The 56,117-nt window shown below is 65.9% G+C and carries 58 protein-coding genes and 2 pseudogenes (1 of these 60 running past the window's edge); 37 read left to right on the top strand and 23 right to left on the bottom strand.

Translation table 11 applies throughout. From position 1 onward, the window contains the following. The 3 genes from AWC17_RS11195 to AWC17_RS11185 form a co-directional block, all read right to left on the bottom strand. Positions 1-321, bottom strand: the beginning of a protein-coding gene (locus AWC17_RS11195) for an inositol-3-phosphate synthase (protein WP_046186699.1). The gene continues 777 nt to the left of window position 1, outside the view; the window shows 321 of its 1,098 coding nt (coding positions 1-321); its start codon is at positions 319-321; its stop codon lies beyond the left edge, outside the window. Between the two features lie 64 nt (positions 322-385). Then, complete coding sequence (locus AWC17_RS11190) at positions 386-922, bottom strand: PadR family transcriptional regulator (RefSeq protein WP_046186698.1); 537 nt, start codon at positions 920-922, stop codon at positions 386-388. A 148-nt stretch (positions 923-1,070) separates the two neighbouring features. Further along, positions 1,071-1,952 (bottom strand): DUF1707 SHOCT-like domain-containing protein, encoded by an 882-nt coding sequence (locus AWC17_RS11185; RefSeq protein ID WP_046186697.1) that lies wholly within the window; start codon positions 1,950-1,952, stop codon positions 1,071-1,073. Positions 1,953-2,072: 120 nt separating this feature from the next. Between AWC17_RS11185 and AWC17_RS11180 the strand changes: the two genes are divergently transcribed. The 9 genes from AWC17_RS11180 (at position 2,073) to dnaB (ending at position 12,395) form a co-directional block, all read left to right on the top strand. Continuing rightward, positions 2,073-2,498, top strand: a complete 426-nt coding sequence (locus tag AWC17_RS11180) for a DUF5318 domain-containing protein (RefSeq protein ID WP_046186696.1) — start codon at positions 2,073-2,075, stop codon at positions 2,496-2,498. Beyond that, entirely contained in the window at positions 2,491-5,052 is a 2,562-nt protein-coding gene (locus tag AWC17_RS11175; RefSeq protein WP_141224583.1) for a transglycosylase domain-containing protein, read from the top strand. Before AWC17_RS11180 ends, AWC17_RS11175 begins: the two co-directional genes overlap by 8 nt. After that, the gene (locus AWC17_RS11170; protein ID WP_047323469.1) at positions 5,049-6,698 is read left to right on the top strand and encodes a glycosyltransferase family 87 protein; all 1,650 of its coding nucleotides are present in this window, start codon (positions 5,049-5,051) and stop codon (positions 6,696-6,698) included. Before AWC17_RS11175 ends, AWC17_RS11170 begins: the two co-directional genes overlap by 4 nt. 52 nt (positions 6,699-6,750) lie before the next feature. Continuing rightward, positions 6,751-7,392 carry a DJ-1/PfpI family protein gene (locus AWC17_RS11165; protein ID WP_046182479.1) on the top strand — a complete coding sequence of 214 codons (642 nt, stop codon included), beginning with the start codon at positions 6,751-6,753 and terminating at the stop codon, positions 7,390-7,392. 141 nt (positions 7,393-7,533) lie between these two features. Further along, positions 7,534-7,824: a 30S ribosomal protein S6 gene (gene rpsF / locus AWC17_RS11160; RefSeq protein WP_046182478.1), complete on the top strand. Its 291-nt coding sequence runs from the start codon at positions 7,534-7,536 to the stop codon at positions 7,822-7,824. A 112-nt stretch (positions 7,825-7,936) separates the two neighbouring features. Further along, positions 7,937-8,455, top strand: coding sequence for a single-stranded DNA-binding protein (locus tag AWC17_RS11155; protein ID WP_046182477.1), 519 nt, complete (start codon positions 7,937-7,939; stop codon positions 8,453-8,455). Positions 8,456-8,492: 37 nt separating this feature from the next. After that, positions 8,493-8,747, top strand: a complete 255-nt coding sequence (gene rpsR / locus AWC17_RS11150) for a 30S ribosomal protein S18 (protein ID WP_046182476.1) — start codon at positions 8,493-8,495, stop codon at positions 8,745-8,747. Positions 8,748-8,779: 32 nt separating this feature from the next. After that, complete coding sequence (rplI, locus tag AWC17_RS11145) at positions 8,780-9,238, top strand: 50S ribosomal protein L9 (RefSeq protein ID WP_047323468.1); 459 nt, start codon at positions 8,780-8,782, stop codon at positions 9,236-9,238. A gap of 529 nt (positions 9,239-9,767) precedes the next feature. Further along, a complete protein-coding gene (gene dnaB, locus AWC17_RS11135; RefSeq protein ID WP_046182474.1) occupies positions 9,768-12,395 on the top strand; it encodes a replicative DNA helicase in 2,628 nt (875 codons plus the stop codon). 67 nt (positions 12,396-12,462) lie between these two features. Here dnaB and AWC17_RS11130 read toward each other — a convergent pair whose 3' ends face one another. Together AWC17_RS11130 and AWC17_RS11125 are read right to left on the bottom strand one after the other, a co-directional pair. Then, positions 12,463-13,692 carry an amidohydrolase family protein gene (locus tag AWC17_RS11130; RefSeq protein ID WP_052742752.1) on the bottom strand — a complete coding sequence of 410 codons (1,230 nt, stop codon included), beginning with the start codon at positions 13,690-13,692 and terminating at the stop codon, positions 12,463-12,465. 132 nt (positions 13,693-13,824) lie between these two features. Further along, on the bottom strand, positions 13,825-14,286 hold the full coding sequence (locus tag AWC17_RS11125; protein ID WP_046183342.1) for a hypothetical protein: 462 nt from the start codon (positions 14,284-14,286) through the stop codon (positions 13,825-13,827). Between the two features lie 726 nt (positions 14,287-15,012). Between AWC17_RS11125 and AWC17_RS11120 the strand changes: the two genes are divergently transcribed. The 4 genes from AWC17_RS11120 (at position 15,013) to AWC17_RS11105 (ending at position 19,765) form a co-directional block, all read left to right on the top strand. Beyond that, entirely contained in the window at positions 15,013-15,756 is a 744-nt protein-coding gene (locus AWC17_RS11120) for a Crp/Fnr family transcriptional regulator (protein WP_052742753.1), read from the top strand. A gap of 100 nt (positions 15,757-15,856) precedes the next feature. Then, complete coding sequence (hcp, locus tag AWC17_RS11115; RefSeq protein WP_085164642.1) at positions 15,857-17,539, top strand: hydroxylamine reductase; 1,683 nt, start codon at positions 15,857-15,859, stop codon at positions 17,537-17,539. Then, complete coding sequence (locus AWC17_RS11110) at positions 17,536-18,597, top strand: FAD-binding oxidoreductase (protein WP_082122953.1); 1,062 nt, start codon at positions 17,536-17,538, stop codon at positions 18,595-18,597. Before hcp ends, AWC17_RS11110 begins: the two co-directional genes overlap by 4 nt. A gap of 163 nt (positions 18,598-18,760) precedes the next feature. Next, on the top strand, positions 18,761-19,765 hold the full coding sequence (locus AWC17_RS11105; protein ID WP_141224582.1) for a glycoside hydrolase family 6 protein: 1,005 nt from the start codon (positions 18,761-18,763) through the stop codon (positions 19,763-19,765). Between the two features lie 11 nt (positions 19,766-19,776). Here the strand turns inward: AWC17_RS11105 and AWC17_RS11100 are convergent, their stop codons facing one another. Beyond that, a complete protein-coding gene (locus AWC17_RS11100) occupies positions 19,777-20,604 on the bottom strand; it encodes a mycofactocin-coupled SDR family oxidoreductase (protein ID WP_085164638.1) in 828 nt (275 codons plus the stop codon). A 114-nt stretch (positions 20,605-20,718) separates the two neighbouring features. After that, positions 20,719-21,570, bottom strand: a complete 852-nt coding sequence (locus AWC17_RS11095; protein WP_047323460.1) for a LysR family transcriptional regulator — start codon at positions 21,568-21,570, stop codon at positions 20,719-20,721. A 170-nt stretch (positions 21,571-21,740) separates the two neighbouring features. Between AWC17_RS11095 and AWC17_RS11090 the strand changes: the two are divergent. The 4 genes and pseudogenes from AWC17_RS11090 (at position 21,741) to AWC17_RS11075 (ending at position 24,937) form a co-directional block, all read left to right on the top strand. Beyond that, a pseudogene (locus tag AWC17_RS11090) lies at positions 21,741-22,701 on the top strand (DMT family transporter). Positions 22,702-22,867: 166 nt separating this feature from the next. Beyond that, positions 22,868-24,130 (top strand): TetR/AcrR family transcriptional regulator, encoded by a 1,263-nt coding sequence (locus tag AWC17_RS11085; protein ID WP_046183347.1) that lies wholly within the window; start codon positions 22,868-22,870, stop codon positions 24,128-24,130. A 226-nt stretch (positions 24,131-24,356) separates the two neighbouring features. Beyond that, positions 24,357-24,581 carry a hypothetical protein gene (locus AWC17_RS11080; protein ID WP_046183348.1) on the top strand — a complete coding sequence of 75 codons (225 nt, stop codon included), beginning with the start codon at positions 24,357-24,359 and terminating at the stop codon, positions 24,579-24,581. A gap of 11 nt (positions 24,582-24,592) precedes the next feature. Further along, positions 24,593-24,937 (top strand): hypothetical protein, encoded by a 345-nt coding sequence (locus AWC17_RS11075; protein ID WP_046183349.1) that lies wholly within the window; start codon positions 24,593-24,595, stop codon positions 24,935-24,937. A gap of 93 nt (positions 24,938-25,030) precedes the next feature. Here AWC17_RS11075 and AWC17_RS32655 read toward each other — a convergent pair whose 3' ends face one another. From AWC17_RS32655 to AWC17_RS11065, 3 genes are all read right to left on the bottom strand, one after another. Continuing rightward, positions 25,031-25,198: a hypothetical protein gene (locus AWC17_RS32655; RefSeq protein ID WP_167385570.1), complete on the bottom strand. Its 168-nt coding sequence runs from the start codon at positions 25,196-25,198 to the stop codon at positions 25,031-25,033. Positions 25,199-25,296: 98 nt separating this feature from the next. Then, positions 25,297-25,989, bottom strand: a complete 693-nt coding sequence (locus AWC17_RS11070; RefSeq protein WP_167385569.1) for a class I SAM-dependent methyltransferase — start codon at positions 25,987-25,989, stop codon at positions 25,297-25,299. A gap of 64 nt (positions 25,990-26,053) precedes the next feature. Beyond that, a complete protein-coding gene (locus AWC17_RS11065; RefSeq protein ID WP_231588489.1) occupies positions 26,054-26,974 on the bottom strand; it encodes a class I SAM-dependent methyltransferase in 921 nt (306 codons plus the stop codon). A 110-nt stretch (positions 26,975-27,084) separates the two neighbouring features. Between AWC17_RS11065 and AWC17_RS11060 the strand changes: the two genes are divergently transcribed. Both AWC17_RS11060 and AWC17_RS11055 read left to right on the top strand, forming a co-directional pair. Then, complete coding sequence (locus AWC17_RS11060; RefSeq protein WP_046183351.1) at positions 27,085-27,507, top strand: nitroreductase family deazaflavin-dependent oxidoreductase; 423 nt, start codon at positions 27,085-27,087, stop codon at positions 27,505-27,507. Between the two features lie 283 nt (positions 27,508-27,790). Beyond that, on the top strand, positions 27,791-29,356 hold the full coding sequence (locus tag AWC17_RS11055; RefSeq protein WP_046183352.1) for a SulP family inorganic anion transporter: 1,566 nt from the start codon (positions 27,791-27,793) through the stop codon (positions 29,354-29,356). Positions 29,357-29,599: 243 nt separating this feature from the next. On the opposite strand, the gene AWC17_RS11050 is transcribed toward AWC17_RS11055, so the two are convergent. Further along, positions 29,600-30,532: an LLM class F420-dependent oxidoreductase gene (locus tag AWC17_RS11050; RefSeq protein ID WP_046183353.1), complete on the bottom strand. Its 933-nt coding sequence runs from the start codon at positions 30,530-30,532 to the stop codon at positions 29,600-29,602. 116 nt (positions 30,533-30,648) lie between these two features. Here AWC17_RS11050 and AWC17_RS11045 point away from each other — a divergent pair, with 116 nt between their 5' ends. Continuing rightward, positions 30,649-31,086 carry an ATP-binding protein gene (locus AWC17_RS11045; RefSeq protein ID WP_046183354.1) on the top strand — a complete coding sequence of 146 codons (438 nt, stop codon included), beginning with the start codon at positions 30,649-30,651 and terminating at the stop codon, positions 31,084-31,086. Positions 31,087-31,093: 7 nt separating this feature from the next. On the opposite strand, the gene AWC17_RS11040 is transcribed toward AWC17_RS11045, so the two are convergent. Beyond that, positions 31,094-32,452, bottom strand: coding sequence for a WS/DGAT/MGAT family O-acyltransferase (locus AWC17_RS11040; RefSeq protein ID WP_085164637.1), 1,359 nt, complete (start codon positions 32,450-32,452; stop codon positions 31,094-31,096). Between the two features lie 142 nt (positions 32,453-32,594). Beyond that, a complete protein-coding gene (locus AWC17_RS11035) occupies positions 32,595-33,110 on the bottom strand; it encodes a nuclear transport factor 2 family protein (protein WP_046186136.1) in 516 nt (171 codons plus the stop codon). On the opposite strand from AWC17_RS11035, the gene AWC17_RS11030 reads away from it, so the two are divergent. Further along, positions 33,109-33,297, top strand: a complete 189-nt coding sequence (locus tag AWC17_RS11030; RefSeq protein ID WP_046186135.1) for a hypothetical protein — start codon at positions 33,109-33,111, stop codon at positions 33,295-33,297. The two genes, AWC17_RS11035 and AWC17_RS11030, sit on opposite strands and share 2 nt — an antisense overlap. Here the strand turns inward: AWC17_RS11030 and AWC17_RS11025 are convergent. Together AWC17_RS11025 and AWC17_RS11020 are read right to left on the bottom strand one after the other, a co-directional pair. Beyond that, positions 33,290-34,618, bottom strand: coding sequence for an MFS transporter (locus AWC17_RS11025; RefSeq protein ID WP_046186138.1), 1,329 nt, complete (start codon positions 34,616-34,618; stop codon positions 33,290-33,292). The genes AWC17_RS11030 and AWC17_RS11025 overlap by 8 nt on opposite strands. 138 nt (positions 34,619-34,756) lie before the next feature. Beyond that, complete coding sequence (locus tag AWC17_RS11020; protein ID WP_046186134.1) at positions 34,757-35,350, bottom strand: hemerythrin domain-containing protein; 594 nt, start codon at positions 35,348-35,350, stop codon at positions 34,757-34,759. Positions 35,351-35,535: 185 nt separating this feature from the next. On the opposite strand from AWC17_RS11020, the gene AWC17_RS11015 reads away from it, so the two are divergent. The 3 genes from AWC17_RS11015 (at position 35,536) to AWC17_RS11005 (ending at position 37,571) form a co-directional block, all read left to right on the top strand. After that, positions 35,536-36,420 (top strand): cyclopropane mycolic acid synthase family methyltransferase, encoded by an 885-nt coding sequence (locus AWC17_RS11015; RefSeq protein WP_046186133.1) that lies wholly within the window; start codon positions 35,536-35,538, stop codon positions 36,418-36,420. A 146-nt stretch (positions 36,421-36,566) separates the two neighbouring features. Further along, the gene (locus AWC17_RS11010) at positions 36,567-37,073 is read left to right on the top strand and encodes a DUF5666 domain-containing protein (RefSeq protein ID WP_141224581.1); all 507 of its coding nucleotides are present in this window, start codon (positions 36,567-36,569) and stop codon (positions 37,071-37,073) included. 144 nt (positions 37,074-37,217) lie between these two features. Then, positions 37,218-37,571 carry a VOC family protein gene (locus AWC17_RS11005; RefSeq protein WP_046186131.1) on the top strand — a complete coding sequence of 118 codons (354 nt, stop codon included), beginning with the start codon at positions 37,218-37,220 and terminating at the stop codon, positions 37,569-37,571. Positions 37,572-37,577: 6 nt separating this feature from the next. On the opposite strand, the gene AWC17_RS11000 is transcribed toward AWC17_RS11005, so the two are convergent. From AWC17_RS11000 to AWC17_RS10990, 3 genes are read right to left on the bottom strand one after another with little or no spacing between them, the layout of a single operon-like run. Further along, entirely contained in the window at positions 37,578-37,844 is a 267-nt protein-coding gene (locus tag AWC17_RS11000; protein WP_046186130.1) for a YdeI/OmpD-associated family protein, read from the bottom strand. A gap of 39 nt (positions 37,845-37,883) precedes the next feature. Continuing rightward, entirely contained in the window at positions 37,884-38,774 is an 891-nt protein-coding gene (locus AWC17_RS10995) for an SCO6745 family protein (RefSeq protein ID WP_085164635.1), read from the bottom strand. Between the two features lie 54 nt (positions 38,775-38,828). Next, on the bottom strand, positions 38,829-39,872 hold the full coding sequence (locus tag AWC17_RS10990; protein ID WP_052742791.1) for an amidohydrolase family protein: 1,044 nt from the start codon (positions 39,870-39,872) through the stop codon (positions 38,829-38,831). A gap of 101 nt (positions 39,873-39,973) precedes the next feature. On the opposite strand from AWC17_RS10990, the gene AWC17_RS10985 reads away from it, so the two are divergent. After that, a complete protein-coding gene (locus AWC17_RS10985) occupies positions 39,974-40,693 on the top strand; it encodes an NUDIX hydrolase (RefSeq protein WP_046184871.1) in 720 nt (239 codons plus the stop codon). Between the two features lie 13 nt (positions 40,694-40,706). On the opposite strand, the gene AWC17_RS10980 is transcribed toward AWC17_RS10985, so the two are convergent. Next, positions 40,707-41,276 (bottom strand): PadR family transcriptional regulator, encoded by a 570-nt coding sequence (locus AWC17_RS10980; protein ID WP_046184870.1) that lies wholly within the window; start codon positions 41,274-41,276, stop codon positions 40,707-40,709. A gap of 121 nt (positions 41,277-41,397) precedes the next feature. Here AWC17_RS10980 and AWC17_RS10975 point away from each other — a divergent pair, with 121 nt between their 5' ends. Then, on the top strand, positions 41,398-41,820 hold the full coding sequence (locus tag AWC17_RS10975) for a nuclear transport factor 2 family protein (RefSeq protein WP_046184869.1): 423 nt from the start codon (positions 41,398-41,400) through the stop codon (positions 41,818-41,820). A 12-nt stretch (positions 41,821-41,832) separates the two neighbouring features. Then, on the top strand, positions 41,833-42,870 hold the full coding sequence (locus tag AWC17_RS10970; RefSeq protein WP_046184868.1) for an LLM class F420-dependent oxidoreductase: 1,038 nt from the start codon (positions 41,833-41,835) through the stop codon (positions 42,868-42,870). A 12-nt stretch (positions 42,871-42,882) separates the two neighbouring features. Here AWC17_RS10970 and AWC17_RS10965 read toward each other — a convergent pair whose 3' ends face one another. Further along, positions 42,883-44,106: an MFS transporter gene (locus AWC17_RS10965; RefSeq protein ID WP_231588610.1), complete on the bottom strand. Its 1,224-nt coding sequence runs from the start codon at positions 44,104-44,106 to the stop codon at positions 42,883-42,885. A gap of 209 nt (positions 44,107-44,315) precedes the next feature. Here AWC17_RS10965 and AWC17_RS10960 point away from each other — a divergent pair, with 209 nt between their 5' ends. Beyond that, positions 44,316-44,597, top strand: coding sequence for a hypothetical protein (locus tag AWC17_RS10960; protein WP_046184866.1), 282 nt, complete (start codon positions 44,316-44,318; stop codon positions 44,595-44,597). Positions 44,598-44,700: 103 nt separating this feature from the next. On the opposite strand, the gene AWC17_RS10955 is transcribed toward AWC17_RS10960, so the two are convergent. Genes AWC17_RS10955 through AWC17_RS10945 form a run of 3 tightly spaced genes read right to left on the bottom strand, consistent with a single transcriptional unit; the run spans position 44,701 to position 47,820 of the window. Continuing rightward, a complete protein-coding gene (locus AWC17_RS10955; protein WP_046184865.1) occupies positions 44,701-45,918 on the bottom strand; it encodes a GNAT family N-acetyltransferase in 1,218 nt (405 codons plus the stop codon). 51 nt (positions 45,919-45,969) lie between these two features. After that, a complete protein-coding gene (locus tag AWC17_RS10950; RefSeq protein WP_046184864.1) occupies positions 45,970-47,181 on the bottom strand; it encodes an acyl-CoA dehydrogenase family protein in 1,212 nt (403 codons plus the stop codon). Positions 47,182-47,208: 27 nt separating this feature from the next. Further along, positions 47,209-47,820, bottom strand: a complete 612-nt coding sequence (locus AWC17_RS10945) for a TetR/AcrR family transcriptional regulator (protein WP_046184863.1) — start codon at positions 47,818-47,820, stop codon at positions 47,209-47,211. Positions 47,821-48,057: 237 nt separating this feature from the next. Between AWC17_RS10945 and AWC17_RS10940 the strand changes: the two genes are divergently transcribed. The 9 genes and pseudogenes from AWC17_RS10940 to AWC17_RS10900 form a co-directional block, all read left to right on the top strand. Then, positions 48,058-49,386, top strand: coding sequence for a sensor histidine kinase (locus AWC17_RS10940; protein WP_046184875.1), 1,329 nt, complete (start codon positions 48,058-48,060; stop codon positions 49,384-49,386). Positions 49,387-49,720: 334 nt separating this feature from the next. Next, a complete protein-coding gene (locus AWC17_RS10935) occupies positions 49,721-50,032 on the top strand; it encodes a PE domain-containing protein (protein WP_046184874.1) in 312 nt (103 codons plus the stop codon). A gap of 34 nt (positions 50,033-50,066) precedes the next feature. Further along, the gene (locus AWC17_RS10930) at positions 50,067-51,254 is read left to right on the top strand and encodes a PPE family protein (protein WP_085164633.1); all 1,188 of its coding nucleotides are present in this window, start codon (positions 50,067-50,069) and stop codon (positions 51,252-51,254) included. A 102-nt stretch (positions 51,255-51,356) separates the two neighbouring features. Next, positions 51,357-51,671, top strand: coding sequence for a WXG100 family type VII secretion target (locus AWC17_RS10925; protein ID WP_007166893.1), 315 nt, complete (start codon positions 51,357-51,359; stop codon positions 51,669-51,671). Positions 51,672-51,726: 55 nt separating this feature from the next. Next, on the top strand, positions 51,727-52,014 hold the full coding sequence (locus AWC17_RS10920; RefSeq protein ID WP_007166892.1) for a WXG100 family type VII secretion target: 288 nt from the start codon (positions 51,727-51,729) through the stop codon (positions 52,012-52,014). An 85-nt stretch (positions 52,015-52,099) separates the two neighbouring features. Next, complete coding sequence (locus AWC17_RS10915) at positions 52,100-52,930, top strand: ESX secretion-associated protein EspG (protein ID WP_047323964.1); 831 nt, start codon at positions 52,100-52,102, stop codon at positions 52,928-52,930. A 157-nt stretch (positions 52,931-53,087) separates the two neighbouring features. Next, entirely contained in the window at positions 53,088-54,086 is a 999-nt protein-coding gene (locus AWC17_RS10910; RefSeq protein WP_141224580.1) for a MinD/ParA family ATP-binding protein, read from the top strand. Beyond that, entirely contained in the window at positions 54,083-55,612 is a 1,530-nt protein-coding gene (eccD, locus tag AWC17_RS10905; protein WP_082123214.1) for a type VII secretion integral membrane protein EccD, read from the top strand. The genes AWC17_RS10910 and eccD overlap by 4 nt, the downstream gene beginning before the upstream one ends. Further along, positions 55,597-56,117: pseudogene (locus tag AWC17_RS10900) on the top strand (S8 family serine peptidase); the annotation flags it as partial. The gene eccD and the pseudogene AWC17_RS10900, both read left to right, overlap by 16 nt.

The following is a 56,117-nucleotide window of genomic DNA, read 5'->3' as shown; positions in this document are numbered from 1 at the left end:
GTCCAGGGTCGGGCCGCGCTGCACCGTCACGTTGGTGGGCGGCACGTCGGCGATCTTGATCGTGTTGTTCTCCGAGGCGAAGATCGCGTCGGACAGGTCGAAGCCGACCTTCTTGGCGTCCACGTCGAAGGCGGCGACGAACTTGACGTCGCGCACGTGGTACTGGCCGAACTTCACGTGCATCAGGCCGGGCACGGTGCTGTTCTCGTCGGCGTTCTGGTAGTACTCGACGCCCTGTACCAGCGAAGACGCGCAGTTACCGACGCCGACAATGGCGACTCGTACCTCCGTCGACGCCTGTGGCGCGTTCTGCTCACTCATGGGGCGTTCTCCTAACTCCATAACCTTGTGTCGCAGCTGATCGGATTCGTGCAGGGTTTTACGTCTACTCGGAGAGGCCGGGCATCGCCCGCTCCGCAGCAATGAGCTCGTTGAGCCACTTCACTTCGCGCTCGCTGGACTCGAGCCCCAGTTGGTGAAGTTGGCGGGTGTAGCGGTCGAACGAGTTACTGGCCCGCGCCACGGCTTCGCGCAGGCCTTCCCGCCGCTCCTCAACCTGACGGCGACGACCTTCCAGGATGCGCATGCGCGCCTCAGCCGGAGTCCGGTTGAAGAACGCGAGGTGCACCCCGAAGCCGTCGTCGGTGTAGTTGTGCGGGCCGGTGTCGGCTACCAGCTCACCGAAGCGCCGACGGCCCTCGTCGGTTAGCTGGTAGACGCGCCGGGCGCGCCGAACCGGCGTTCCGGCCGGGGCGGCATCTTCGGCGATCAATCCTTCGGCCTGCATCCGCCGGAGGGCCGGGTAGAGCGAACCGTACGAGAACGCACGGAACGCACCGAGGAGACCGGTCAGCCGTTTACGCAACTCGTAACCATGCATCGGCGATTCGATGAGAAGGCCCAGGATGGCGAGCTCAAGCATCGAATCACCCCCTTTGCACGATCGGTTACGACGGTTCGACGCCTCGCGTCATCGTATCGCCTCGATATATTCGCCACAACACCACCGAATGTTCGTCGGCTATTAGCTCAGGGTGCGCGGGAATCGAATCGCGCCGGTAGCCGGCCGCCTAGGACGGCAGATTCAGTTGCTTCACGGTACCGTCACCTGCGAAGACGATGTAGCCACCACCGTAGTCGCTGGAGACATACAGCGACAGCGATAGGGCACCGGGGGTGGTCGGGTCCGCCGCCGGCTCGATGTTGAGGTACTCGGTTTTGACGTCCGACGGCTTCATGTGCAGGGTCTGCGGGGCGCCGCGCATGATGCCCACCGTCGCCGTGACGTCGAACTTGCTCAGGTCAACCGGAACAGAACCGTCCGCGGAGCTTTTGGCCGAGCTGGTCGGGTCGCCCCAGCCGCCGCGGTAGGTGTAGGCCAGCACCCGACGATCGTCGGAGGGATCCGCCCGGTCGAGCACCGCGTACGTCGGGTAGATCACCAGCCGGTACCCCATGGTGTCGCCGAACCGTTTGCGCGTTTGCTCGAGCAGCCCGGTGAGCCCCCCGACCGAATGCAGTTGGGTGGGCGGGGTCAGCACCACGGCGCCAACTCCGTCGGGCTTAGCCCCGGGGTCGGTGGTGAAGTCCAGGGGCGACGGGGTGTTCCCGTACAGGCCCCATCCGATGCCGATGCCCAGCAGCACCGACACGGCGAAGGCGATGGCGACCGTGCCCCAGCCGCCGAACTTCGGTGACACCGGCGGACCCTTGGCGGCGGGTGGGTGCAGCGCGGTGCTGTCGGTCTGCAGGTCGGTCATCAGGGCCTGCAGGTCGCCGAGGGTGACCGCCTTGGTGGCCGCGCTGACCCGTTCCCGGTGCTCCTCCATGGAGAGCTCACCGTCGTTCAAGGCGTTGTCGAGAATCCTGCAGGCGTCCTGCCGGTTGATGTCTTTGGCGCGGGTGCTCGCCGCCGCCTCACCGCCCAGCGATGTCCCGAGCCATTTCGCCACGGGGATGATCGTAGAGTCCGGCCCCGGTCCGGCACAGAAAGCACCGGCCGATTGCCCGACTCGGGCCGCCACGGTTTGGTTGCGTATCGGTCGTCTGGATGGCGACGTACTCTGGGGGGCGTGCGACTGCAGCGACAAGTGGTGGACTACGCCCTCCGGCGGCGAGCACTGCTGGCCGAGGTGTACTCGGGACGTACGGGTGTGTCCGAGGTGTGTGACGCGAACCCTTATCTGCTGCGCGCCGCCAAGTTTCACGGGAAACCGAGCCAGGTCATGTGCCCGATCTGCCGCAAGGAGCAGCTGACGCTGGTGTCGTGGGTGTTCGGCGAACACCTGGGTCCGGTATCGGGCTCGGCACGCACGGCCGAAGAGTTGGTCCTGCTGGCGACCCGCTTCGACGAGTTCGCCGTCCACGTGGTGGAGGTATGCCGAACCTGCAGCTGGAATCATCTGGTCAAGTCGTACGTGCTCGGCGCGGCGCGCCCACCCAAGGGCACCCGGACTACGCGGACGGCGCGAAACGGCGCGCGCACGGCCATTGAATAACGACGGACGCCACAACCAGTCGTCCAGCGATGCGGATGGGCCGGCGACTGAGCGTGTGGGCAAACATGGAAGCGGCGAGCGCCCGCGTGACGCGCCGTCGGCACCCGGCCAACGTCGTGGAGTTCCCCCGGACGACCGGCTGACCACGATCCTCCCGCCGGTCGTCGACGACCGCTCGCCCCGGCGGTCCGATCCCAGCATCGAAGAAGTCAAAGCCGCATTGGGCGGCCCTCCGTCGACTCCCTTGCAACGGGATGCGCTCGACGAGGTGAAGGCCGCGCTGGACAGCCGGACGTCGCCGCGCCGCGACCGGCCGAGCGCCGGAGGCCGCCCGCCTGGAGGACCACCACCGCCACTCGGGCCACGGGGACGGCCCGGCGGGCCGGACGGCTTCGGGCCCCGGCCGCGGGGCGACGTCCACTGGACTCAGCAGATCAACTGGTTGTGGGTGCGGCGAGCGGCCTACCTGTCGGCGGCGGTGCTGTTGATCCTGCCGATCGTCACGTTCGCCATGGCCTACTTCATCGTCGACATCCCCAAGCCGGGCGACCTGCGCACCAACCAGGTCTCCACCATCCTGGCCAGCGACGGATCCGAGATCGCCAAAATCATCCCGCCCGAAGGCAATCGGGTCGATGTCAACATCAACCAGGTGCCGGTGCACGTGCGCCAGGCGGTGATCGCCGCCGAGGACCGCAATTTCTATTCGAACCCGGGGTTCGACTTCAGCGGCTTCGCGCGGGCGGTGAACAACAACCTCTTCGGCAACGGCGATCTGCAGGGCGGCTCGACGATCACGCAGCAATACGTGAAGAACGCGCTGGTGGGGTCGGCTCAACACGGCGTCAGCGGTCTGATGCGCAAGGCCAAGGAACTCGTCATCGCCACCAAGATGTCGGGGGAGTGGTCGAAAGACGATGTGCTGCAGGCCTATTTGAACATCATCTACTTCGGCCGGGGCGCCTATGGCATCTCCGCCGCCGCCAAGGCTTACTTCAACAAGCCCGTCGAGCAGCTCACCGTCTCAGAGGGGGCGCTGCTGGCGGCGCTGATTCGGCGCCCGTCCTCGCTGGACCCGGCCGTCGATCCGCAGGGCTCCCGGGCCCGCTGGAACTGGGTGCTCGACGGCATGGTGGAGACCAAGGCGCTGTCACCCAGTGACCGCGCCGCGCAGGAGTTCCCACAGACCGTGCCGCCCGATCAGGCACGCGCGGAGAACCAGACGACGGGGCCCAACGGGCTGATCGAGCGCCAGGTGACCAAAGAGTTGATGGAGCTGTTCAACATCGACGAGCGAACCCTGAACACCCAGGGCTTGCAGGTCACCACCACCATCGACCCGAAAGCCCAGCAGGCCGCCGAAAAGGCGGTATCGAAATACCTTGACGGTCAGGACCCCGACATGCGGTCGGCGGTGGTGTCGGTCGACCCGCACGACGGGGCGATACGGGCCTACTACGGCGGTACGGACGCCAACGGTTTCGACTTCGCGCAGGCCGGGCTGCAAACCGGTTCGTCGTTCAAGGTGTTCGCTTTGGTCGCCGCGCTCGAGCAGGGGATCGGGCTGGGTTACCAGGTCGACAGTTCGCCGCTGACGGTCGACGGCATCAAGATCACGAACGTCGACGGCGAGGGCTGTGGGACGTGCAACATCGCCCAGGCGCTCAAGCAGTCGTTGAACACCTCCTATTACCGGCTGATGCTCAAGCTCAAGGGCGGCCCGCAGGCCGTCGCGGACGCCGCGCACCAGGCCGGCATCGCGACCAGCTTCCCCGGGGTGGACCACACGCTGTCCGAGGACGGCAAGGGCGGGCCGCCCAACAACGGCGTTGTGCTGGGGCAGTACCAGACCCGGGTGATCGACATGGCCTCGGCGTACGCCACGCTGGCGGCCTCCGGTCTTTACCACCGGCCGCATTTCGTGCAGAAGGTCGTCAACTCCGACGGCCAGGTGCTCTTCGACGCGAGTAAGTCCGACAACAACGGCGAGCAGCGAATCCCGAAGGCCGTGGCCGACAACGTCACCGCGGCCATGGAGCCGATCGCCAGCTATTCGCGCGGCCACTCCTTGTCGGGCGGCAGGCCGTCGGCGGCCAAGACGGGTACCACGCAGCTGGGTGACACCACCGCCGACAAGGACGCCTGGATGGTCGGGTACACGCCGTCGCTGTCGACGGCCGTGTGGGTGGGCACCGCGAAAGGCGACGTGCCGCTGGTAACCGCCTCGGGTTCACCGGTTTACGGCTCGGGGCTGCCGTCGGACATCTGGAAGTCCACGATGGACGGCGCCCTGAAGGGCACGTCCAACGAGTCGTTCCCCAAGCCGACCGAGATCGGCGGCTACGCGGGTGTCCCGGCGCCGCCGCCCCCGCCACCGGCGCCGTCGGTGACCGTCATCCAGCCCACCATCGAAGTGGCACCCGGGATCACCATCCCGGTCGGACCGCCCACGACGATCACCAACGCGCCGCCATCGCCGGGCGCTGGCGGTCCCGAGCCGGGCGTCCCGCCGGGCGGACCCCAAGCCCCGCCCCCCGGCCAGCCGCCACCGTGACCGACGCCGAGCAGCGCAGCGCCACCATTTCCCCGGCGCCGCTGGCCGGCGACCTGCGGAGTGTCGACAACCGGGATTGCCCGAGCCGCACCGACTCGTTGGGCGCCGCGCTGGCCGACGTCGCCGGGGGGCCGGTGGGCCGGCACGTGCTGATCGGCCGTGCCCGGGTGATGACCCCAGTGCGGGTGATGTTCTTGATCGGCCTGGTGTTCCTGGCGCTCGGCTGGTCGACGAAGGCGGCCTGCCTGCAGAGCACCGGCACCGGGACGGGTGATCAGCGGGTGGCCAACTGGGAGAACCAACGCGCCTACTACGAGTTGTGCTACTCCGATACCGTTCCGCTCTACGGCGCGGAATTGTTGAGCCAGGGCAAGTTTCCCTACAAGTCCAGCTGGGTCGAGACCGACGGCAGCGGCACCCCGCAGACCCGCTACGACGGTCGGCCTGCGGTGCGCTACATGGAGTATCCGGTGCTGACCGGGATGTACCAGTACGTATCCATGGCGCTGGCGAAGACCTACACCGCGCTGAGCAAGCTGGCCCCGCTCCCGGTGGTCGCCGAGGTGGTGATGTTCTTCGACATCGCGGCGTTCGGCCTGGCGCTGGCCTGGCTCGCCACCGTCTGGGCGACCGCCGGCCTGGCCGGGCGTCGGGTATGGGATGCGGCCCTGGTGGCCGCGTCACCGCTGGTGATCTTCCAGATCTTCACCAACTTCGACGCGCTGGCAACGGCATTCGCCATGGCCGGGCTGCTGGCGTGGGCGCGACGTAAACCGGTGCTTGCCGGCGTGCTGATCGGATTGGGCGTCGCGGCCAAGCTGTATCCGTTGTTGTTCCTGGGCCCCATGGTGGTCTTGGCGATCCGGACCGGACGCTTTCGCGCTCTGGCTAGCACCGCGGGGACAGTCGCCGTGACGTGGTTGTTGGTGAATCTGCCCGTGTTGGTGCTGTTTCCGCGGGGGTGGTCGGAGTTCTTCCGGCTCAACACCCGACGCGGCGACGACATGGATTCGCTGTACAACGTGGTGAAATCGTTCACCGGCTGGCGCGGGTTCGATCCCAAGCTCGGGTTCTGGCAGGCGCCCACGGTGCTGAACACCGTGGTCACAGTGCTGTTCGTAATCGGTTGTGCGGCAATCGCATACGTGGTGCTCACCGCTCCGCAGCGGCCGCGGCTGGCACAGATTTTGTTCCTGGTGGTGGCAGTGTTCCTGCTGACCAACAAGGTGTGGAGCCCGCAGTTCTCGCTGTGGCTGGTGCCGCTGGCGGTGCTGGCGCTGCCGCATCGCCGGATCCTATTGGCATGGATGACCATCGACGCGGTGGTGTGGGTGCCGCGGATGTACTACCTGTACGGCAATCCGAACCGCTCGCTGCCGGAGCAGTTCTTCACCACAACGGTGTTGTTGCGCGACATCGCCGTCATCGCGTTGTGCGGGTTGGTAATCCGCCAGATCTACCGACCCGACGAAGACTTGGTGCGCTGGGGCGGCCGGGTGGACGACCCGTCGGGCGGTCCCTTCGACCGCGCTCCCGACGCTCCGGCCGGTTGGCTGCCGGCCGGGCTGCGGCCGGCCGGCATGCGCCGCGCGTCTGCGCCGGATACCGAGATCGAGTCCGCGGTGCCGGCGGGAGCCGCGCGATGACCCGCGCCGACGACGACGATGCCGGCGCAGCCGGGGTCGAAGGAGTGGCGCCATGACCCTGGTCGCCGTCCCGTTGTTTCCCCGGGTGACCGCGCTCGACGCGGTGGGGCCCTATGAGGTGTTGCAACGCATCCCGTCGATCGAGGTGGTGTTCATCGGTCACCGCCGGGGTGAGGTGCGTACGGAAAACGGGATGCTCGGCCTCAGCTGCGACGCGCGGTTCGACGAGGTCACCTCGCCGGATGTGGTGCTGTTTCCCGGCGGGATCGGCACGCGCCAGCTGATCCACGACGACACCATCCGCGCCTGGCTGCAGGCGGTACACCCGACCACGACGTTCACCACGTCGGTGTGCACCGGGGCGTTGCTGTTGGCCGCCGCGGGCCTGCTCGACGGGCTCACCGCCACGACGCACTGGCGGGCCAGGGACCTGCTCAACGAGCTGGGCGCCCATTATGTGCCGGACCGAGTCGTCGAGCACCTCCCGCAGCGGATCATCACGGCCGCGGGCGTGTCCAGCGGCATCGACATGGCCTTGCGGCTGGTCGAGCTCCTGGTCGATCGCCAGGCCGCGCAGGCTGCTCAGCTGCTCATCGAATACGACCCGCAGCCGCCCTTCGATTCGGGCTCCCTCGCCAAGGCCGATCACGCGACCATGGACAGGGCCACCGAATACCTGGACGCCCGGCAGTAGCCGGGTTGCTCGAGCGCCCGGATTCGCCCTGATTTTGGAGGCAACCGCGACCGTCCGGTAGCCTGGTGCGGTTGCCGACGCAGGCGACCCTCCTGCCGCGGATCGACCGTGGCCGTGCAGACCAGAGGAGGTGAGGTTTCCATGCGTCCATACGAAATCATGGTCATTCTTGACCCCACGCTCGACGAGCGCACTGTTGCTCCGTCCTTGGAGACGTTCCTCAACGTCGTCCGTAAAGACGGCGGAACCGTCGAAAAGATCGACATCTGGGGGAAGCGCCGGCTTGCCTACGAGATCGCCAAGCACGCCGAAGGCATCTATGTCGTCGTCGACCTGAAGGCGGAGCCGGCGACGGTCTCCGAGCTCGACCGCCAGCTGAGCCTCAATGAGTCGGTCTTGCGCACCAAGGTGATGCGCACCGACAAGCACTAACACCCGTGGCTGAGTCGTGGGCCCACCGTCGGTGGACTTGCGTAGGCTCAGCGAGGACACGTGCCATCCACCGTCGGAGAAGCGAGTAGCAGGGCGGAACGAGGAGGAAATTGTGGCTGGTGACACCACCATCACCGTTGTCGGAAACCTGACCGCCGACCCCGAACTGCGGTTCACCCCGTCCGGTGCTGCCGTCGCGAATTTCACCGTGGCGTCGACACCGCGGATCTATGACCGCCAGAGCGGGGAGTGGAAAGACGGCGAGGCGCTCTTCCTGCGATGCAACATCTGGCGGGAGGCCGCCGAGAACGTCGCCGAGAGCCTCACCCGTGGCTCACGAGTGATTGTCACCGGCCGGCTCAAGCAGCGGTCCTTCGAGACGCGCGAAGGCGAGAAGCGCACCGTCTTCGAGGTGGAGGTCGATGAGATCGGGCCCTCGCTGCGGTACGCCACCGCCAAGGTCAACAAGGCCAGCCGCAGCGGCGGTGGCGGTGGTGGCGGCTTCGGCGGGGGAGGTGGGTCCCGTCAGGGAGGGTCGGCGCCGGCGAGTAGCGCGCCCGCCGACGACCCGTGGGGCAGCGCCCCGGCATCGGGGTCCTTCGGCGGCGGCGACGACGAACCGCCGTTCTAACAAACTTCAACAGTAAGAAACGAAAAGAAAGACAGTCATGGCGAAGTCCAGCAAGCGACGTCCGGCTCCGGAAAAGCCGGTCAAAACGCGGAAGTGTGTCTTCTGCGCGAAGAAGGGCCAATCGATCGATTACAAGGACACCGCGCTGCTGCGCACCTATATCAGTGAGCGCGGCAAAATCCGGGCGCGTCGGGTCACCGGTAACTGCGTGCAGCACCAGCGTGACATCGCGATCGCGGTGAAGAATGCCCGCGAGGTGGCTCTGCTGCCCTTCACCTCCTCGGCGCGATAGCCGCCGAAGCCCAAGCGAAAGTACGAATAACGATGAAGCTGATTCTGACGGCTGACGTCGACCACCTCGGCACCGTCGGTGACACGGTCGAGGTCAAGGACGGCTATGGCCGCAACTTCCTGCTCCCGCGGGGTCTGGCGATCGTCGCCTCGCGCGGCGCTCAGAAGCAGGCCGACGAGATCCGCCGGTCCCGCGAAAGCAAGGCGGTGCGCGACCTCGGGCACGCCAACGAACTCAAGACGGCGATCGAGGCGCTGGGTTCCGTCCAGCTGCCGGTGCGGACCGCGGCCGACTCCGGAAAGCTCTTCGGCGCGGTGACGTCCGGCGACGTCGTCGCGGCCATCAAGAAGGCCGGCGGACCCAACCTGGACAAACGAATCGTCCGGCTGCCGAAGTCGCACATCAAGGCTGTCGGCACCCACCCGGTGTCGGTGCACCTGCATCCCGACGTCGACGTCGAGCTCGCGCTTGAGGTTGTCGCGGAGAGCTAAGCCTCCGACGTTTGCTCTTTCCCGGCGGCGGCCATCATCGGCCGCCGCCGGGCTCAGTTGTGCTGCGGGCATGGTCGCGCGCCACACGGCGGGCCGTCGCGGACGTACGCCCTAGCGAACTATTGCTGCGGGGTATTCCGCGGACCCTATTTACCCTGCCGTAACGCTGCGAAAATATGGCCGAAAGCCAACACGCCCGGCGCGGTAACCTGCGACGACACGCCGTAGAGATTCTTGTCCACACGAATTTCGTCGCGTTACATGGCTCTTAACAGCAGTGATGTCAGGGCCCCTTGAATTCATACACAGGTTCTCCACACCCCACTCAACACAGGTGTCGATGGATATGCACACACGATGCACAGGTTCATGAACAGCGCCCCTTTCACCTACTAGCCAGCAACGTCTAACGTCGTCCCGGCGCCAGGCGTGCGAGTGCTGTGCGGCGAAAGTGTCGGCTCCTTGACTTACGCTGACGAGAGCGGTCTTCGAATGTACGTTCGGATGCGTGGCAGGGGAGGAGGAATCCATGGCGGTCGTCGATGACTTGGCGTCGGGCATGGATTCGTCGGCGCCCAGTGAGGACTTCGGCCGTCAACCACCGCAGGACATGGCGGCGGAGCAGGCGGTGCTGGGCGGCATGCTGCTGAGCAAGGACGCCATCGCCGATGTGCTGGAACGCCTGCGGCCCGGCGACTTCTACCGCCCCGCGCACCAGAACGTCTACGACGCGATCCTGGACCTCTATGGCCGTGGCGAACCGGCCGATGCGGTGACGGTCGCCGCGGAACTGGACCGCCGCGGGATGCTGCGCAGGATTGGTGGTGCGCCCTATCTGCACACCCTGATCTCCACTGTGCCCACTGCCGCCAACGCGGGCTACTACGCCGGCATCGTGGCCGAGAAGGCGCTGCTGCGCCGGCTGGTGGAGGCCGGGACGCGGGTCGTGCAATACGGCTACGCGGGCGCCGAGGGCGCCGACGTGGCCGAGGTGGTCGATCGCGCGCAGGCGGAGATCTATGACGTGGCCGAGCGGCGGCTGTCGGAAGATTTCGTCGCGCTGGAGGACCTGCTGCAGCCGACGATGGACGAGATCGACGCCATCGCCTCCAACGGCGGGATTTCGCGCGGCGTGCCGACCGGCTTCACCGAACTCGACGAGGTGACCAACGGCCTGCATCCCGGACAGATGATCATCGTGGCGGCCAGGCCTGGAGTGGGCAAGGCACTCGCGTTGGACACGTTGCTGCCGACACCGACCGGCTGGACGACGATGGGCGACGTCGCGGTCGGTGATGAGTTGCTTGGCGCGGACGGGCGGCCGACGCGGGTGGTGGCCGCCACCAACGTGATGTTGGGGCGGCCGTGCTACGAGGTGGAGTTCTCCGACGGGACAGTCATCGTTGCCGATGCAGAGCATCAGTGGTTGACCGAAACACGCGCATCCCGGAAGTCAGCACAGGCCGCGGCAGTGCGTTACAACCGCTACAAGAATCAGCGGACCTTTGCGGCGGTGCGGACGACGGCCGAAATCGCGGGAACTCTGCGCTGCGACACCCAAGACCGGCGACTGAACCACAGCGTGGTCAATGCGTGTGCGCTCGACCTGCCGGATCGCGAATGTTTGGTCCCGCCATACACTCTCGGCGCCTGGCTTGGCGATGGCACCAGCGCCGCAGCCCAGATCACCTCGGCCGATCCGGAAATCATCATGCGGATCGAAGCGGACGGCTTCGTAGCGGTTCCGTCGGAATCCGCTCGGCACCGGTATCAACTGTGCCTAGCGGCTAACCCTGAGCCGGCTCCGCGCCAGTGCGTGGTATGCGGGAAGTCGTTCGTTCCCTATACCAGTCAGGTGCGGACCTGTGGACGCTCATGTGGTGGTTGGGCGCGGTTTGTCTCGGCTCCGGTGCCCAGTCCAACCTGCGTTCGCTGCGCGGGACCGTCGGCGGGGATGCGGTTGTGCCAGAACTGCCACGCCGCTGTGGGGACATTGCAGGCGCGGCTGCGCACACTCGGCGTGCTCGGGAACAAGCACATTCCGACGGAATACCTGCGGGGGTCCGAGACTCAGCGGCGCGCCCTCCTCGCCGGCTTGCTCGACACCGACGGAACCGTGACGGCAGGCGGCGCCGTCCAGTTTTCAGTCACAAACCAACGGCTGGCGTCCGATGCCGCCGAACTGATCGTCAGCCTTGGCTATCGCTGCCAAACCTCGACCAAGCGCGTCCCGGGCCGTCATGAGTCGTCCAGCATTGCGTACACCCTGACATTCTCCACGGACGACGCGGTATTCGCCTTGCAGCGAAAGGCCATAGCACACAAGGAGCGTCGGGCCGCTGCCGGCACTCAGCGCTCTGGATCACGCTTCATTGTGGACGTCCGCCCAGTCGAGACCGTTGCCGTGCGTTGTGTCGAAGTGGACAACGACAGCCACATGTATCTGGCGAGCAAGGCAATGATCCCCACCCATAACTCCACGCTCGGTCTGGACTTCATGCGGTCATGCTCGATCAAGCACCGCATGGCCAGCGTCATCTTCTCGCTGGAGATGAGCAAGTCCGAGATCGTGATGCGGTTGCTCTCGGCCGAGGCGAAGATCAAGCTGTCCGACATGCGTTCGGGCCGGATGAGCGACGACGACTGGACCCGGCTGGCGCGGCGGATGAGCGAAATCAGCGAGGCGCCACTGTATATCGACGACTCGCCCAACCTGACCATGATGGAGATCCGCGCCAAGGCGCGCCGGCTGAAGCAAAAGGCCGACCTGAAGCTGGTCGTCGTCGACTACCTGCAGCTGATGACGTCGGGTAAGAAGCACGAGTCGCGGCAGGTGGAGGTGTCGGAATTCTCGCGTCAACTCAAGTTGTTGGCCAAGGAGATCGAGGTGCCGGTGGTGGCGATCGCTCAGCTGAACCGTGGCCCCGAGCAGCGCACCGACAAGAAGCCGATGCTGTCCGATCTCCGCGAATCGGGATCGCTGGAACAGGATGCCGACATGGTTATTCTGCTCAACCGGCCGGATGCTTTCGAGCGCGACGACCCGCGTGGGGGAGAGGCCGATTTCATTCTGGCCAAGCACCGCAACGGCCCGACCAAAACGGTCACCGTGGCGCATCAGCTGCACTTGTCGCGCTTCGCCAACATGGCGCGGTAGCGAACCCTGCTGCGTTTGCCGAGATTCAGCAAGCGAGGAACTCGGTGAGTTCCCTAGGGTCCGAGACTCAGGCGAAGATCGGCCCAGTCCCGAGGAAGGCCGCCAAAAGTAACTTTCGCACCTCCGACAAGGGAGGCGCTGCAGGTGACAATGGCGTCGCGCGAAAGCCAGTGTCGAGTTGCATCTCGGTTCCCCAGGCAGTTACCGACTCAGGGGCCTTGGTGTCGAAGAGTGTGTCCCACCATGCGGATCGTGCGTACGCTACGTCACCGCCGATCGCGACGAGCGCGACGGCCGATGGGTCGCTGGCTAGGAAGGACTCGTCTGGGTCGGAGTGGCGACGTTCCAGGACGCAAACGTCGGCTGGTGCTCCCGGTTTCAAGATGCCGAGTTCGTCCAGCCCCGCTATGCGTGCGGCGGTGCTGGTCACCATCTCCACCAATTTTCGGGGGTCGACATTTAGGCCCTGTGCGTGCAGGACGCGGCGTGCGACTTTGACTTCATCCAGCAAGCTGCGCGAACCAGATGGAAGCCAGTCAGCGCCAAGCCCGACATCGATCTCCAACGAGATCGCCTCTGCAGCCTGAGTGGTGGCGCCATACAGCCGGATGTTCGACTGGGGGGACCATACGAGTTGCGCTCCGGCATCCCGCAAGGCTCCGAGCTGCTCAGACTTCAGTCCTGTGCCGTGGATCACCACGGTCCACTTGCCCAGCAAGTTGAGCGCGCATAGGCGTTCGAACTCATCGCTCGACGCTTGGTCGACCCCCTCGGCGAGGTGAATGTAGACCCGATCCACCTTGCCGCTGTCGATTTCTGCTCGAAGGTCGGTGGCCTGGGCTTCACAGGGCAAGTCGACGAAGGAGCGGGCCTTATGTCGACCGAAAATTGGAAGGTCGACATTCCGTACCAGCGCCTCGCTGGGATCTGGATACGAAGCGCTCGCACCCTGAATCGCCGTAACCCCACCAACGAGCGCCCGCATTTCGGCGTACCGGGCGCACAATGGCCGTAGCTTGGCGACCTTATCGAGGTAGCTCATGGGGCCGGCCACCAGGATCTGATACGCCGGTTCCTCGCGTCGCCACACGTAGCGGTTTAGGTAGGTTTTGGGCGGTTCCCACGCCTGGAAGATGTTGTATTCCGGATGGCCGTGTAGGTCGATGAGGCCGGGAAGTACGAGGCTGCGCTCCGTCTCGACCACGGGAATGTCGGTGGGTCGAGCGCTGGATATGGCAGCGACCGAGCCGCCCTCGATAGTGAGGTAATTGTCGGCCCATCCCTGCGGCCCGAACACGGTTCCGTGAAGGGCCCAAGGTGAGGAAGTTGGTGGGAGTGTCTTGAACACCGGGGGCTGGCTCGGCGCTATGCCGGACGGCACTCCCTCAACGTATGCATCCCATCCCGAATCCACGGCAGCCTCTGATCGTCAGCTGCGAAATCCCAGTTGCCCGATGACCGAGTTGTCCGAGGAATTTAGCCGCAGACCGGCAATGACGAAGTCATCGTACAGGCCAGGCGGGACGGTAGTGTCGACGTGGATGCGGACTCCCACGAACGCCGGGAAGGGGACAGTCGACAAGTCGAGGGCAACCTTAGTGTCGACGCCGGGCTGGTTATCTGGTTGGGCCCCGATCTGGGCATTGCCGACCACCTTGGCCTGACCGTCCTCGTACGACACGACCGTGACGACGTGGCCTGGATACGGTGGTATGACCTGAACATTCTCGGCGCGAATGGTTAGGTCTGCGGTGCTTATGGAAGCGGTCTTGGTCAGGGTCAGCGGCAGTTCGACCGCTAAGCCCACGTAGGTTGCATCGCCGAAGACTCCTGGTTCATCGCCGAGATGCAGTCGCCCTTGCCAGATGAACTCGCTGGTCGGAATACGCATATTCCCTCCGTGTCCGCCGCAAAAGTTGGCCTTTTCGGTACCCGTGATCTCGATCTAATAGCGGTGCATTGCCGGCGATTGGGAGAACCTTCGCGAGTCGGGATCCCTCGAGCATGGCACGGTGATTTTAGGTCCTGATATAGACCCGATTCAAGATGGGAATGCTGGATTGTGGGCCTAGGCATCAGGCGTCACTTTGCCTCTAACCACCCGCTTCCCGTCTATTCCCGTCGCACACCCGAAATGCGTTGTGTATCAGAGGTCTTGGTAGTTTGTGACTGTTGACTCGCACCCTTCCGCTAGGGCTGCGCCTGAGGTCGTGTCGGCGGGCACACGGGGATGCGGATACGGTAGCGAGCGCCACATCGAGGTGGGGACCTTGGACTATATTCACGTGCCTGGCCAGCAGGCAGGCTTCGGCGTCGCAGTAATCGCCTGTCCAGGCATGAAGAAGAAGGCGAGGTTCGGCCGCGCTCCAAGGAATTCGTCTGCGATCCAACAGCTCACAGATAGGCATCGGCCCACTATTGATGAATTCTCGGACTAACACCGCCGGGAGCGTCAAGCGAGTTAGGCCGTCGAGATTGGCAATGGTGCTAGCCACGCCTGAACCTTCGTCGCTGTCGGCGAGTCCGGCCACAAAATCGGAAAGGAAACCACCGAGGTGACCAGCAGAGTGCATGCTGAGGCAGTGATGTCCACCTGCCGAAGCCGAGGCGAGATTCGATGAGTGCCGAGTTGCGGCTGGCTATTGCGTCCGCCCCGATGTTCGACGGGCTGGACAGCAAGCATGTGGACTTCCTGGCCACACAGAGCCGCGCGATCTTCCTGCCCGCGGGCCAGGTGCTGTTCCGTAAAGGAACACCCTCGACCGGGTTCTATATGGTGCGCGACGGCCTCGTGCAGCTTTCCGTTTCCAATTCGGAAGGCGTGGTCAAGGTGGTGGAAATCATCAGGCCGGGAGGCGCTTTCGGCCATGCCGTGATGTTCGTCCACGAGCCCTATCCGGTGGATGCCACCGCGTTGGTCGACGCGCATCTGGTGTTCGTCCCCGCCGCCGCGGTCGACCGGGTCCTCGACGAAGAGCCAGCCATGGCGCGGATCATGCTGGCGTCGATGGCGCGACGGCTGCAAAGCAAGATTCAGGACATTGCCATGCTGTCGCTTCAATCCGCGACACAGCGGATCGTGGCCTACATTCTCGGGGCGGTGGGCGCGGGAACCTACAGCGTGGGTGGGGGAGCCGGTGCTCTCGAAAACGATGCGGGCCCCGACGCACCCTCGGCCAGCATCGAGCTACCCGCCCTCAAGCAGGTGCTGGCGTCACGGTTGGGTATGACGCCGGAGACCTTCTCCCGCGCCATGCGCGCCCTTACCGATAAGGGCCTGATCCAGGCGGACGGCGCAGTCGTGCAGATCCCGGATGTCGCGGCGTTGGATGCGTATGCCCAGAGCGTTTCGATTCTGTGACCACCCCCACAGGCCTGACTTGATCTAGGTCAAACCCACCGCTTCCGGCGGTTCATAGCGTGGATTCGTCAATCGCCCATCGCCGCCGGAGGAGACCCCGATGTTCTGCTATCAGTGCGAACAGACCGACCGCACCGATTCATCTGACCGCCCCAATCTGCTGGCCTTCGGTTGCGCAAGCACGAAGGGGAATTGCGGCAAGGATGCCACCACCGCGGCGCTGCAGGATGTGCTGGTTCACATCAATCTCGGCATCGGACAGTACGCGCGGGAGGCCCGCCGGCTCGGAGCCGCCGACCCGCGATTCGCCGCGCACGCCAGTTTCGACCTGTTCACCACACTGACCAACGTCAACTTCAACCCCACCCGGTTCATGGCATTGATCTCCGCGGCGGTCGACATGCGCGAGCTGGCGAAGCACGCCTATGAGAACGCCGCCCGAGCTACCGGCGCGGAGCCCGAAACCTTCTCCGGTCCAGCACAGTTCGTGCCGGCCACGACCATCGCGGAGGTGGTCGCCCAGGCCGCCGCCGTCGGGGTGGACGCCGATCTCGACACCCTCGGCCCAGATGTGGTAGGCCTGCGAAACCTCAATCTGTATGGCCTGAAAGGTGTCTGCGCGTACGCGCACCACGCCCACGCCCTTGGCTACCGCACCGAGGCGACCGACGCCGGCATCGAGTCCGCACTGGCATTCCTGGCCGACGCGCCGACCGACCCCCAGGCTCTCCTTGCCCACGCGCTTGAGCTGGGCTCGGTAAACCTCAAAGTGATGGAGATGCTCGACGCGGCCAACACCGGCAGCTTCGGTAGCCCCGTACCCACGCCGGTGCGGATCACTCCTGTCGTCGGCAAGGCCATCCTGGTATCAGGTCACGACTTGCACGACCTGCAGAAGATCCTGGAGGCGACCAAGGGCACCGGGATCAATGTCTACACCCATGGCGAAATGCTGCCTGCCCACGGTTATCCCAAACTGCACGACTACAGCCACCTCGCCGGCAACTACGGCGGGGCCTGGCAGGATCAGCAGCGCGACTTCGCCGCCTTCCCCGGGCCGATCGTGATGACCTCCAACTGCCTGATCGAGCCGCGGCCGGCCTACCGCAACCGGATCTTCACCACCGGGCCGGTGGGATGGCCGGGAATACGTCACCTCGACACTTCCGACCTCTCCCTGGTCATCAGGGCCGCGCAGTCCTTGCCCGGATTCACCACCGAGGTGCCGTCGGAAACCATCACAACCGGATTCGGACGCGAGGCGGTGTTGTCGGTCGCCGACACCGTCATCCGGGCCGTCAAAGACGGTGCGATCAAACGCTTCCTGCTCATCGGGGGGTGCGATGGCGCCGCCCCGGGCCGCAGCTATTACGCCGACGTCGCCGACCGTGCACCCGAGGACACGGTGCTGCTCACCCTCGGTTGCAACAAGTTTCGCTTCAACACCCATGAGTTCGGCGACATCGGCGGTATTCCCCGGTTGCTCGACGTCGGCCAGTGCAATGACAGCTACTCGGCGGTGCAGATCGCGTTGGCGCTGGCGAACGCATTCGACTGCGGGGTCAACGACCTGCCGCTGAGCCTGTTCGTCTCATGGTTCGAGCAGAAGGCCGCCGCGGTGCTACTGACCCTGCTGTCATTGGGAATCCGCAACATTCGCCTCGGGCCGACGCTGCCGGCATTCCTCAGCCCCGCGGTGGTCGACATCCTTGTCGAGCAGTTCGCGCTCAAACCGATCGGCGATCCCGAACAGGATCTGGCCGATGCGATGGCAGGCGCATGATGACCGAGACCATCGCGGTACCCGTTGACGCCGATCTGTCGGGCTACGACGTCGTTCTGGTCACCAATGATGGCCAGGAGTCGACGATCTCGTGCGATTCGCAAACCACTGTGCTCGCCGCCGCAGAGCAGGCGGGGATGGTGCTGAAGTCAACCTGCCAGACCGGGGGGTGCGGAGCATGTTCGGCCGTGCTCTCCGGCGGGCAGGTGGACATGGGCAAGCACGACCCGGATGTCATCGAAGTGCCCGAGAGTCAGGGTGGAATCCTGTTGTGCTGCAGCGTTCCCCGCACCGACTGCCGCGTCGAGCTGCCCTATGACCGTAGCCAGGTCGTCACCGCGCCCCCGACACAACAGCAGGCCCGGATCACCGGCTTGAAGCTGGTCGCCGACGAAGTGATGCACCTGAAGGTCGATCTCGACGGCTCAAAGCCCGCAGACTTCGACTCGGGCCAGTTCGTTCGAATCACCGTCCCGGGCACCGACTCGCGACGCGCTTACTCACCGGCGAACGTCGCCAACTGGGACGGAGAGCTTGAGTTCTATATCCGACTGCTGCCCGGCGGCCTGATGTCGCAGTACCTAACTGAGAAAGCAGCCGTCGGTGACGTGCTCACCGTCTCTGGCGCGCAGGGATCGTTCACCCTGGCCGAAAACGGCCTGCGGCCCCGCTGGTTCCTGGCAGGGGGCACTGGATTGTCGCCTCTGCTGTCGATGTTGCGCCGGATGGCCGAATGGGGCGATCCGCAGCAGGCACGTCTGTTCTTCGGTCTCACCCGTTACACCGAAGTTTTCGCCCAGGACGAGCTAGCCGAACTTGCCGGGTCGATACCCGACTTTCGGGCCGACACCGCAGTCTGGCAACCGGATCCTCGGTGGACAGGGGCCATGGGCAACCCGGTCGATCTCGCAGCGGCCGATGTTGCGATGCTCGACGAAAGCCCCGATGTCTATGTGTGCGGACCGCCGCCGATGGTCGAGGCCGCCTACACCGCGCTCACCACCGCCGGTGTGCCCCGCGAGCAAATTTACGCCGAACGGTTTTTCACCACTGGTTAAGACCATCACGAACGTCCTGTGGCAGGTGGGAATAGCCGTTCTGATGAGAATTCTGCATACCCACAGGTAGCTGCATCGCGGTTCCGCCACCAAAATGAGAGCCTAGAATCGCTTCACGGACACGGATTCGCGCTCAATGCCTTGACGCACTAGTTTTCCTGGAGTGATGTCGTCAGCTGCGAGTGCTCTCGCGCGGTGGATTGCTCCCCTCCTGACTGTTGCGGGCGTCGCCTGCATGGGTGTTTCGGCCGACCCGGCGCAGGTCGGCCCCTCCCCGGCGGTGCGCTTGGCCAGCGACGGGGACCCGTTGGCCGGGGCGCCGTTTTATGTCAATCCCAACTCAGCGGCCATGCGCGCCGCGCAGAGCGCCGATCCACCGAGTCCCGAGCTGACCGCCATCGCCAACACGCCGCAGGCGTACTGGATCGTCCCGGGCTCGTCGGCAGGCACGGTCGGAAAGTACACCGGTGACGCGCAGGCTGCCGGCGCCATCCCGGTCCTGGCGATCTATGGAATCCCGTACCGGGATTGCGGCAGCTTCGCTGCGGGTGGCATGGGATCGGCCGACGACTATCGCGGGTGGATCGACGGCATCGCATCCGGCGTGGGCGCCTCGCGGGTCGCGATCGTCGTCGAACCCGACGCGCTCGCCATGGCCGATTGTCTGTCGGCCGATCAGCGCCAAGAACGCTACGACTTGATCCGCTACGCCGTCGACACGCTGACCCGGAACCCGAATGCGGCCGTATACGTCGATGCCGGTCACTTGCGTTGGCATAGCCCCGAGGACATGGCCGCCAGGCTCAACCAGGCCGGCGTCGGCCACGCGCGGGGTTTCAGCGTCAACATTGCGAACTTCTTCACTACCGAGGACGAAATCGGTTATGGCGAGGCGATTTCAGCGCTCACGAATGGTTCCCATTACGTGATCGACACGTCGCGCAACGGCGCCGGACCGGCGCCCGACTCCGGGCTCAACTGGTGCAACCCCAGCGGCCGGGCACTGGGCACCCCGCCCACCACGGCCACCGCGGGCACACACGCCGACGCCTACTTGTGGATCAAACGCCCCGGTGAATCCGATGGAAGTTGCGGCAAAGGTGATCCGGCGGCCGGCACCTTCGTGAGTCAGTACGCCATCGATCTGGCCCACAAGGGCGGCCAGTAGGCCGTTGAGGCTCAGATCTTCAAATAGCCTTTGTCGGCAGGAATTTGGGCGGCGGTGACCAACGACGACGCGTCGCTGGCAAGCCAGACCACAATGTCGGAGATCAGGTCGGGGGCGGCCAGCGACTCGGTCGGTAGTGCCCCCGGCGAGAAGCTGTGGATGTAGTGCGGATGGTCCTGGAAGACCTGGTACATCGACAGGTCGTTGCCCATCGGGGTGTCGGTGCCGTAGGGGTGCACCGAGTTGACGCGGATGCCGAACTCGCCGAGCTCGACCGCCAACGAGTTGGTCAAGCCGACGACTCCGAATTTGCTTGCGCAATAGTGGCCGCAGCCCGGGACGGCTTTGATTCCGGCCGCGGAGCTGATGTTGATGATCGATCCGCCATTGCCGGCCGCGATCATCGGCGGCACCACGGCTTTCATGGTGTTCCACAGCCCGGTGAGGTTGGTGTCGATGGTTTCTTGCCATTGCTGGGCCGAAATCTCCCATAGCCGGCCCCAATTCAGCACGCCGGCGTTGGCGACGACGATGTCGAGCCGGCCGAACTGTTCGATCGCGTTCGCCACGACCCGTTGCTGGCCGGCCAAGTCGCGGACGTCGACCTCGTCGGCGAAAATCTTACGGCCCTCGCCCTCGACCAGGTTGACGGTCTCGGCCAGGTCTTCGGGCAGCGCGGGGGGATAGCCGTTGTGTTCGGCGACCGGTCCGCAGGCATCGATCGCCACGATGTCGGCGCCGGCGCGCGCCAGCCGGATGCAGTGTGAGCGGCCCTGTCCGCGGGCGGCCCCGGTCACATAGGCGACTTTGCCGGCTAGCGGGGCGACGGGATCGCTCATGCCGACAACTCCTCTGCGTGGGGCGCTGGCTGGGGGTGGCCGGCGGGGTTTATGGCTGAATGACATGACAGAGTAGGAAAGACGGTACTGGGCGGCACCGCACGGCGCCAGCAATTAGTCCGCGGCGGCGAGCACGTCACGCACCGCGTCGTCGACCGTGCTCAGCAAGTCTGGGTCGATGCCGGCTCGGCCGCGCACCAGAACCGATGCGTTATTGGCAGGAGGTAGCCCCTCTGCCGGGCACAAGCCGTCGGGCAGCTTGCCGATCATCGGCAGCAGCGCCACCCCGAGCCCCGAACGTACCGCCGCATACAGTCCGGATAGATCACCGCACTCGGCGGCGATCTCATAGGCGACACCGTGGTTTTCAAGGATGGCGAAGGCTGGTTCACGCAAGGTGCACGGCTCCGAGAAGATCACCAGTGGCAATGGTTCCCGCGCAGGCACGGTCAGCGCGCGCGCCGAAATCCATTGCAGCCGAACCAGCCCGGACGCATTCGCGCGGTCCAGGCCTGCCCCGTCGAGCATGATCGCCAAGTCGACCAGCCCGCGCTCGATCGAGTCGGCCAGCGACACGTTGCGGTCAAGCCGAAAACGCACCCGGCGATCGGGAAGCCGCTCCCGCAGCACCCTGGTCAGCCCGGACAGCATCACGTCCGCACCGTGCTCGGTGGCCCCGATGGTCAGGAGCCTGGGTTCGGTGGCGCCCAAGTCGTCCAATGCCGTGTCGTGTGCGGCCAATATCGTGCGGGCATGCCGCAGCGCCTTCAGGCCCATCTCCGTGAAAACGATGCCGCGGCCGGAGCGTTGGATCAGTGGCTCGCCGACGACGGCCTCGACTCGGCGCAGATGCTGGCTGACCGCCGACTGGCTCAGGTGCAGCGCGGCGGCGGCGCGATGAAACCCGCCGCAGTCGGCGACGGCGACAAGGCTGCGCAGCGGCGCGATGTCCAGCACCTGGGCCATAGCAACACCATAGTTCGATTAGCAATCCTGATCAATTGTTACGCTCCCCATGCCAATCTTAGTCGCATGCCTACCTGACTGATAAGCCAAAGCGATCGGTTCCGATCAGCAATAATCGTTGGACTGCGGGTGCCGGCCTGGGCAGCATGGGTCACATGGACCTGCCGCGCATGCCGCTGACGACCGCGTCGGCGGTGACGTTCTTCTACGCGCTCGGTTACCCCATCGGGGTGCTGGCGGTGACCTCCATGGCGCCGATGGCCGCGCTGGTGCTGCGATTTGGTTTGGCCGCAACAATTTTGGCCATATGGGCTGTGCTGGCCAAGGCGCCCTGGCCGCGGGGAGCGCAGTTCGGTCACGTCGTTGTGGTCGGCCTGCTGATCCAAGCCCGTGCAGTTCTGCTGCCTTTACGAGGCCGTTCAGCTCGGATCACCGGCGGTGTTGTGTGCGGTGGTGATCGCTATGAACCCGGTCGCCACCGCCATCCTGGCCGCCGTGTTCCTACGCGAGCCGCTCGGTCCGCACCGGGTGGCGGCGCTCGCCCTCGGCGTCGTCGCGGTGCTCGCCGCATGTGCCAGGAGGCTGACGAGTGCCCACGGCGTGGACCCCGTCATCGGGCTGCTTGGGGTTGGTCTGCTTGGTCTTTCGGCTGGCGGCATTTACCAGCAGCGGTTCTGCGCCGGTGTCGATTTCCGCACGATGAGTGCGCTGCAGAACGCGGTCGCGCTGATTCCCGCAGCGGCGCTGGCGATCCTGACGCCGTTCGCCGTGCACGACGTCCGGCAGGCGGCGATCGCGGTTGCCGGCATGGTGCTGTTGAATGCGACGCTGGCGGTGAGCCTCTATGTTCGCGCGATCAATACCCACGGCGCGGCGGCGGTGGCGATGTTGTTCGCCATCATTCCCGCCGTTGCGGGGGTGCTGTCGTGGCTCATGCTGGGCCAGCGGCCCGACGCTGGTGTTGCGGTCGGCCTGGTCCTGGGCGGCTTCGCCTGCTGGCTCAACAGCAGGGGAGCCCGCCCCAGCCGTGCGGCCAAGGCGCGCGCCGAGTTCGCCCGGGTGTCAGTGGCGTCCCCGGCTGGCCAACTGGCTCGTGCGTCGTGCGGGTCGCCCTCCAATTCGCGAAGGTAGCGCTCGATCGTGCTCCGAATCCGCCTGCACGCCAAGCCATATCGGCTCACCGGAATTGGCCGGCGAGCGTCCGTGAGCCGCACTCGCTGCGATGAGGTAGCCGTGTCCGAGAAAACGGTCAGCCGCGCGCCCTCCCAGCCATGCCCAGGCGGCTACGGTGATCTCTATGACGCCGGCGAGCGGCTCGTCCGCAAACCCAGTGAAGCGGCGCCCGAGAGACCGCAAGGCGCAGATCGCCCGGGCCGCCGCCGATGCCTTCAGCGAGCTCGGCTACCACGCGGTCAGCATGGAGAATATTGCGACCCGGGTCGGGATCTCGGCGGCGGCGCTGTACCGGCATTCGCAGGGCAAATACGACCTGTTTCGCTCCGCGGTCCTGGCCCTCGGGCAGCGGCTCGTCGACGCCACCGAGTTCGCCGACCACCTGCCCGACGATGCCGATCCCGAGGAGACGTTGCGCGCACTGACCGGCGCGCTGATCGACACCGCCATCGTCAACCGCACAGCGGGCGGGCTCTATCGATGGGAAGGCCGCTACCTGCACGGTGAAGATCAGGAAGCGTTGGCCGAGCAGGTCAAGCTGGTCAACCTGCGTCTACAGCGGCCGTTGATCAGGCTGCGGCCCAAACTGCAATCGCGGCAGCGTTGGGTGCTCTCGGCGGCGGCGCTGAGTGTCATTGGCAGCGTCACCGACCATCGTTCCCGGTTGGGCAACGGCGAGATCCGGGCGACGTTGGCCGACATCGCGGCGACCGTGTTGAGGGCCGACGTGCCGGCGCAGCGGGCGAGTGGGTCGGAAGCGGCACGGGCAGCGACGATTACAAGCGCCGTCGGCAGCTACGAATTGCTGTTGCACGAATCGATACGGTTGTTCAACGAACGCGGATACCGCGAAACCGGCATGGAGGACATCGCGGCAGCGGTTGGCATACCGGTGGCCAGCATCTACCAATACTTCCCGAGCAAGGCCGCGATACTGGCGGTCTCATATCGGCGCGGGGCCGACCAGCTGTCCGGTGACCTGTCCACCATCTTGGCCGCGGGCAGTGATCCGGAGCAATCGCTGGCGCAGCTGATCGACGCCTTCGTCACACGGTCCTTCGCCAATCCCGAACTGGCGCGCGTGTACTACACGGAGCGCCACAACCTGCCTGACACGGACGCGGTGCTTCTCTACAACATTCACCGCTCCACCGTCGAATCCTGGGCCCGGCTGGCGGTGGCGGCGCGGCCCGAACTAACGCTCGACCGCGCGCGATACGCCGTACACGCTTCGTTTGCCCTCGCCGTCGACATCGGCCAGCTCGTCGTCCCCGGCCCGAGTCAGCCCGCTCGCATGACGGTGCGCCGGCTGATGGAAATCACCTTGCTTGGCAAATCCGCCGTAACTTCCGGCAAGGCCCCTCGCGGCGGCACGCAACGCGGCTGATTAAACGCGGACGTAGGCCGTCTCAAGGCCCAAATACTGCTGTACTTGCGATAGGGCCGTCCAACGAATGAGGGCGATGTACGGCATTCCGAACGCCTTGCTGCTCAGGCGAATCTCTGATCCAGCTGCGTGACGGAGTGTTGTCCAATTACGGCGAGCTGCTACCAAAATCGCCGAATTGCCATTAACATAGCGGCGGTCTGCGCCCCCGCGAAAGGTCCGCCCGATGCTCAACAGGATCCGCCGGCTACTGGATTACCAGTTGACGATTGCCGAGCTGCTGGGCCTTACCGTGTTGCTGGGCACGCCGTATCTGATCGTAGGGGTCATCTGGTCGTCCACTCACACGGCGCACCTGCGCGACATGCAGGGCGTGGATCTCGTCGTGTCATTTCTCGGCTCGATCGTGTCGTGGCCGGTGCTGATTTTCGCCAACGTGTGCATGACCTAGGCGCGGAACAGATGCTCAAACGCGGGCCTTTGGTTTTCTCAGCGGCGGTAGTGGCTTTAACCGTGGGGTTTTTCGCGTTGCGCTTCCCGGTGTTCATCGACGCCTACGACCAATTCGGTTGGCAAGTCAAATGCGGCAGCGGCCTGACGACCGACCTGACCCAAGCGTCCAGCGCCGACCAAAAGATGAACGAACACGGGGTCGCCAGGTCAAGCACGAACTACGTCGGCCGATGTGACAACGCGCTGATGATCCGACGCGCGTGGGCGATTCCCGTGGCGGCCCTCGGCGGCCTCACCCTGATGGGCTTGGCGGCGGTGGTGCTCGCACACGACCGCCGGAACATCAGAAGCTGACAGTTGCCCGCGAGACTCCTGGCCGGCATCGGTTGATTTGCTGGGGCACAACCGATTTCCAACGAACAGTTGCCCCACGCGCCAGGGGCACAGCTAGCGCGTGCTCTCGTCGGGAAGGTCACGTCGAGACTGGTGCAATCCTGGCGCGTCCGGGTCGTCGTTCTGGTGCTCCAGTTGTTCCTGCAGCTTGCGCTGTTCCTCGGTCGCCTCCCTGGCGTCCTCGGGTGCGGGTAGCGGGTCGACATTGACTTGATGGTCCACGTGAAATCTCCTCTGACCGTCTGTGCTGCTCCAGTCAGGGTCTCCCGAATCCCACGCATCGAAACCTGGCTGAATCCGGACAGGGCTCAGCCGGTCGCTTACTGGCCGAGATGTGCCGACAGCAGCCAGGCCCCCATCGACTTGCGGCCGTTGCCCTCGTCGCGGATGTCGGCACCGGCGAAGGCCTCAAAGCCTTCCAGGAAGCTGTCGGGAACGTTGGCGTGAATCCGTGCCGGCCGGATCTCGTCAATCACCCAGTACTTGGAGACGACGTCCCGAAGCTCGTCCTCGGTGACCGCATTGACCGGCCCGTCGGCCGGCATGCCCGCGCGGTCAAAGACCAGTACAAAGTAGGAGGCACCCGGCGCGGCGGCCCGCACGATGGACTGCTGATAGCCGTCGCGCAACTCGACGGGCATCGAGTGAAAAAGGGTGCTGTCGACGATGGTGCCGAAGCGGCCGTCGTAGCCGCTGAAGGCGCTGATGTCGGCGACGTCGAACGTGGCGTTGGCAAGGCCTCGCTTGGCGGCCTTCTCGCGCGCCAACTTGATGGCGGTGGGCGCCTGGTCCAAGCCCACCGTCGTGAAGCCGCGCTCGGCCAGGAACAACGACACCGCCGCCTCCCCGCAACCGGCATCGAGCACGTCGCCGTGGAACTTCCCGGCCTCGATCAGGGCCGCGATCTCCGGCTGGGGCTCGCCGATGCTCCACGGCGGCCGATTGCCTTCACCCATCTCGGGGGCTTCGCCCCGGTAGGCGGATTCGAACATTTCGTGAGTCGACTGAGACATACCACCATTATATCAACCACGCTGATATATGTCAACGGGACTGATATATGTCCGAAGGCCACACCTACTTAAGGGTGGCCGTCAGGTAACCGGAGTCTTCGCCGAATGAAGCCAGCTCATCATTGGGTACTTCGAACCCGTGGGCGGCAAAGGCCTGGTCGGTTGTTCGGATGTCGACCTGCCAGCCATGCGCGGCCAGATATTCAGCGGCGGTGTTGCGGTCTCCGGTGTAGAACAACTCGGCCAAATTGATGTTGGAGCCCAGCCGTTGCGACCGCGCGGTCAGCTTCTGGGCCCAGTCCGAAGGGACGTTGCGCACATCCATGTGCTCGGTCGCGATCCGGCTGCCCGGCGCCGACAACGCGACGACGTTGTCGAACAAGCGGTCCTGCGCCTCGGGCGGCAGGTAGACGAGCAGGCCTTCGGCACTCCAAGCCGTCGGCTCGTTCGCATCGAATCCGGCCTCGACCAGGGCGGCCGGCCAGTCGTCGCGCAGGTCGATCGCCACCGTGCGGCGCTGGGTGGTCGGGTCGGCGCCCAGGCCGGCCAATACCCGCGTCTTGAACTCGATGACCTCGGGTTGGTCGATCTCGTAGACCACCGTGCCGGTCGGCCAGGGCAGTCGGTAGGCCCTGGTGTCCAGGCCGGATGCCAGGATCACGGCCTGCTGAATACCGGATTCGGTTGCCTGCATGAAGAAGTCGTCGAAGTAACGGGTGCGCACCGTGATCTGCTCGTTCACCGCCTGGCGATTCAGCAGGGGATCGTTGGACCGGTCGACCTCATTGTCGAGGAGCTTGATGAAGATATCGCTGCCCACCGCGCGAACAAGGGGATCGGCAAAGGGGTCGTTCAGGAGGGCGTCCGGCCCCTTTGAAGCGATCGCCCGCTGTGCGGCGACCGCCGTTGCGGTGGCGCCGACGCTGGACGCCAAATCCCATGTGTCGTTCTCGGTGCGGGCCACGACCGGACTCCCCTCTGTCATTAGTTAGCTCACTTAAGCGATAAGGTCCACTGTACGCATTTCGGCGCGGACGGACCGTTCGACAATGCGCACGGGGGTGACTAGGGCGCGATGACGTGTTGAGATCGGGTATGGCTGACGACATCGAACTGAGCCCGAGGGATTGGGTGCGTGAGCAGACCGAGCGGATCCTCGAACAAGGCACGACCGACGGAGTCGAAATTCTCGATCGGCCCATAGTTCTGGTGACCGTGACCGGAGCAAAGTCCGGCAAAAGGCGGTACGTGCCGATGATGCGCGTCGAAAACGACGGCCGTTACGCCATGGTTGCGTCGAAAGGCGGCGCCCCGGCGCATCCGTTGTGGTACTTCAACCTGAAGGCCAATCCCCAGGTGACGCTGCAAGATGGCGAAAGGGTCGTCACGCTACGGGCACGCGAGCTCGAGGGGTCCGAGCGCGAGCAGTGGTGGCAGCGAGCGGTCGAAGCCTATCCTCCCTATGCCGAATACCAGACCAAGACAACGAGACAGATACCCGTCTTCGTTCTTGAGTAAACACTCTGCACCCCAATCTATTTCGCAGATCACGCACATCGCGCGGCCTCGGTAGCCATCCGCGGCAAAACATTTGGATTCGATATGCGCCCGGCCCGTCGGGTTGCCACCCGCATGGCTGCCCCATACCTTCGATATCCAGAGGCCGGGCACACTTAGCAACACAACGACGTTTGCGGCGATTGTGATCGCTTGTGCCGCAGGGTTTTAAATTGCACTCTTTGGGTGCGTTACGGGCGGACATCCGAACGCATCCCGTTATGCATATCCCAGGGAGGGGCCGATGCAACACGCTGGGCAGGTGGTTGAACAAAACGCCGAGAAGACGGAACCGACTCGAGTTGACCGGTTCCGCGCGACCGTCCAGTACGACTTGCCGGCATCGTTGGTGGTCTTTCTGGTGGCGCTTCCGTTGTCGCTGGGGATCGCCATCGCCTCGGACGCTCCCGTACTGTCCGGTTTGATCGCGGCGATCGTCGGGGGGATCGTCGCGGGGTGCATCGGCGGGTCGCCGTTGCAGGTCAGTGGTCCGGCCGCTGGGCTCACGGTCGTTGTCGCCGATCTGGTCTCCCAGTTTGGTTGGGCAGTAACGTGTTTGATCACCGTCATTGCCGGTGCCCTGCAAATCATGTTGGGAATCAGCCGGATTGCGCGTGCTGCGCTGGCGATCTCACCGGTTGTCGTGCACGCTATGCTGGCCGGCATCGGAATCACCATCGCCTTGCAGCAGGTGCACGTATTGCTGGGCGGTGAATCGCAGAGCTCGGCGTGGACAAACGTCGTCGGTCTGCCCGCGCAAATTGCCGGCGCGCACCGTCCGGGGCTCGTGCTGGGCCTGGTCGTCATCGCCATTCTGATTGCGTGGCGCTGGGCACCGGCCCGGGTGGCCAAGATCCCTGGCCCACTGGTCGCCATCGTCGTCGTCACGATCATTTCGGTCGTGTTGCCGTTCAACGTATCCCGCATCAGGCTGGAAGGTTCGGTGCTGGAGGCGCTGCAGCTGCCGCAGCTCCCGGATGGGAACTGGAGGGCAGTCGTGATCGCGGTGATCACTGTCACGCTGATCACCAGCGTCCAAAGCCTGCTGACGGCGGTCTCGATCGACCGGATGCACACCGGGGCGCGCACCGACTTCAACCGCGAGCTGATCGGGCAGGGCGCCGCGAACATGGCGTCGGGCGCGATCGGCGGGCTTCCCATCGCCGGCGTCATCGTGCGCAGCGCGGCTAATGTCAACGCGGGCGCCAAAACCCGCGCCTCGACGATCATGCACGGAGTCTGGATCCTGTTGTTTGCCGTGCCCTTTGCGGAGTTGGTCGAACAAATCCCCACCGCGGCACTCGCCGGCTTGCTCATCGTCATCGGAATCGAGCTGCTGAAGCCCGCACACATCGAGACCGCACTGCGCAACGGCGATCTGGCCGTCTACCTGGTGACCATCCTCGGCGTTGTCTTCCTCAATCTGCTGCACGGCGTCATGATCGGACTCGCCGTGGCGGTCGTCGCCACCGGGTGGCGGGTGGTTCGGGCCAGGGTGGAAGCGAAGCCCGTCGGCGACGAATGGCATCTGATCATCGAAGGGGCATGTACCTTCCTGGCCCTGCCCCGGCTCACGGGAGTGCTTGCAACGATCCCCGAGCGCACCACGGTCACCATCCACCTGGTGGCGAACTACCTCGATCACGCTGCGCACCAAGCGATCAGCGACTGGCAGCGCCGCCACTGCGCCACAGGCGGAAATGTCAACGTCCATAACGGACTGATGGAACCCTATGGACGCCTCGATAAGTTGTCGAAAGCCAACCGCCGCGCGGTCCACCTTAGCTTGGTCGAAGCGGACACCGGCTAGCCACCTTCAGGACGTGTAAGCGGGACCCTAGGGAAGCAGGTGCGGGCGAACGAGCTTGTGCCAGCGCCGTTGTCGGTACCGAAAGATGCCGGTTGCCACCCTCGCAACCTCGACAGCTACCTTGACACAGGTGAACTGGTGACACCCGTGCTGCGGCCGCGGAAATGACAACGGGGGACGGCCATCAGATGCCTCGCACCGGATGAACCGCGCCTGGATTAAAGGGTGCTGGGCCACCCATCGTCAAAGCAGTTGTGGCATAACCTCGCTCGCCAACAGCTCCAGGTGCGCGAGATCGGTCAGGTCCAACAGCTGGGTGTACACGCGCTGCACACCGATCTGCTTCCAGGCGCCCAAGTTGTCAACGATCTCGGCGGGGGTACCGACCAGCGGGCTGTTGGAGCGCAACTCGTCGAGTTCGCGGCCGATCGCCGCGGCGCGGCGGGCCAACTCACGGTCGCGGCGGCCGGCGCAGAGCACGAACGCGCTCGAGTAGGCCATCGAATCGTCCGGTCTACCGGCCGCGGCCACCGCTTGCGCCACCCGCTGGTACTGCTTCTCGGCCACGTCGATCGGCGCGAACGGAATGTTGAACTCGGCCGCGTACGTCGCGGCAAGCTGCGGAGTGCGTTTGGCGCCGAGGCCGCCGATGACGATCGGCGGATGCGGGCGTTGCGTCGGTTTGGGTAGCGCTGGTGAGCCGGCGATGGTGTAGTACTTCCCGGCGTAGTCGAAGGTCGCACCCGGTTCGGTCGTCCACAGCCCCGTGACGATGGCCAGCTGTTCGCTGAGCCGATCGAACCTCTCCCGCAGTGGAGGAAAGGGAATGCCGTAAGCCTGGTGCTCCTTTTCGAACCAGCCGCTGCCCAGACCGAATTCGACGCGTCCTGCGCTCATGTCGTCCACTTGCGCCACCGCGATGGCCAGCGGACCCGGATGCCGGAATGTTGCGGAGGTCACCAGGGTGCCCAGCCGGATGCTCGACGTCTCGCGCGCGATCGCTCCCAGGGTCACCCACGAGTCGGTGGGACCCGGCATACCGTCGCCGCTCATCGCCAGGTAGTGATCGGACCGGAAAAACGCCGTAAAGCCCAGCTGCTCGGCGGTTTGGGCGACGGCGACCTGATCGGCGTAACGGGCGCCCTGCTGTGGCTCGATAAATGCACGGAATTCCATAGGATCCCTCTGTATCTCGTTGTACGGCAACCCGATTCCGAACGTGTACCCGCCTGTTGCCAAAGCGAGACGGCAAACGGGTTAGCACCCCGCCCGCAACTGGGTATGCCCTTAGCATGACCTCACTTCTTCCACCCATGGTCGTGACGCCAGCGCGATTGACCTGCGCCGGTGCCGCCGACGCCGTTACGGCGGCGGAATTGCGCCGTGCCCTGCGCCGGTGGCTTCAGGAGGTGACTGAGGCCCCCGCGGAGGTTCGCGACGACATCATTCTGGGCGTCAACGAGGCGCTGGCCAACTGCGTCGAGCACGCATACCGCGCCCACCGCACGGTCGGCACCATGAAACTGCAGGCAAGCCACGACCCCGCCGCCCAGTCGATCAGCGTGTGCGTCAGCGACCGTGGATCGTGGCATCACCCGTCGCCGCAGCGGCTCAGCGATCCGCGGCGGTCCCGCGGCATCATGCTGATGCATGCGCTCGCCGACCACTGCACCATCAACGTCCGCCCCAACGGCACGACGGTGTGCCTGGACTACACCACCAGGCCCTAGCCGCAGCTCACACCCCGACGGCGCGCTCCAAATCCTTCAGCGACGTCTCCAGGTAGCCCAGCAGCCGCTGCAGGTGCGGGACACTGCGGCGGCAACCGACGAGACCGAAGTCGAGGTTGTCGGCGTTGTTGGTGACGGTGATGTTGACCGCCTGGCCGTCGAGCGGTATGGAGAGCGGGTAGTTTCCGTCCAGCCGCGCCCCACGCCAGTACAGCGGCTCGGACGGACCGGTGGAAACGTTGGAGATGACGATGTTGAACGGTGGGGACGCCGCCGAGAGGTAGCCCGGGATCAGCCCGAAGAACAGGCCGCCGATGTTCAACGCTGACAGGGCCAGTTGCTGAACCGGCGGCAGTTGTTGGAACACCTCTTTGGTGTCGCGGATCGATGTGCTGACGATCTCGAGGCGCCTCGCCGGGTCGTCCACGTCGGTCGCCAGGTTGCACAGGAACGTTCCGACCATGTTGCCGCCCCGGTCATCGTCGGCTTTGCGGAGATTGACCGGAACCATCGCGGTCAGCGGGGCGTCCGGCAGAGCGTTCTGCTCGAGGAGATAGGCGCGCAGGGCGCCGGAGCACATGGCGAGGACGACGTCATTGACCGTCACCCCGGTCGCCGACTTGATCGCTTTGATCCGGTCCAACGACCAGGACTGCGCGGCCACCCGCCGGGCGCCTCCGATGCGGACGTTGAACATGCTTCGCGGCGCCCCGAACGGCAGCGTCAGTTGCTGTTCGAGCAGGGCGGCCCGCGCCAGCTTCAGCGTGGACGGCGCCAACGCGAGCGCCGACCCCGCCGTGCGGCCGGCCCGCTCCAGCAGCGACTGGCGCTTGTGCCCCCCGCCGCGTTTGCGCGGCCCGATGCTCCACGGAACCCGCACCTCGTCATCGTTCGGGTTGGGGGTGAAGGCGCGCTGCACCAGCCGCATTGCGGACACGCCATCCATGAGGGAGTGGTGGTACTTCGTGTAGACGGCGTATCGGCCGTCCTCCAAGCCCTCGACGAGGTGGGCTTCCCACATGGGGCGGTGGCGATCGAGCAGGCTGCCATGCAAACGGGAAACCAGCTCCAACAGGTCACGGACCCGTCCGGGCTCGGGCAGCGCCGAGCGGCGCAGGTGGTAGTCGAGCTCGACGTCGTTGTCGAACGACCACGCGAGGTTGGTCAGGCCACCGAAGAAGGCCGGGCGCTTGCGGAACGTCGGCTGCACATCGGTGCATTCGAGCATGGCCTGGTAGGACTCGCGGACGAAATGGGGCCCGGCGTCCTCGGGCGGTTCGAAGAGTTGCAGCGATCCCACATGCATCGGGTGTTCGCGTGACTCGCCGATGAGAAACAGCGCATCCGTCGGCGATATCGGTTCCATGGTCAACCCCATTCTGTTTCGCTGGGCCGTCCGCGCGGCACACGCCCATCAAGTAGCCGGAGTGAACGCTTGTTAATCAACGTCAAGTGCGCAGATCGTGCGTTGCTCGAAAGTGGGGGCGTTGAGCGACGCGGCACCGGCTCTACTCGAGGACTGCGGCGAGAGTCCCGACCCGGCCGGCATCGGCTTCGCTTCGCAGCACGGTAGTGGCCATTTCAAACGTCACACCGGGGATCGTCTTATTGACGGACGGGTTTCCGGTCCACCAGGTGATGCGGCAGACCCGGCGGCTGATCCGCCAGCCGCCGGGCGTGCGTACCAGGGCATCGTCATACCAGCCAGTGCCATCCCAGAGCGGGTCGCCACCGGCGGAGCGGCGCAACAAGCGCCAGCCGCCGTTGCAGAAGCTGGAGGCGCGGTCACCTTCGATGTGGACCACGTGGGTCGACATGGTGTGCTGGGTGGAATCGAAGGGGTCGTGGAACGCCGCGAAGTCGGCCTTGAACCGGTCACGATCGGTCCAGTGGGATGTGGCGCCGTAATCAGCATCCACGTCGGGGGTGAAGATGCGGTCGAATAGTTCCCAGCGCTGGCTGTCCACCGCCAGCCCGTAGAGGTTCACCAGTTGCGTGATCGCCGCGACGTCGCTGTCGGTCATGGTTCTCCCGGGTCCGCTGATCAATGTCAGCACATTGTCGTCGACCCTCGGTTACGCCGACTCCCGAAAGGCGCTGATGATCTCGGCGACCCTGGGATCGTCGCGCATCTCCTCCAGGGTTTCCGGCAGTGGGAGCCGCCAGTTCGGGTATTCGTCGATAGCGCCCGACCCCTGGCCGACTACCTGACGTCCTTGGCCAGCTCGCGCGCCTCCTGCTCACTTTCCACCGCGGGCCCGGACCCCGGCAGCGGCTTCCCGGCGACCTCGGGCGTGAAGAGCAGCGTGATCGCGCCCACCAGACCACCGAAGATCAGCATGTAGGCGGGTGCCATGACGTTGCCGGTGCCCGACACCAACGATTGGGCGATCAGCGGCGTGGTACCGCCCACGGCGGATATCGAGATGTTGTACGAGATGGCCAGCGAGCCGTAGCGCACGTTGGTGGGGAACAGGGCCGGCAGCATGGCGGGCGCGGTGCTGTCGAAGCACAGCTCCATCAATCCGATCAGCAGCACGCCGGCGAAGATCACCAGGTAGATGCCGCCGAAGCGGATGAGGAGGAACGCGGGAATGGAACCCACGATCAGCAGTGCGCAGCCGGTCCACATGATCGGTTTGACGCCGATGCGGTCGGACAGCGCTGCGACGAGCACCACGGTGGCCATCAGGATCGCCAATGTCACCACGATCATCACCAGTCCGGCGGTATGGCCGACGCGCACGAACAGCTTGAGGTACGTCGGCAGGTAGCCGGTCAGCATGAAGTCGGCGACCTGAGAGGTCAGCACCAGAGCCGCGCAGATCAGCAGGCCCCTCCACTGGTCCACGACCGTCCGTCGAAATTGCCGCCGGCGCCCGCCCGACGGCTGCGCCCCCTCGGTCGCGTTCTGGTAGGCGGATGACTCCTTCAGCCGTAGCCGCAGGAACAGCGCGAACAGGCCGAACGGCGCGCCCAGCAGCAGCGGAATGCGCCAGCCGTAAGCCAACATGTCTTCGTCTGGCAGCCAGGTTTGCAGCGCGGTCACCAGCATCCCGGCGAGCACGAACCCGACCAGGTTGCCCATCGGCAGAAACCCGACCATCATGCCGCGTTTGTGATCGGGGGCCTGCTCGACCAGATAGGTCATCGCGCCGACATACTCACCGCCGGTCGACAGGCCCTGGAAGATGCGGGCGATGACGAGCAGGATCGGCGCCCAGATGCCGATGGTGCTGTAGCCCGGCAGCAAACCGGTCGCGGTGGTGCTCACCGTCATCATCAGGATGGTGACGACAAGAACCCGGTGTCGCCCGATGCGGTCGCCGAGCGGGCCGAAGATGAAACCGCCGAGCGGACGCACCACGAACGCCGCCGCCAGTGCCCCGAACGTAGCGATGAGGTGGACGCCGCTGACGCTCTTACCCGGATAGAACACCTGGGCGAGGGTGGTGGCGATATAGCCGTAAACCCCGAAGTCGTACCACTCCATGAAGTTGCCGATCGCGGTGCCCATGATGGTCTGGCGCATGGCCGGGTCGGCGACCCTGATTTCGTTGCGTGCCCATTTCCTCCGGCGACCCCGTGCATTCATCGACAGAATGCGTACCCAGAAGTCTCGGGGGCCGAACAAAATGCACTCCCAACCGGCTCTCTCGGCGAAGGGAACTCACTGACCCTTCAGGCTGCCGATGCGAAGCGAAAAGTCCTTGGGCTCGGACTGTTCCTCGGCCGCGAAGGGCGTGGTGGCCTCAATATCCTCGACGTAGCGTTGCGGATCGCGGTCGGTGATCGCCAACCCGTCGGTGGTGGGATGTTCGGCCATGAAATCGCGGTATTGCCGCCCCAGCGCTTCGCGGAGGCCGATGGGGGCGGCGCGACGGAAGTCGGACAGCCCTTCTCGCTCCTCTTCACCCATGTGGTCGTCGTTGGCCTCGCGGGTGCGGCCGATCGCCGCCCACCACTGCTCGCTTCCGACCCGGGCCGCGTTGGCGTCGCGCACCCCGTCGCGGATGTCGTTGTGATCCCCGATCGCATCGAGCGTCTCGCCTTCGGCGTCGTCGGTGCCCCGCTTCAGCAACTGCGGATAGAAGATCTTCTCTTCGATGTAGGCGTGCACGTCCAGCTTGTCAGCGAGGGGACGCCACACCCGCGCCAAGGCGGCTTCGTCGGCCGGTGTCTGCGCCTGCAGGTAGTCCAGCTGGGCGAACTGCTCGCGGAACCACTCGTGGTCGGCGAGGATCAACATGGTGATGTCGGCCATCGCGACGGCCCACCTCCCTCACCCGCTACGGTTCGCGGCCATGGTGTCCCATGGTGGCGGAACCCGTCAACCGACGGGAAACGCTCCGTCGGGGCGCGGTCAACGGTTTGGATACACTAAGACACCAGAATGCTGATCGACCGCGATCGCACGCCGCTAAACCCCACCGATATCAGAGGTTGTTTGTGCCGGAAAACCGCAGCGAGCCCGCAAGCCTAGAGCCGCATTTCGAGGACGTTCAGGCGCACTACGACCTGTCGGACGAGTTCTTCGCGCTCTTCCTGGATCCGACGCGGACCTACAGCTGCGCCTACTTCGAACGCGACGATATGAGCCTCGAGGAGGCGCAGCTCGCAAAGGTCGACCTGTCGCTCGGCAAGCTCGGGCTGCAAGCGGGTCAGACCCTGCTTGACATCGGCTGCGGCTGGGGCACCACCATCGTCCGGGCGCTCGAACGATACGACGTCAACGTCGTCGGCCTGACCCTGAGCCGCAACCAGCAGGCGCACGTGCAGCAACGTCTGGACGAGCACCCCAGCGCGCGCAGCAAGCGGGTGCTGCTGCAGGGCTGGGAGCAGTTCGACGAAAAAGTGGACCGCATCGTGTCCATCGGCGCCTTCGAGCACTTCGGTCGCGACCGGTACCCCGACTTCTTCAAGATGGCCTACGAGGCGCTGCCCGCCGACGGCGTGATGATGCTGCACACCATCATCCAGCCCAGCGGCGAAGAGTTCGCCGAGCGCGGGCTCCCCATCACCATGACGAAACTGCGGTTCATGAAATTCATCATGGACGAGATCTTCCCGGGCGGAGACCTGCCCGCCGCCAAGACCGTCGTGGAGCACGCCGAGCGCGCCGGCTTCGGCGTCAAGCTCGTCCAGCCGCTGCGCCTGCACTACGCGCGCACCCTCGACACCTGGGCGGACGCGCTCGAGTCACGCCGCGACGAGGCCATCGCGATTCAGTCCCAAGAGGTCTACGACCGGTACATGAAGTACCTGACCGGTTGCGCCGACCTGTTCCGCGAGGGCTACACCGACGTCGCGCAGTTCACCCTCACCAAGGGCTGATTACCGCCGGCGCCAGTCCGGGCGGCGCGCGCAGCTGACCCCGGCCGGGGTTTATCGGCGCCGCGCCCGGGGTAAATCCACGAGCAACAACCTGATTCGGCAAGCGCCGACCTTCGTCTGCGCAAAACCGCAGGGAAGGATTGATCGTGAGTGCCAAGCATCGACTGACCCCAGCGCCGCAGCAAAGATCTCCCGCGGATCGAACCGCGCGGCGCGGGTCAGGCGTCGCGGCGATATGTGATGTCGTCTCCGCATCGATGCTGTGCGCGGCGGCCCTCACGGCTTTGGTGCTCAACGCACCACACGGCGAAAAGCGAACGGTCGAGGCGAGCCAGGAGCCACCGGCCGCGTCGCAGTCGGTGCGCCAAGAGGGCACGGTGATCGCGGTGTCGGCGGGCTCGGTTACCGCGCGCAGCGTTAACGGGTACACCCAGACCTACCTCGTCACCCCCAACACCACGCTCATCGGTCACGGCGGCCAACCTGCCACTGCTACACCGCATTTCACGGTCAACGATCACGTCGAGATCGTCGGAACCATTCAGGATGGCACCGCCCTGGCCACCGCGGTGGCCGACCGCGACGCAGGGCACGGAGAGGGGTCCCCGATGGATTACCTTGACGGACAGATAGTTCCGGCGGGCCGCACCTGAGTCTTGCCCCGCCATAGGGGCCGTTTTCGTCAATGAGCCTGCAGCGCAGGATGTCTGCCGCTAGGCGCGGACCCGCTGCGTCCCCGCCTTCTCCTCGCCGGCCTGTCGGCCTAGTCTGTATGCCATCCAGCCAGAGGAGGCGACGTGAGCGAGCACGAAGTAAAGATGATCATCCTGTCGACCGATGATCTCGACGAGTCGATCCGGTTCTACAGCGAGACCCTGGGCATGCCGCTGAAATTCCGCGACGGGGCGCATTTCGCGGCCCTCGACGGCGGGCCGGTCACGCTCGCGCTGGCGACCGCGGTGGACCATCCCATTCCGGGGCAGGTCGTCGTCGGCATCAAGACCGCCGACGTCGATGCCGCGGCTAAGGCGGTGGAGGCCAGCGGGGGCGGCATCGTCAAAGGCCCGTACGACGACGCACACGAACGCCGTGCCGTGGTCTACGACAACAAGGGCAACGGCCTGGTGTTCTACAAGCCGCTGGGCCGCTGACAAGCGTTATTTGCCGGTGCGCTCGCGGTGCTTGCACCCGGGCCAGCAGCACGGCCGGCGCATGCCTTCTTCCAGTTCCTCCTGCGTGCGGCGAATGCGGCGCTGTCGGGTCGCCTCCTGCTTGGCGTCCTCGACCCAGCAGATGAACTCGTTGCGGGCCAAGGGCGTGATGTCCTGCCACGCGGCGAGTGCCGTGGCGTTGCCGATCAGCGACTCGCGCAGGTCCGCGGGCAGTTCGTGCACCACCCCGCCGGGTATCCGCTGGCTGCTCATGGGGTTAGGCTAACCCGCCATTGCGGTCGCTCGCAGCGGCTAAGAAGGCAAATGCGCGCTGTCGTCGTGCAATTCGTCGCGGCGCAAGGTCATCGGGGTGAGGGCGGGGACATCGCCGCCGGCCACCACGGCACGGGTGATCGGCGTGAGCGCCCGGAACAGCGTTTCCACCTCGTCGTCGCTAAGCGCGTCGAGCGCCGACAGGGAAAGCGCATCGGTGGACCGTTCGATGTGGTCCTTGAGTTCCCGGCCGGCCGCGGTCAGCGAGCCGTCATCGCCCAGCAGTCCCCGCTCGGCCAAACGTTGCTCGTGGTGCCGCCACGCCGCCTCGTCGTAATCGCGGGTGCGTGCGATGTACTCGCGCGGAACCCCGCCCGCCGCGGCATGCAACACGTTGGACTCCCGACCCGAGATACCGGCGGCGGCCAACACCGCCACATGCCCGTCGCCGCGCTGCTCGCGTAACAGCGTCGTCGCGTGCCACAGCGCGGCCAGCGGATCGTCCGGCCACGGCAGCGCCAGGTTCGCGGCGAACAGCGGGCGTCCGTCCAGCGGCGCCTGCCGAGCTGCCTTCCCAGCCAATTGCGCCGCAACGCGGACGTTTTCGCTCCCGTCCGGCCCGTAGCGGCGCAGCGCCGCGACGGCGGACTCCTGCCGCGCACGCAACGCCGCGTCAGGACCGGCGACCTGCCATGCCGCCGGCAGCGCCTTGGCGACGCGCTCGGGGGCGAAGTTGTAGAAGATGGCGGTGACCACCTCGTTCGGCACCATGCCAAGTGGCGCGGACCGGGCCGCGAAGTAGCCCATCCAGAAACCCCGGTAACCCAGCCCGTCCAACGCCGCCCGTGCCTCCGGCGCGAAATACGTCACCGCATGCACGGGCTCGAAGCGATCGAAGAAGCGCCGTGCCAGCACCGGTTCCCTTTGCACGGTCGCAGTCAATCACACTCGCCGAGCGGGCGGCTCTGATGATGGCACGACGCCTCAAAGCCTCAGCAAGCGCTCGGCGTTGCGGTGGGCGATCTTCTCTCGATCGTCTTCGCCGATCGGCATCCGATCGAGGAACTGCCGGCACGCCTTCATGTTTCCGTAGGGGTAGTCGGCGGTGAACACGACGCGGTCGATGCCGATGACGTTGACCATCGCCAAATAGGCGTTGAAGGACAAACTCCAACTGGGGTCCATCGCGCCGGGCTCCTGGGTGAAGAAGTCACCGGCGAGGATGCCACCGTAGAAGTTCTCCCGAAGGTATTCCTTGACGGTGCGTTTGAGGCCGGTCTCCGCTATCGGAAACGAGTAGTCGGTCCGCCACCCCATCCAGCTCAGCGCCTCGAAGTGGTGACCCACGATGATCTGCAGCTGCGGGAACCGGTCGAACACCCCGCCCAGGATCAGACGAAGGCAGTGCACCCCGGTATCGATGTGCCAGCCGACCCCGGCGGCCGCCAATCGCGCCGAGATCTTCGGATCGAAGCCGGCGTAGTAGGCGTCGATGACCGGCCGCGGCGGCACGGTGGGATGCAAAAAGATTGGCACGCCCAGTGTTTCGGCGGCTTCGAAAACCGGCCAGAAGAAGGTGTCATCGAGGTAGCGGCCGTTGACGTGACCGTTGATCAGGGCGCCCACGAAGCCGTGATCGCGGACGGTGCGTTCGAGCTCACCGGCGGCCGCCGCCGGGTCGCGCATCGGCAAGGTGGCGAAGCCGCGGAACCGGTCCGGGTGCTGGGCGATCGCGGCCACCACCGCGTCGTTGGCCCGCCGGGCCAGTTCGACCCCCGCCGCGGGGTCCAGCGTCTCGGGGCCCGGGACGGCGTGCGAGAGGATCTGGATATCGATGCCCGCGGCGTCCATCGCGGCGAGCCGGCCCTCGCCCAGATCGTTGATGCCCGGCGGCCATTCCCCGTCCGCTCCGGGGGAGCCGTAACCCGCCTTCTTCAGCAGTTCGGTCGCCGAGTCCAGCCCCTCGTTCTGGTGTTCTTCGGCTATGGCCGGGAGCTTGTAGTGCTCTTCGATACCGATGACCTTCATCCTTCTCCTCCCATACATGGACACCTACGAGGGCGGCGCGTCGGGCGTTCACCGGAGTACCCGGCATGGGTCGGGACCGGCTCCCGCATAGTCTCGAACCCGTGACAATCCCGTATGACGAGGCGCTACGTGAGCGGATCAGGAACCACCTGGCGGGCCATGACCGTCGGGAGGTGACCGACCCGACAAAGCGGCATGCGGCGGTCGCCGTGGTGGTGGTTGACTCGACCCGCGGCGAGGACCGGGTCGATCCGGCGCCGGTGGTCGAATGGAACGGGGACCGCCCGATGCCGGAGCCCGGCCTCGACGGCCGGATGGTCGGCGTGTCCGGCGGCGCGGCGTTCCTGTTGTGCCGCAGGGCATCCCGTCTCACCTCGCATGCCGCGCAGTGGGCGTTGCCCGGTGGCCGCCTCGACCCGGGCGAGACCGCGGTCGACGCGGCGCTGCGGGAATTGCGCGAGGAGGTCGGCATCGCCCTGCCCGATTCGACCGTGCTCGGCCTCCTGGACGATTACCCGACCCGGTCCGGGTACGTCATCACCCCGGTCGTGATCTGGGGCGGGGGACGCCTCGATCCCCGCCCGGCGCCCGACGAGGTGGTGGCGGTGTACCGGGTGGGATTGCACCAGTTGCAGCGCGACGATTCACCGCGATTCATCACCATCCCGGAGAGCCGACGCCCGGTCGTCCAAATCCCGTTGGGGAACGACCTGATTCACGCACCGACCGGCGCCGTGCTGCTGCAGGTGCGGTGGCTGTGCCTGGAAGGCCGCCCCGACGCGGTGGACGAGCTGGAGCAACCGGTCTTCGCCTGGCGGTAGCGATCGCCCACCCTCACTGCTCAGCCCGCGCGGACAGGCGGTGTTCGATGACGGCCTGCGCGCGCTGCGCCCATCGAATGTTCTCCTCCTCGAACGCGATTCCGCGCAGCAGGGTCAGGTAGGGACCGATTCGTTCGGCGTGCGCCAGAAATTCCTCCTCGTCGCGTCCGTCGAGCACGCGCGCCCGCAACCGTTCGTAGCGTTGCAGTTTGGCCGTCGCCCACTGCAGGCGCTCGACGATGAAGTCACGCACAGCGCGCGTGTTGCCGACGTCTGCGGCCTGGACCTTGACCAGCAGTTCATCGCGGATAGCCGACGGCTTCGGCGCCCTTGCTGTGAACTCCTGGATCGCGTCGCGCCCGGCGTCGGTCAGTGCGAACAGACGCTTGTTGGGCCGACGCTCTTGGTGCACGACCCGCGCCTGGATGAGCCCCTGCTCAGCGAGCCGGTCGAGTTCGCGGTACAGCTGCTGCGGGGTGGCCATCCAGAAGTTCGCGACCGAGGCATCGAACTCCTTGGCCAGGTCGTACCCGGACGACTCGCCCTCGAGGAGGGCGGCCAACACCGCATCGCGCAGCGACATCGGGAAAGGCTATAACGATATGAATAGTCAACAAAGTGATTATTCGCACAATGGACACGCCGGTGTGGACGACATAGCGTCAACGGCACTTCACAAACGACTTCACTAGGCGAGGTGTCGGATGCATCCGTTCCGCAAGGCGGTCGAAGAACGCGACGAGAGGGGCATCCAGGCGCTGCTGGCCGACGGCGTGGTCTTCACCAGCCCGGTGGCGTTCAAGCCCTACGTCGGCAAGCCGATAACCGCGGCGATCCTGCGCGGCGTGTTGCGCATCTTCGAGGATTTTCGCTACGTCCGTGAAATCCACGACGGCAGCGGTCGCGACCACGCGTTCGTGTTCGAGACCGGCATCGCGGGAGCGCCGGGGGTGAAGATCACCGGTTGCGACTTCCTGCACTTCGACGACGACGGTCTCATCGACGACTTCATGGTGATGGTGCGCCCGCTGTCGGGCGCGAAAGCGTTGTCGGAGGCGATGGGTGCCCAGTTTGATCGGATCCAGCAGGAGGCGCTCGAGCTGGCCGACGAATTCACCACCGCGTAGGAGTAGGCGAACATGCGAATCGGACTGGGCATCAACTATGCGGGCGGTTTCAAGGACGTGGCTGCCGAAGTGGCCGACCTCGAACGCGCCGGACTCGACATTGTCTTTGTCCCCGAGGCGTATTCGTTCGACGCGGTAAGTGCGCTGGGCTACCTGGCCGCCTGCACCGACCGGGTCGAACTGGCCTCCGGAATCCTGCAGCTGTACACCAGGACGCCCACGCTGACCGCGATGACCGCCGCCGGTCTCGACTACGTCTCCGACGGCCGGTTCACTCTCGGGCTGGGCGCTTCCGGTCCGCAGGTCATCGAGGGCTTCCACGGTGTGCCGTACGACGCGCCGATCGCCCGGACCCGCGAAGTGATCGACATCTGCCGCCAGGTGTGGCGGCGCGAGACCGTCAGACACCAGGGCAAGTACTACACGATTCCGCTGCCCGCCGGCCAGGGCACCGGGCTTGGCAAGCCACTCAAGCTCATCAATCAGCCTGTCCGAGAACGCATCCCGATCTTGGTGGCGGCGCTGGGACCCAAGAACGTCGAGCTGGCGGCCGAGATCGCGGAGGGGTGGCAGCCGATCTTCTACCTGCCCGAGAAGGCGCAGGAGGTGTGGGGAGAGGCGCTGGCCGCCGGCCGGGCCAGGCGAGACCCCAAGCTGGGAGAGCTCGACATTTACGCCGGTCCGGTCCTGGCCATCGGCGAAAACGTCGAACCTCTAAGGGATTTCGTCAAGCCCCACCTGGCCCTCTACATCGGCGGAATGGGCGCGAAAGGCAAGAACTTCTACCACGCCCTGGCCACCAAGTACGGCTACGGCCCGCAGGCCGACCGGATCCAAGAGCTCTACCTGGCCGGTGACAAGGACGGCGCCGCCAAGGTCGTTCCCGACGAGCTCGTGCGAGACGTGAACCTGATCGGCAGCCGCGAATTCGTCAAGGAACGGTTGGCCGCGTTCCGGGAAGCCGGGGTCACCACCCTCAACGTGTCGCCCATGGCGTCTACCCCTGGCGAGCGGGTCAAGCTGATCGAGACCTTGCGCGAATTGATCTGAACGTCCGCGCGGTCAGCCTTGGCGGTGAGCATCCCGTCGGAGTCGAACCGCTCGACTCGCGCCCGCCAGCAACGCCAGCACCGCCATCACGGCGAGAATGGTCGTCGACACCGCCGACCCAACCGTCGTCAAGATCAGTGGCAGGCCGAAGCCGATGTAGGTCACCACGTAGAACGCACCAACGAGCGTACCGCGCAAGCGTTTCGGCGCTGCGGCCTCCAGGTCGATCAAGCCCTCGCGCAAACACAGGCCGGACGCGGACCCCAGCACCAGGAACAGCGGCAGGCCTAAGGCCGGCGACATGGTCGGCGGGGCCAGCGCGGTGCCCGCGTACCCGAGCGCGGCCAGCACCGCACCGGCGGTGCCGGCCTGCGGCCCCCACCGGCGCGCGCGGGCGAGCACCTGGATCAGGCCGCTGACGCCATTGACCAGCAGCGTGGCCGTGCCGGCGGCCATCGGAGCTGCGAGCCCGGTGTGCACGCGGCCGGGGATGGTGATGAACCCAAGCGTCGCCGACGCGAACACCCACGGCGCCAGTGGCATGGCCCAACTCAACGCCCGCGCCGGGCCCTGCGCCGCGGTCGTCGACGGCTCCCACACCTGTGCGGTCGCCCGCGCGGTGGCCCCCGCGCGCCGCGCCGCAACGACCGCGATGGCCATCGCCGCCATCCCGATAGCGGCCGCGATCGAAAACGACAACCGAATGCCGGCCGGCCCGGCCCCCGCGATCACGCCTCCCGCGAACGGGCCGATCGCGAAACCGGCCATCAACACCGCACCTGCGGTGGCCGCCCCGGCGGGGCCTTTCAGATCGGAGGCCCACGCGGTGCAGGAACTCATGGCCAGTCCGACCCCGAGCCCGACGACCAAGCGTCCGAACAGCAAAACGTCGTACTGCTGTGAGCACAGCATCGCCACCGTCCCCACCACGGCGGTCGCCGAACCCGCCAGCGCCACCGACCGGCGCCCGAACGCATCCGACGCGCGCCCGCCGACGATCAGCCCGGGCAGCAATCCCAGCGCGTAGACGCCGAAGATCGCATCGAGCGTGGCCGAGCCGAGGTGTTGCCGCGCGCTCAGCAAGGGCATCAACGCGACGAAGTGGTTGGCGACCCACCCGATGGACAGCAACAGCACCAGCACACCGGCGAACTCGCCCCGGGCCGCACCCGAGCTTTCAGCCTCGTCCAGCGTGGCCAATGTCGACCGCGGAGTTGACCCGTTGGACCAGGACACCGACGTTTCCTCCCCCTTGGATCTGGGCGCGGCCGGAAATACGGACCTCGAACGACCTCTCAACGACGATGTGGGCGAGGCAGTTATTCCCGTTCGGACGCGAAATGCACGCGGCGCAAACACGCGAGTCATCAGGGCAAATCGGGTGTGGGGGTTTGAAATCGGCCGATTTGGTGTACTGATACCACTACTCGGATCCAGGGAGGCAAATGATGAAGCAAATCGCGGCCGCCACGTTCGCGATCGCCGTGCTGCTGTCCAGCGCGTGTTCGGCCTCACAGGTCATCAACACCGGCGGCGACACCAAGTGCAAGGACTTCACTTCGCAGGACGAGAAGAAGCAGAACGACGAAGTCAGCAAGATGCTGAAGGACAAGAACGGCACCGACCCGTCCAACGCCGAGATCTCGGCCACTCGGCTGTCGGCGTTGACGTACTGCCAGACGTTGGGCAAGCCGGACACCAAGATCTCCGAGGCGCCGCACGGCTGACGTTGATCGCCGGCTCCCCGCGCCGCGCCAGCTCATAAGCGGCGGCCGGCCCGCACATCCCCGCGCCGACGATGACGATCACGCGACCCGCATACCCGCGCGACTAGAAGAAGAACCCGGCGTGCGGCGCGTCCGGCACCGCGAACAGCCGATCGGCCACGGCGATTGCCGACGCGTCGTCGGCACGGGCCAGCCCGGCGACGGCGAGGTCGCGCCAGGTCGTGCCCCCGAGCAGAACGGCGGCCAGCCCCTCGACGTCGACCTCCAGTTGCGCTCGCCGCTCGGTCGGTTCGGCACCGCCGCCGGTGATGGTGAAATGACCCGAATTGTCCGGCAACATAGGGTCTTTGACCGCGATGGTGACCGCGCCGTCGTCGCCATAGTGGCGTGCCGCCAGCGCCCGCGGCACGTCGATGACGCGCAGCCACGTCTCGTCGAGCACCGCGGTGACCCGGGCCGCCCGCCGATCGGCCAGCAGCAAGGGCAGCGGATCGTCGATCGGCAGCATCCAGAACACCACGCGGTCAATGAGATCGAGGCCGAGCAGGAACCGCAGCAGTCCGAGGTAGGCGTCCGCAGTCGGTGCGAAGAAGTCCTCCACCGCGATGGTGCGCTGGTCGCTGACGAACCACCTCTCGGTGTCGACGGGGCGGTAGCGGGCGAAACCCGATTCGGATCCCGGTTCGCCGTGCACCGCGACATACGAAGGGTGTGGCGACGATTCGGTGCGCAGCCGTAGGCCCTGCCACCACACGTCCGGCCGGTCGATGGTTCCCGGACGCGACGGGCGATTCTCTGAATAGATGCGGGGCAACAGATCCCAGGCTTGCGAGGCGTCGACTAACCGCACCCGACCGCCGGGACCGACGTCGCGACGCAGCGCGGCCCGCGCGGTGTGCACCTCGACCGTCTGTGACGAACTGGCGACGCCGTATCCGTACCGGCCATAGATCGTCGCCTCCGATGCCCGCAACGACGCGACCACCTCACCGCGGGCGGCGATGTCGCGCAATTGATGACGGATCAGCTCCGTGGCGATGCCCCGCCGGGTGAACGACGGCAGCACCCCGATATGCGTCACGGCGGCGTGGCCCACCATCGCGCCGCCGGGGAGCGTCATGCCACTCGTCACGGCGTCCGCGGTGCCGACCAGTTGCCCGCCGACGAAGGCGCCGACCGTACGGCCGGGCTCGAGCAGCTTGGTGATCTGGCCGGGCGGCAGGTCCGGCAACGGCGGGAAGCCGATCATGGCGACGCGAAAGACGTTGGCCGCGGCGAGGAGGTCGTCCTCGCTGTCGAGGACCCGGATCTCGGTGGTCATCGGGCCATCATGTCGCGTGCCCGCCGCGGCGTGGACCGCGGGATGCGGCCGCTAACGAATCTGCAGGCCGGTCAGCGCCCGTGAGATGACCAGGCGCTGGATCTCGCTGGTGCCTTCGAAGATGGTGAAGATCTTGGCGTCGCGGTGCATCCGCTCCACGGGATAGTCGCGGGTGTAGCCGTTGCCGCCCAGGATCTGGATCGCCTCGTCGGTGACGTAGACGGCGGTTTCGCTGGCCACCAGCTTGGCCATCGACCCCTCCGCCGCGTCGAAGGATTGGTTGTTGCGCGCCATCCACCCGGCGCGCCACACCAGCAGGCGGGCGGCGTCGATGCGGCTTTTCATGTCCGCCAGCTTGAACGCCACCGCCTGGAACTCGCCGATCTTGCGGCCGAATTGCTCACGCTGGCAGGCATAGTCGAGCGCGTACTCATAGGCGGCCCGGGCCACGCCGACCGCCATCGCGCCGACCGTGGGCCGGGTGCGCTCGAAGGTCTTCATCGCCGCCTGGCTCCGCGCCGAGGCACCCGACTTGACGCGGGCGATCCGCGCCTCGAACTTCTCCCGCCCACCGAGGATGTGGTCCTCGGGCAGGCGGACGTTGTCCAGCACCACCTCGGCGGTGTGGGACGCCCGAATCCCGTGCTTCTTGAACTTCTGGCCCTGTGCCAACCCGTTGACGCCCGCCGGAACGACGAACGTGGCCTGGCCGCGGGTGCCGAGTTCGGGGTAGACCGATGCCACCACGATGTGCACGTTGGCGATGCCGCCGTTGGTCGCCCACGTCTTGGTGCCGTTGAGCACCCACTCCCCGGTGGCCTCGTCGTAGCGCGCGCGCGTGCGGATCGCACCGACGTCCGACCCGGCGTCGGGCTCGGACGAGCAGAACGCGCCCAGCTTCGGCTCGTCGGCCGTCCCGAACATCTCGGGCAGCCAGCGACCCAGCTGTTCGGGAGTTCCGTTGCCCGCCAGGGCCGCCGCGGCCAAGCCGGTGCCCATGATGGACAGCGCGATGCCCGCATCTCCCCAGAACATCTCCTCGAACGCGGTGAGCATGCCCAGGCCCGTGGGCTCGGCCGCCTGCTGCGCGAAGAAGTCAGGGGAGTACAGGCCCACCTTGGCCGCCTCCTGGATCACCGGCCACGGGGTTTCCTCCCGTTCGTCCCATTCCGAGGCGGCGGGGCGGATAACGTCGGCCGCGAACTTGTGCACCCAGTCGCGCACCTCGATCACGTCGTCGGTCAGTTGTAATGAGAAAGTCACGGCTCTACTCCTGAAAGGTTGTTGATTTCAATGATTTTCGGGATTTCCGTACTGGGCGAGGACGCTGATCGTCTGGCTGACCCACGCCTCGAAGTACCGCTTCTCGTCGATGTTGCCGGGCAGGCGGCCGGTCAGCGCCTGCAGCGTCGCGGCATAGGACAACGACCCGATCGCCACGGCGGCGGCCGCCTCCGGATCGGGGATGCGGGTGCGGCCGGAGCGATTCGACGCGGCAAGTTCGTCGGCGAACCGTTGATAGGCGTTGTCGGTGATGACCTGCCACGTCTTCTCGTCGAGATCGCCGAGCTCCTCGGGTTCCCGCAGCATGACCTTGAGCAGGTCCTCGCTTTGCTTGAGGTTGCTCCAGATCAGTTGGCCCGCGGTGCGCACCGCCTGTTCGACGCTGCCCGGCTGCCCGGCGTCGTACTGCTCCCGCGCCGCCACGATGCTGTCGATCCGGTACGCGACCGCGGCCTCGAGCAGCTCCCGCTTGGAGCCGAAGTGCTTGTACAGCGCGCCCGATCCCGGCGCCAGACCCGATGCCCGCTGGATGTCGGCCACCGACGTCGCCGCATAGCCCTTTTCGGCAAAGAGCTTGAGCGCCGCGGCCAGCAGCCGATCGCGTCCGGAGGCGAGCATGGTGAGAGAGTACTCACTCACCGGAGTGGGGGCAAAATGTCGCTGGTCGCCGCAGGCACAGGACACGAGTTCGACGATTGGCGCTAGATTCACAGCGAAACGCCACGACGCCTGAACGCGGCGAATCGGTATCGGTGTGAGGGTTGTGGTCAGGTGGTCAACACGGTCGACGGCCCGGTGCCGCGAGCTGCACAAGAGGAGCCTGACATTCGCGTGTTACCGCACGTACAGCTGCCGATGCGGGTGTTGTCGCTGCGCACCATCGTCGTCGTCGCGGCGCTGTCGGTGATCACCCTCGTGGTGCTGCTGGGCACCTGGGTGTGGGTCGGTGTGACCAATGATCAGTACAGCCAACTCGACCGCCGGCTCGACTCGGTCAGCAGCCTGGGCGACATCAACTCACTGCTCAACAACGTGGCGCACGCCAGCCCCGACCAGCCCATGCCGGACGGCAACCTGGTGCGCACCGCGCGCATCGGCGACGTGACGGTATCGGCGCCCAGCAATATCGTGCTGCCCAAGCTGCCCAACGGATACGCGAACACCACCATCAACGGGGTGCAATACCGCGTCCGCACCTTCTCCGCGGGCCCCGCCTCGATCGCGCTGGCCGCACCGTTGGCCGAAGCCCAACACCGGATCAACGAGCTGCACCTGCGGGTGCTGTTGATCTGCACCAGCGTCATCGGCGGCACCGTGGTCGTCGGCTGGGTGATCTCGTTGATCATGGTGAACCCGTTCCTGCTGCTGGCCCAGCAGGCCCGCGCCATCAACGCCCAGTCCAGCCCCGACGAGGTTCAGGTGCGCGGGGTGCGCGAGGCCGTCGAGATCGCCGAAGCCGTCGAGGGGATGCTCGCGCGTATCGGCAACGAGCAACAGCGCACCAGGGCCGCGCTCGAGTCGGCCCGGGACTTCGCGGCGGTCGCCTCGCACGAGTTGCGCACCCCGTTGACGGCCATGCGCACCAACCTGGAGGTGCTGTCCACCCTCGACCTCCCACGTGAGCAGCGCCAAGAGGTCATCGGCGATGTCATCCGCACCCAGAGCCGCATCGAGGGGACACTGACGGCGCTGGAACGACTGGCGCAGGGAGAGCTCACCACCGTCGACGATTTCGTCCCGTTCGACATCACCGAACTGTTGGACCGTGCCGCGCACGACGCGCTGCGCGTCTACCCCGACGTCGAGGTATCGCTGGTGCCATCGCCGACCGTGCTGATGGTGGGATTGCCCACGGGGCTGCGGCTGGTGATCGACAACGCCATCGCCAACGCCGTCAAGCACGGCAACGCCAGCAAGATCCAGCTCACCGTGAGCAGCTCCAGTGAAGGCGTGCAGATCGCGATCGACGACGACGGCACCGGCGTCCCGGAATCCGAGCGCGCCACGGTCTTCGAGCGCTTCGCGCGTGGGTCGACGGCGTCGCGATCGGGCTCCGGGCTGGGGCTGGCGCTGGTCGCCCAGCAGGCCGAATTGCACGGCGGCACAGCCGCATTGCAGACGAGCCCGCTCGGGGGCACCCGGCTGCTGTTGAACTTGGCCGGCGATGGCCGCGGCCCCGCGTAACTTCGGCCGCTTTTCGCGCAACCGGAAAACGGACGGCGGTCCGACGAATTCCCCTTTAAGCCGCCAACAATAAAACGCGGCCGTCATAACTGCCACGCATTTGCATGACCCACTCGCACTGAAGCTTTCACTGGTGATCCCGTGACCACTGTGCCTGCAGTGGCATACGAGGTTGTTTGACGAATGACTCATAACGGGAATACCGCCGGTCAGTCGAATCGTGCAATTTCCAGCCGGGAGCCGGGAGGAACGCTAGTGAATACACGAACGGTCCAACCGCACTAGACTGATGCGCCAAGCCCGTCTTATGACGCTGAGCAATCGGAGGGAAATCATGACTATGTCGATGCAGCCAGAGGCGGTTCTGGCATCGGCAGGCGCGGAGTCGGCCATCAGCGCCGAAACCGAGGCGGCGGCTTCGGCGGCGGCGCCGGCCCTACTGGGAGCGATGCCAATGGGCGGCGATCCGGACTCGGCAATGTTCGCGGCGGCGCTGAACGCCTGCGGCGCCGGCTATCTGGGAGTGGTCTCCGAGCACGCGGCGCAACGTGGCTTGTTCGCCGGGGCGCAGGGGATGGCCGCGGGCACGACCGCCGCGACGGAAGCCGCTCGGCAGGCCACGATGTTGCTGGGCTCAATCGTCTAACAGGGGCCCAATCGTCTAAAAGGGGGAAGTACGCATGGCCGATCCGGGGTGGGCTGCGCGTACGCCTGAGGAAAACGATCTGCTGCTCAAGGGCGGCACCGGGGTGGGCACTCACCTGGCCAATCAGGCCGCCTGGATGGCTCTGGCAGCCACCCATCACGCCTCAGGTGTCGCCTCGGCGATCAACACCGCTACGACGTCGGCGAGCTGGCTCGGCGCCGGGTCGGCGGCATCCGCGGCCAACGTCACCATGCTCAACGCCTCGCTGCACGGGCTGGCCGGCTGGGTCGACGTGAAGCCGCCGGTCGTTGCCACCGCTGTCTCCGCGTATCAGATGGCGAACGGCGCGATGCGCCCTGCCCCCGAATGCATCGCCAATCGCGACGAATGGGGAGTCGACAACGGCATCAACCCTCTGGTGCTCGGGGCGTTGACCCCACGAATCGTGTCGCTCGACGTCCAGTATTTCGGGGTGATGTGGCCGAACAACTCCGCCGTCGGGGCGAGTTACGGGGCGATCCTCACGTCATTGACCCAGAGCCTCGCCATTGCGCCGCCGGTCGCGAGCATGGGCGCCTCGCCGGCGGCGCCTGCGGAGGCGGCCGCGGCAGTGGGCGAAGCCGCCGCCCAGGTCGGAGCCGGTGACGGCATGCGCTCCGCTTTCCAAGGCGTGCAGCAGGGGACATCGGGGGCCGGTCAGGCGGCGTCGGGCGGCCAAGACTTCATGAGTCAGGCCGGCTCATTCATGGAGCCGGTGCAATCGATGATGGGCGCCGTCCCGCAGGCGATGCAGGCGCCCATGCAGATGATGCAGGCGCCGATGCAGATGATGCAGCCGCTGCAATCGATGATGGGCATGTTCGCCAATCCCGGCGCCATGGGCGGGGCGGCGCCAGGAGTGTCGGCGGTCTCGGCGACGGAGATGTCGGCGGTGGGTGCATCGGGTGGCGGCGGGGCCGCATCCCTGGGCAGTGCGGGTATGCCCGCGACCAGCTTCACCCGTCCCGTCAGCGCGTTCGAACCGGCCAGCAGCGGCCGGCCGGTGGGGTTGCGGCCAAGCGGGGCGTTGGGAGCCGAGGCCATGCGTCCGCAGACCACGACGGTAGGCGGCGGTACACCGATGGGCGGCATGCCGGTGGGGCATGGGGCGGGAGGAGAACGCGGCTCCCGAGACAAATCCGAGCAGCCCGCGACGGTGCGGGTTGTCGACACCAGAGTGTGAAGCCGGCCCGGCCAAGGGTGAATCGACAGGTATAAATAGCCGCCATACACTTCGCTCCATGCCCCAGGCATTACGGGCGGCCAACCGGAGAAGGGGAATTCAGTGACAATCAAGGTGACACCGCAAATGCTGCGCGATACTTCCAACGCCATCCAGGCGAACATGGAACACGCGATTGGGATCGGCCAGGGGTACGTCGCAAATCAGGAAAACGTGATGAACCCGTCGACGTGGTCCGGCGACGCCGTGGTCGCGTCGCACGCGACGGCCATCGAGGTCCAAAACGACCTGAACAAAGTCCTGAACGGTGGCACGCGTCTGGCCGAGGGCCTCAAGCAGGCGGCGGCCCTGATGGAAGGCCACGAGGCGGATTCTTCACACGCTTTCAGCGCGCTATTCGGCCACGGCGGATCCTGACTCCCGCCCACTCAATTCCTAAATCCATAAACGGTTTTCTGAAAGGAAGTTAACAATGTCGGATCCAATCACTTACAACCCGGGAGCCGTGGCCGACTTCGCCACCGATGTCGCTTCTCGCGCCGGTCAGCTGCAAGGCATTTTCGATGACACCTCGAACCGGACGAATGCGTTGCAAGAATTCTTTGCCGGCCATGGCGCGTCGGGCTTCTTCGAGGCGCAGGCGCAGATGCTGTCGGGCCTTCAAGGGCTCATCGACACGATCCGCCAGCACGGTCAGACGACATCCCACGTGCTCGACGGCGCCCTCAGCACAGACCAGCACATCGCCGGCTTGTTCTGACTCCGCCCGAGGGCAGGTGAAGGTGGGGCAGGCGCGCCGGGCGTGTGTGCCCCACCTTTGGTGTTTGCCCAGTGAGGAAAAGGACATGCTGACAACGACGGTCGACGGCTTGTGGGTGTTGCAGGCGGTCACCGGGGTGGAGCAGACCTGCCCCGAGCTTGGCTTGCGGCCGCTGCTGCCCCGGCTCGACACCCCCGAACGCGCGCTGCGCCACCCGGTGGCGGCCGAGCTGAAGGCCGCCGGCGCGCTCGACGACGCCGGGAACGTCGACCCGATGATTCGCGAGTGGCTCACCGTGCTGTTGCGGCGCGACTTAGGGCTGCTGGTGAACATCACGGTCCCCGGCCGCGAGGCCACCCGCGCGGCCATTTGCCGATTCGCCTCCTGGTGGGTGGTTTTGGAACGCCACGGTGATCTGGTGCGTCTCTATCCCGCCGGCACCGCCAGCAACGAAAACGGGGCCAGCGACCTGGTGGTCGGCCAGGTCGAGCGGCTGTGCGGGGTGGCCGAGGTTGCACCGCTGAAGCCGGTCACTCTCGATACCGAGCAGTTGCTCGCCTCGGTACGCGACGCCGCCAGCCTGCGGACGTTTCTGCTCAGCCAGAACCTCGACGTCGACCAGATGCAAATCGTCACGATGGCCGCCGATCCCGCGCGTTCCGCGCACGCGGCCATCGTGGGGTTGCAGGCCGGCGTCGGGCCGGACGAGATGGCGCGGATCGCCGTCGGCGATTCGACCGTGTCCATCATCGACACCCCGGCGGGCCGCGTCTGCGTGGAGAACGTCATCTCGGGTCAGCGCCGCTACCAGATCCTTTCGCCCGGCTCGCGCAGCGACATCAGTGGGGCCGTGCAGCGGCTCATCCGCCGCTTGCCCGCGGGCGACGAGTGGTACTCGTATCGGCGGGTGGTCTGACCGGTGGCCGGTTTCTCAACTGACGCAAGATAACTCACTTAACCAATGCCGTGGAATAGCAACCGCTTACGCACTTCAAGGGTTTGTTGATCGGTAAACGTGGTATCGCCAATCGTGTTAGCATCGCGACGTGACGAGCCCTTAGAATGACCCGAATATGTCAGACGAAGGGGCGCTCAGACGGGGGGATCCGTCAGGGGGCCGCAACTTCCCGGATTCGGTGTCGGACACTATGCGCATTACCGATCTGGCCGCGCCTCGAAAGATTCCTCCAGGCTCGGGTTGGCGGAAATTCATCTACGTCATCTCTTTTAAGAAAATAAACCCCGGCGAATCGCCCAGCGAGCGGCACTACCGGGACTTGCAGAACCGTATCCGGCGGCACATCCGTCGGCAGTACGTCATCACGGTGGTCTCCGGTAAGGGCGGGGTCGGGGTCTCGACGATGGTCGCCTGCATCGGTGGCGTGTTCCGAGAATGCCGCCCGCAGAACGTGATTGCGATCGACGCGGTCCCGGGTTTCGGCACGCTGGCCGACCGCATCGACGAGTCGCCGCCGGGTGACTACACGGCCATCATCAACGACACCGACGTCCAGGGCTACGCGGACATCCGTGAACACTTGGGACAGAACCCGATCGGTCTCGATGTGCTCGCCGGAAACCGGACATCGGACCAGCCCCGGCCGCTGGTGCCCGCGATGTTCTCCGGAGTCTTGTCGCGGCTGCGGCGAACCCACACGGTGATGATCGTCGACACCTCTCCGGACTTGGAACACGAGGTGATGAAGCCGGTCCTGGAGAACACCGACACCCTCGTGTTCGTCTCCGGCATCACCGCGGACCGGTCCCGCCCGGTGCTGCGGGCCGTGGACTATCTCAGGTCGCAGGGATACCACGAGCTGGTTTCGCGCAGCACCGTGATCATCAACCACACCGACCAGATCACCGACAAGGATGCGCTCGCTTACTTGACCGAGCGGTTCAGCAAGGTCGGCGCGACCGTCGAAGAAATGCCGTTCGATCCGCACCTGGCAAAAGGCGGGCTCATCGACACGGTTCATGAATTAAAGAAAAAGACGCGGTTGCGACTTTTTGAAATTACCGCCGTCTTGGCCGACAAATACATTCCAGATGCCGAGCGGACGGCGCCGTGACATCAGCGCATAAGGTCGCTTTCCCGGCGCGCTGTGCGGTCAACATTTCCTACGAGAAACATCTGTGCTCGCAAGTCTTCCCAGCCGGAATTCCGGTGGAGGGATTCTTCGAGGGAATGGTCGAACTCTTCGACGCGGACCTGAAGCGCAAAGGCTTTGAAGGCATTACGCTGCCGGCGGGCAGCTATGAACTCCACAAGATCAACGGGGTTCGGCTCGACATCAACAAGAGCCTGGACGAGTTGGGCGTGCAGGACGGCGACACCCTGGTGCTGGTGCCCCGGGTCGCCGGTGAGTCCTTCGAACCGCAGTACGAGTCGCTGTCGACCGGGCTGGCCGCGATGGGCAAGTGGCTGGGCCGTGACGGCGGTGACCGGATGTTCGCCCCGGTGACGCCGCTGACGGCCGCGCACACCGCCATCGCCATCATCGCGATGGCGGCCGGCGTGGTGGTGGGCCTGACGCTGCGGGCGCGGACGTTCACCGACAGCCCCATCCCGGCCGCGGTGGCCGGCGCCGTCGGCACCTTGTTGGTGATCGCGACATTCGTCGTCTGGTGGGGCTGGCGGGAGCGGCGCGACCTGTTCAGCGGGTTCGGCTGGCTGGCCGTGGTGTTGCTGGCCGTCGCGGGCGCATGCGCGCCGCCCGGCACTCTTGGCGCGGCCCACGGGTTGATCGGCCTGGTGATCGTGATCCTGGGCGCGATCGCGATCGGCGTGACGACGCGGAAGCGTTGGCAGACCGCGGTCGTCACCGCGGTGGTGACGGTGTGCGGGATCCTCGCCGCGGTCGCCGTCGTCCGGATGTTCCAGCCGGCCTCGGCGCAGGTGCTGGCCATCTGCGTGCTGGTCGGATTGCTGATCCTGGTCCGGATGACCCCGTTGATCGCGTTATGGGTGGCTCGGGTGCGGCCTCCGCACTTCGGCTCGATCACCGGCCGCGACCTGTTCGCGCGCCGCGAGGGCATGCCCGTGGACACGGTCTCTCCGGTCAGCGAGGACGAATCCGAGGACGAGGACAACGAATTGACCGACATCACCGCACGCGGGGCAGCGATCGCCGCCTCGGCGCGGCTGGTCAACGCGGTGCAGGTCGGTGTGTGTGTCGGGGTGTCGATCGTGCTGCCCGCCGCCGTGTGGGGGGTGCTGACGCCGGGGCGGCCGTGGGCGTGGCTGGCGCTGGTGGTCGCCGGACTGGTGGTGGGCATCTTCATCACCCAGGGCAGGGGATTCGCAGCCAAGTATCAGGCCGTCGCGCTCGCCTGCGGAGCTGCGGCCGCGGTATGCGCCGGAGTGGTCAAATACGCCATCGCCGAACCGAAAGACGTTGTGAGCGGGCTGCTTTGGCCAGCGGCGGCGATAGCGGCCTTCGCCGCGTGCGGTCTAGCCGCGGCACTATTGGTGCCGACGGTGCGATTCAGGCCCTTCATCCGGTTGACCGTGGAATGGGTGGAAGTGTTGGCGTTCATCGTCTTGCTGCCGGCGGCGGCCGCCCTGGGAGGGCTGTTCACGTGGATTCGCCACTAAAGGGGGTCGCGGCGGTGACTGCCGCCGTCACCCTGGTCGCGCTGTCCGCGAACATCCCCGCCGCACAAGCCATCACGCCCCCACAAGTGGATCCGGGATCGGTGCCTCCCGACGGCCCGCCTAGATCAGACCAACCGATGCGGCGCGCCAACAGCTGTTCGACGCCCATCACCGTGCGAAACCCCGACGTGGCGCAGCTGGCGCCAGGCTTCAACCTGCTCAACATCAGCAAGGCATGGCAATACAGCACCGGCAACGGTGTATCGGTGGCGGTCATCGACACCGGCATTTCACCCACCCCGCGGCTGCCGGCCGTGCCCGGTGGTGACTACATCATGGGTGAGGACGGCCTGTCGGATTGCGATGCGCACGGCACGATCGTGGGCTCGATCATCGCCGCCGCGCCGCAAGGGGTTTTGCCCATGCCGCGACCGATGCCGTCGACACCGGCGTTTCCTCCCCCGGCCGGACCGCCGCCGGCCAACGGCGCCCCGCCCCCGCCGGT

It is taken from the genome of Mycobacterium nebraskense (assembly GCF_002102255.1).
Classification (GTDB): Bacteria; Actinomycetota; Actinomycetes; order Mycobacteriales; family Mycobacteriaceae; genus Mycobacterium; species Mycobacterium nebraskense.
This window is presented reverse-complemented; position numbering and strand designations above follow the sequence as displayed.

Bases quoted from the DNA above. Each gene is read 5' to 3' on its own strand.
- AWC17_RS11190 (WP_046186698.1), bottom strand. From the start codon at position 922: ATGCTTGAGCTCGCCATCCTGGGCCTTCTCATCGAATCGCCGATGCAT.
- AWC17_RS11165 (WP_046182479.1), top strand. From the start codon at position 6,751: ATGACCCTGGTCGCCGTCCCGTTGTTTCCCCGGGTGACCGCGCTCGAC.
- rpsF (WP_046182478.1), top strand. From the start codon at position 7,534: ATGCGTCCATACGAAATCATGGTCATTCTTGACCCCACGCTCGACGAG.
- rpsR (WP_046182476.1), top strand. From the start codon at position 8,493: ATGGCGAAGTCCAGCAAGCGACGTCCGGCTCCGGAAAAGCCGGTCAAA.
- rplI (WP_047323468.1), top strand. From the start codon at position 8,780: ATGAAGCTGATTCTGACGGCTGACGTCGACCACCTCGGCACCGTCGGT.
- dnaB (WP_046182474.1), top strand. From the start codon at position 9,768: ATGGCGGTCGTCGATGACTTGGCGTCGGGCATGGATTCGTCGGCGCCC.
- AWC17_RS11125 (WP_046183342.1), bottom strand. From the start codon at position 14,286: ATGCGTATTCCGACCAGCGAGTTCATCTGGCAAGGGCGACTGCATCTC.
- AWC17_RS11120 (WP_052742753.1), top strand. From the start codon at position 15,013: ATGAGTGCCGAGTTGCGGCTGGCTATTGCGTCCGCCCCGATGTTCGAC.
- hcp (WP_085164642.1), top strand. From the start codon at position 15,857: ATGTTCTGCTATCAGTGCGAACAGACCGACCGCACCGATTCATCTGAC.
- AWC17_RS11110 (WP_082122953.1), top strand. From the start codon at position 17,536: ATGATGACCGAGACCATCGCGGTACCCGTTGACGCCGATCTGTCGGGC.
- AWC17_RS11100 (WP_085164638.1), bottom strand. From the start codon at position 20,604: ATGAGCGATCCCGTCGCCCCGCTAGCCGGCAAAGTCGCCTATGTGACC.
- AWC17_RS11095 (WP_047323460.1), bottom strand. From the start codon at position 21,570: ATGGCCCAGGTGCTGGACATCGCGCCGCTGCGCAGCCTTGTCGCCGTC.
- AWC17_RS11085 (WP_046183347.1), top strand. From the start codon at position 22,868: ATGACGCCGGCGAGCGGCTCGTCCGCAAACCCAGTGAAGCGGCGCCCG.
- AWC17_RS11080 (WP_046183348.1), top strand. From the start codon at position 24,357: ATGCTCAACAGGATCCGCCGGCTACTGGATTACCAGTTGACGATTGCC.
- AWC17_RS11075 (WP_046183349.1), top strand. From the start codon at position 24,593: ATGCTCAAACGCGGGCCTTTGGTTTTCTCAGCGGCGGTAGTGGCTTTA.
- AWC17_RS11070 (WP_167385569.1), bottom strand. From the start codon at position 25,989: ATGTCTCAGTCGACTCACGAAATGTTCGAATCCGCCTACCGGGGCGAA.
- AWC17_RS11065 (WP_231588489.1), bottom strand. From the start codon at position 26,974: ATGACAGAGGGGAGTCCGGTCGTGGCCCGCACCGAGAACGACACATGG.
- AWC17_RS11060 (WP_046183351.1), top strand. From the start codon at position 27,085: ATGGCTGACGACATCGAACTGAGCCCGAGGGATTGGGTGCGTGAGCAG.
- AWC17_RS11055 (WP_046183352.1), top strand. From the start codon at position 27,791: ATGCAACACGCTGGGCAGGTGGTTGAACAAAACGCCGAGAAGACGGAA.
- AWC17_RS11050 (WP_046183353.1), bottom strand. From the start codon at position 30,532: ATGGAATTCCGTGCATTTATCGAGCCACAGCAGGGCGCCCGTTACGCC.
- AWC17_RS11045 (WP_046183354.1), top strand. From the start codon at position 30,649: ATGACCTCACTTCTTCCACCCATGGTCGTGACGCCAGCGCGATTGACC.
- AWC17_RS11040 (WP_085164637.1), bottom strand. From the start codon at position 32,452: ATGGAACCGATATCGCCGACGGATGCGCTGTTTCTCATCGGCGAGTCA.
- AWC17_RS11030 (WP_046186135.1), top strand. From the start codon at position 33,109: ATGGTTCTCCCGGGTCCGCTGATCAATGTCAGCACATTGTCGTCGACC.
- AWC17_RS11035 (WP_046186136.1), bottom strand. From the start codon at position 33,110: ATGACCGACAGCGACGTCGCGGCGATCACGCAACTGGTGAACCTCTAC.
- AWC17_RS11025 (WP_046186138.1), bottom strand. From the start codon at position 34,618: ATGCGCCAGACCATCATGGGCACCGCGATCGGCAACTTCATGGAGTGG.
- AWC17_RS11020 (WP_046186134.1), bottom strand. From the start codon at position 35,350: ATGGCCGACATCACCATGTTGATCCTCGCCGACCACGAGTGGTTCCGC.
- AWC17_RS11000 (WP_046186130.1), bottom strand. From the start codon at position 37,844: ATGAGCAGCCAGCGGATACCCGGCGGGGTGGTGCACGAACTGCCCGCG.
- AWC17_RS10990 (WP_052742791.1), bottom strand. From the start codon at position 39,872: ATGAAGGTCATCGGTATCGAAGAGCACTACAAGCTCCCGGCCATAGCC.
- AWC17_RS10980 (WP_046184870.1), bottom strand. From the start codon at position 41,276: ATGTCGCTGCGCGATGCGGTGTTGGCCGCCCTCCTCGAGGGCGAGTCG.
- AWC17_RS10975 (WP_046184869.1), top strand. From the start codon at position 41,398: ATGCATCCGTTCCGCAAGGCGGTCGAAGAACGCGACGAGAGGGGCATC.
- AWC17_RS10970 (WP_046184868.1), top strand. From the start codon at position 41,833: ATGCGAATCGGACTGGGCATCAACTATGCGGGCGGTTTCAAGGACGTG.
- AWC17_RS10960 (WP_046184866.1), top strand. From the start codon at position 44,316: ATGATGAAGCAAATCGCGGCCGCCACGTTCGCGATCGCCGTGCTGCTG.
- AWC17_RS10955 (WP_046184865.1), bottom strand. From the start codon at position 45,918: ATGACCACCGAGATCCGGGTCCTCGACAGCGAGGACGACCTCCTCGCC.
- AWC17_RS10945 (WP_046184863.1), bottom strand. From the start codon at position 47,820: ATGCTCGCCTCCGGACGCGATCGGCTGCTGGCCGCGGCGCTCAAGCTC.
- AWC17_RS10940 (WP_046184875.1), top strand. From the start codon at position 48,058: ATGCGGGTGTTGTCGCTGCGCACCATCGTCGTCGTCGCGGCGCTGTCG.
- AWC17_RS10935 (WP_046184874.1), top strand. From the start codon at position 49,721: ATGACTATGTCGATGCAGCCAGAGGCGGTTCTGGCATCGGCAGGCGCG.
- AWC17_RS10930 (WP_085164633.1), top strand. From the start codon at position 50,067: ATGGCCGATCCGGGGTGGGCTGCGCGTACGCCTGAGGAAAACGATCTG.
- AWC17_RS10920 (WP_007166892.1), top strand. From the start codon at position 51,727: ATGTCGGATCCAATCACTTACAACCCGGGAGCCGTGGCCGACTTCGCC.
- AWC17_RS10915 (WP_047323964.1), top strand. From the start codon at position 52,100: ATGCTGACAACGACGGTCGACGGCTTGTGGGTGTTGCAGGCGGTCACC.
- AWC17_RS10910 (WP_141224580.1), top strand. From the start codon at position 53,088: ATGTCAGACGAAGGGGCGCTCAGACGGGGGGATCCGTCAGGGGGCCGC.